The organism is Ruegeria sp. BH8, assembly GCF_056538065.1.
The window spans coordinates 1-52,092 of record NZ_JBQFSP010000016.1; the positions used below are offsets into that span (position 1 = coordinate 1).

Genomic DNA, 52,092 nt, shown 5'->3' on the forward strand with positions numbered 1-52,092 from the left:
TCTCATCTCCACTCTCTGATGGTTACGATGAGCCTGAAATCCTCCGCTACGCAATCAACCTAGTCTGTTCCATGGGTGCTGATGGCGGACAGTTTGCGATTGGGCAGAGCCGGATTGAGAGGACCGAGGTAGCCATTCGCATCGGCGGTTTAACCGTATCCGCTGAGCCGACGGCTAAAGATCGCGCGTAAAGGGTGGATTCGACCTTATGCGGACAGCTTTGGCTGGACCAAGAACAGTTTGTTTGCGCTGACAGCAAGAGGCGCTTGCCCGGTTCTTCGCGTGGCTTTGGTTTCGGGTTCGCAAATCCGCGAAATGGCGCTTAACCATCTTGAGGGAGTTTTATTCTCGCCCCCTCACCGTGGCGACATGCTATTCATGTCCCCTTCAATGAGTCCTTTTGAGTTCGTGTTTACCGCAAACGCCCACGATAGTGGGCCTGATTGAGCGGCCCAGTGCCATTGCCAGCGACATCGGCACTAAGCTGATTAATATGATGGGCTTGGATGTTGGCAGCGAACCCTGAGACAGCGGCGCCAAGTAAAGTCTCTAATCAGCCGCTGAAGCGTATGAGTTCAACGGCAACTTGCTGTCCCCAGTTGGCTCTTCCGTCAGTTTTTTTTGGCCGTGGTGGACGTCCGATCTCGGTCGCGCCCGCTTCAGAGATTGGAAGCCCGAGAAACTTTTAGCCTACGCCGTGGAGGAGTGGATCAATCTGTCAACATTATCAATAAGTTGAGCATTCCCAACGTGCACCTTGCGAGCAATTCGCCTCGAAAGCCTGCAAACTGCGGTGAAGCTGACTTGCATATCGGCGATCCAAACGGCGGTTTTGTCCGCAATCTGTGAGTTCGACGAGGCCCGGAGTTCGCGCTTGCGGCGAATGTCCGGAAAGCGGGCTGCAACCGCAGAATTCAGGACTAAGGTCGAACGGCAGGATTGGGCCGTCCACGAGGGCCGAAATATAGTAGGCATTCGATCTGATGTTTAACCACCTCCAACTGCGGTTGTGAGCGGTCTTTGTAGCAGCGCCGTGATATCCCGCCATCGAACCATCTTCCATACGTGAGCGATCATTCAAGACAAAGGGCGACGGTGAAAGCTCGGTCAGGCCTCAGCTATGATGGTTTCATCTGCGAATGCTGCAACTCTCTCAGCAGCCTCCAGCGCGCCTTCAAGAAATCCGCCAAACCCGCGTGCGGTTTCGGTCGAGCAGAAATGCACACCCCGTTCCGCCAAGCTGCCGAGGATTGAAGGCAAGCCGTAGCTTGGGTGGAAGCGCACCGGAACGCGATCCTGCGTGCGGGAGATTTCCGGGATTGTGGCCCAGTCCTGCAGTTCCAGATCGAGGGGCTGCGCCATCTTGGGGCCAAACATCGCCGTAAGTTGCGCCAGGGCATCGTCCATCATGGCGTCCTTGTGTGCCTCGCGCGTGTCGGCGGGATAGCCGACGAAACCGAACAGCGCGTAGGGACCGCCCTTCATGGGAGAGGCGTCGTGGATTTCGACCATAGGGCCGCGATGGCTCATGGCGTCACCCGAAAGCCCGGCATTGCGCCAGTGGGGCTCATCGTAAACCGCGAGGATCTTGGCCTGCCCCGCCATCCAGGTCGGGACGTTTTTCAAGGCCTGGATCTGTGCTGCATCCAGCGCCGGCTCGAATTTGACGGTTTCCGCAATCACCCGCGGCGGGATCGCCAGCATGATTTGCCGGGCTTCAACGGAAAGGGCCGTGCCGTCATGGTCGAGAGATGCAGTGATCATGCCCGGAGAATGATTGACCGATTTGAGGCTCGCCTGTGTCAAGACGTGACCGGCAACCAGAGATCCGGCAAGCGCGTCGATCATGGCGCCCATGCCCCCGGCAAGCCGGTAGGAGCCCTGCATCGAGGCATAGCCGCGGGCACGTTGGACGGCGCCGGACTGGTCCTGATACATCTGATCGCCGGTGGCAAACTGTTCGAACACCGGGATTCGGAAACGCCGGGCCAAGGCGGCCATTCGCGGCTGGCCGGGCCAGAACCAGGCCGGGCCAAGGTCGAACTTTCCGCCCGACAGGTCTTTGGTCAGGATGCGCCCGCCCAGGCGGTCCTGCGCTTCGATCAGAAGGAAATCCGTGCCGTTTCGTGTCAGCTGATCGGCAAGGGCAAGGCCGGAGAGACCTCCGCCAACAATCAGAGTATCGGTTTGCATCAGAATGCCTCCCCTTTGGGTCTGAGATCCAATTCGTGGGTCCAGGTGGATTGCGGTTGGTTGGCCAGCGCCAGATAGGTCTGAGCGATGTCCACAGGTTTCATCATCCGCGCCGGATCCATCTTGTGCAGATCCCGGCTGGCCCTGGTGTCGACGATCCCGTCCAGAATCACATGCACCACATGCACGCCTTGCGGCCCATATTCGCGGGCCAGGGATTGGGTCAGCGCCCGCAAACCTGCCTTTGCCGAAGCGAAGGCTGCAAAGTTCTTGCCGCCGCGCAGGCTGGCCGTAGCGCCTGAGACGATGAAAGTGCCGCCCCCGGTATCGACCATCGCCGGCAGGACCCGGTTTGCCAGGTTGACGGTGGACAGGACCATGGCCCGCCAGGTGGCCTCGAAATCCTCGATGCTGGTGTCCTCGAACGGCGAAATCACAAGTTTCGCGGTGTTCTGAACAACAAGCTTCGGCGCGCCATGGGTGCAGATAATGTTGCGCAGCTTGGCCTTTGTGTGTTTCGGATCCGCCAGGTCGACTTGCAGAATTTGGTCGGCACCCGACGGGATCGTCCGGTTCAGACCAAATGACGTATAGCCATTCTGACCAAATGCCGAAACCAGCGTCTGCCCAAGCCCCGGACCGGCGCCAGCGACAATTGCAAGGGGTTTGCCCATGATCCTATCCTTTGCCCGGGATGACCGGCGGTTCTGCCAGGTGGTCGGATTTGACCCATAGATGGGCACCTTCCGGCCCGGCCGTGGCATCGAGCGCCATACCCGGCGGCAGACGCAGCCACGAGTTTTTCCCGAAGACCTCTCCGCCTTCGGTAAAGCTGCCTTCGATCACCAGTGCCTCGAACCCCTTGTGGTCGGTCACATTCACATTGGCCGATGCATCCCAAAGCTCGATCCGAACCCTTTCACGGGAATCCTCGAACAACGGGATTTCGGACACGCCCTCAGTGACCGGGCGCGGCGCCTCAGCGGTAGTGTCGATGGTCAGTTGGGTGCGATCATCCGGGTCGAACTGCCAAAGCTTGACCAGGATCGTTGCCCCGTCCGCCGCGCTTGGCGTATGCGACGTGGTCGGCGGGTTGCGCACATAGGTGCCGACGGGAAAATCCCCGTGCTCGTCCTGAAAGACGCCGTCAAGCACCAGAAACTCTTCGCCACCGGTATGGGTATGGGCCGAAAAGGCGCTGCCTGGTGCATAGCGGACAATCGTTGTTGCTCGTGCAACCTCGTCGCCGATCCGGTCGAGCATGCGACGGTCGACACCCTTCATTGGCGAGGGGACCCAGGGCTCGTTCTCCGAGTGGACGACAGCGCGTTCATCAAAGTTTGCATTGATTTCCATGGCTCATTCCCTTTCTCAAAGGTTGATCTTCATGCCGACGGCAATCGGCACAACCCGTTCGCCGTATTGGCGTTCCAGCGCGTTTGTCGCACGCCAACCTGTGCAGTGGCCGGGCATGATCAGGTCGATGTCGAACTGCGCAAAGTCGGCGACGGTCCGGTCGATGATCTTTTCGTTGCCACCGGCAAGGTGAAAGCCGCCGGTTAGGCCATGGATCGGCACTCCGGGGATATCCCTTTGAGCGGCATGAAGGACATTGACGATACCCGCATGGCTACAGGCCGAAAACACCACCAGCCCTTTGCCCGCGATGTTCACTGCCACATAGCGTTCGTCCATGAGCAACGGGTCGTCTTCCCAACCCGCGCCGTCTTCGGTGCGGCGGACATGACCCGGAAATCCGACCTCGTAATCCGTGACACGGGGAATTTCGCCCGAAATATAGAACATATCGTCCAGCACGCTGACCGGTTGATCCGTAACAACGGGTGTAGCCCCCTGCGCAGCCAGGGCTTCGGGCGTGGCGATTTCGCGAATTTCGATCAGTTCCCCCGATGAAAGCGGAAAGGCGCGTTTGCGGAACATCCCGGGATGCAGATAAACCGGTAACTCGCCGGTCTGGCCATCCTTGCGGATCAGGTCGATTGCCGCTGGAATGCCGCCTGCATGGTCCCAATGCCCATGCGACAGGGCGATCGCCTCGATGGCTGCAAAGGATTTGCCAAGGCGTGATGCGTTGAACTCGACGGCAAAATCCACCGGCCCGGCGTCAAAGAGCAATGTATGTTCCGTCACACCGCGCCGGGCTGTGATGATCAACGCCAAGCCGTGATTGGCACAACACTGACCGGCGCCCGAGATTTGCTTCATCCCGACGTTGTGGAGGTTGATCCACTCATGGGTGAACCCCTCGGGCACGCTGGACAGGCTGTCCGTCCGGTTGTCGATGAGAACGAGAATCTCGACACTGTCGATGGGTTGCAGATCGGCGGACATGGGACTTCTCCATTTCGAATTGCCGGGGCGGACAGGTGCCCGCCCCGACGTAAGGCGTCAGGCAGCCAGGCGCAGCTTGAGCGCTTCCGCGAGTGGTGGTGCCGACGCCGGGCTTTGGCCGGTCATCAGGGCGCCATCTTCGACCACGTTGGCCTCCCAGTTGGCCTTGCTGACGTAGGTGGCGCCACGGCGTTTCAGTTCATCTTCGAGAGAGAACAGAAGGTGATGCAGAAGCTCGATCTCACTGTCTTCGTCGTTCTTGAAACCGGTCAGGCTGAGGCCCTCAACCAGGTAGCTGCCGTCTGACTTCTTGATATCCCGCAGTATGGCCGGCGCGTGGCAGACCATCGCGACAGGCCGTTCGGATTCGTAGAACTCCCGGATCATCTTGATAGCATGGCTGTCCGACGCCAGATCCCAGATCAATCCATAACCGCCGGGTACGAAAAGCGCATCGAAGGTCGAATAGTCGATCTCGCGCAGTTTGCGGGTATTCTGTACCGCGAACATGGCCACCGGATCGTTGAAGAAGCGGTCAGTGTTTTCGGTAGTGAACGGAGCCTTCATCGACAGCAGGTCAATCGGCGCGTTGCCGCCTTTGGGCGAGGCAAAGACAACCTCATAGCCCGCTTCCGTCAGGACGTAATACGGGGTTGCGACCTCTTCGAACCAGGTGCCGGTTTGCTTGCCCGAGATGCCCATTTCGTCAACGGACGACATGACCAGCAAGACGCGTTTTTGTTTGTTTCCAGTAGCCATCAGCGTGATCCTTTCATCAATATCTATCTATCACTAGGTAGATAACAGTTAGAAGTTGATTCCTGGGCTGTCAACGTTTATCTATCAATCGGTAGATTGGAGGTAGTCATGCCACTGACAATGAAAGAAAAAATTCTTATCGCCGCCGAGAAACGCGTGCGCAGCGCGGGCTTTTCGGAGATGAGTTTCCGTGACCTGGCGAACGATGTGGGAATCAAAAGTGCCAGCGTACACTACCATTTCCCCACCAAACCGGATCTCGGGGAGGCTCTCGTCACCCGCTACGCCGAGCAATTCAAGGCAGAACTGGACAAGATTGACCTGAACGATCTGCAAACCGCTCTGGACTGCTTCGTTTCGCTCTACTCCAAAGCGCTTGTGCTGAACGAATCGATATGCCTTTGCGCCGTCATGGGCGCCGAGGCCATTGGACTGCCGGAAAACATCAACCAACGCACAAAAGCCTTCTTCGAGATGAACAAGGCATGGCTCCAAAATCTGCTCGTCAAGCATGGGGTCAAGGATGCCGCTGACAAGGCAAACCTCATCGTCGCCGCCCTTGAAGGGGGCATGATCGTCGCATCAGCGTCAAACGATCGATCGATGTTTGAACAGGTTGCCAAAGCTGCAATTCGCGGCGTTGGTACGATTTAGGAACAGAAGCTAGCAGTGCGTCCCATGCGCAGGGGCGGGGATCTGTTGCAAACCTTTGACTGTTGACGCTCATAAGTGCTTCGAGTGAATGGATATCGGAATATTGAAGTCGAAAATTTGCAACAGATCCCAGCGGGGTCTACACCTTCAGAACCGGGGAATACAGATCGCAAGTTTAAGTCCGAGAGGCTTCAAACGCCGCCCATGCTTTTTCGAAGGCATCGAAATCGAACCCGGTTGCGCGGGCGGGATCCAGAATCAGTTTTTCGGTTTCAAGCAATTTGATGATCGCCCGTTCAAGCTTGCCCACGACTTCGGGCGGGATAACCAGCGCACCATGACGGTCCGCGTGCACAAGATCGCCGTTCTGGATCTTCAGACCAAAGATAGAAACCGAGGTGCCGATTTTGCGCACATGTACGAACCCGTGACTGGGCCCGATTGACCCGGCAACAACCGGGAAGTTACCGGGTAGATCGCCCAGGTCGCGCATTACCCCGTTGGTCAGCGCACCACTGATGCCGAAGCCCTTGTGGATCGTCGTATTGATCTCACCCCAAAAGGCGCCGATGCAATCTGGATAATCCAAATCCTCAACCACGGTGACAGCCGGGCCGCTCCCAGTTGCCATATGCCTGTAATAATCCATCCGACGTTGGCGGATCTCCTCAGGCGGTTCTGACGGCGGGTTCACGGCGGCAATCTTCGCGGTACGGGCATATCCAACCATCGCGCCCGCATCGGGATCAGAACATAACATCGTGCCCCGGGTGAATTCACTGAATCCGCGCTTGCCCTGCGCCACTTCGATTGCGTTACAAACAGTCGGCGTGTCGATCTTTTTCAGCAGGTCCAGCAAGGATTGGTTCATATCAACTCCAGCCAGCGGATCAAAGCCGCCGTTGTTTGTCGCGGTTGTTCCAGTGTCGGCAGGTGGCCGGCGTTTTCTATGATTTCCAACCGGCTCTGTGGCATCAGATCGTGCATCAATTCATGCCTTGAAACAGGGCACAGGGCATCGTCGCGCCCGCAGAGAATGAGTGCTGCGTCGGTGAAGTTGCGCAGAGTGTTGCTCTGGTCAGGGCGATCACGCAGAGCTTTAGATTGATTGACAAAAACGTCCGGGCCAAGATCCATGGCCATATCCATGCACAGGTCCAGAATGGCGGCGCGGCGCGGACCTTCAGTCAGGTAGTTCGGTTTCATCTCTTCGGCCATGACCTTGCGCAGGTTGCCACGTCCGACCGCATCGATCTGAGGGCCGCGCCTGGCTTTGACCTCGTCCAATTCAGCAAGCGGGTTCGTGTCCATCAACGCCAAACCAGCCACACGGTCCGGTGCCTGACGCAGGATTTCCATCCCCACAATGCCACCCATCGAGAGTCCCGCCAGAGCAAAGCGTTCGGGCGCATAGGCTAACACATCGGAGGCCAGCGCCCGCATCGTTTCATGGCCTCCGATTGGTGCGCACAGGATCGGGTACTTGCCTGACAAAGCGTCGATCTGCGGGGTGAACAACCGCGCATCGCACATCATTCCGGGCAGGAGGATAAGCGGCGTCATTTAACCAGGGCAGCCCCTTCGGCAAGTGCGCCCAGCTTGGCGTAGGCGATATCCGGATCTACCGCACCAAAGCCCGCAAAGGTGCCAAAGCCGCAATCTGATCCGGCGATTACACGCTCATTTCCAACTATGTTCGTAAACCGCTCGGTACGCTGAGCAATCAGTTCCGGGTGTTCGACAAAATTCGTCGTGGTGTCCACCACACCGGGCACAAGAACCTTGTCACCCGGAATTTCACCCTTGCGGTCACGGAACACCGTCCATTCATGCGCGTGTCGCGGGTTAGAGGTTTCGAACAGCACATAGCGCGATTTGGTCGACATCAGCGTCGAAAACACCTTGCCCATGCCGATGTCGCAGCAATGCGGCCCCTCGTAGTTGCCCCAGCAGATATGGACACGCACTTTGTCAGATGGGACATTCTGCAATGCGTGGTTCAATGCCTCAACATGCATGTTGGCGATTTTCACGAACTCGTCGTCGGACAGATCGGTGAACAGCATATGGCGCGACAGGGCCAGATCGGGGCAGTCCAATTGCAGATCCAGACCCGCACCAACGATGGTCTCATATTCTTCCTTCATCGCATCGGCCAGCGCGGCCAGATAGGCCTCGCGCGTCGGATAGAAATCATTTTGCAGAAACAGGGAAATAACTCCGGGGCTGGCGGCGTTCATAAAACCGCGCTCGACCCCGTGCTCGGCCATCGCGGCTTTGAGATTGTCGATGTCCTTCTGCAGCTCACCCTGCCCTTTTGAGCGCACCTCGCCCACACACATGGGTCGAGCATACTGGGGCGTTCCACCGTCATCGGCCAATCGTTGCAGAAAGCCCGGAAACATCTTGAGGTCAGCCGGCGCATTGCGCGCGCTGTCACCTGCAAAGCCGGTATAGCGGTCCTTGACGTAAGTGGCGTAAGAGATCTTTGAGGTCTCACCGTCCGAGACGATATCAACCCCAGCCTTGACTTGTTTCCGCACGGTCTCGGACACGGCCGCTGTCATGCAGGCGTCAAATGCAGCCTGATCGAACGGTTCCTCTCGCTCGCGTGCAAAGATGAAGTCAACGACCTCCTGATTTCGTGGCAGACTTCCCACATGGGTGGTTGAAACGCGGGTCATGTTAGGATCTCCATTCAAATCTAGGTCCATCGCCGGGCCGGAAAGCCGGCGATGGATGTGCTGCGCGCGCCCCGATTGAAACCGGGACGTGTAATTTCGGCGTTATTCTCCTGTCCAGGTCGCCCCAGCAGGGTCGTCGGTTGCGGTGATCCGGTACAGACCCGCTTGCCCGGTCATAGACGGTTCAGCGCTGTAGCTTTCACCGGGCAGAACCAGAGCGGTATCACCGTTGGACAGGGTAACCTCGACCTCATTGATCTTGATGCGCCAATGGCCACTCGCCGGCATCAGAACCACGGGTTTGTCCGCCTTGACCAGTTCAGCCACAGCCGAACCGCGCGTCAAAAAATCAACCTCGAAACCGGGCTTGTCTTTGATCAGGCCATTTTCACCGATCACAACCGCAGGTTTGTCCGCTGCCAGCGCCATCAGGTCCCAGTAGCGAGCGACGTATTTGCCGATCACCGCATCAACGGGAACCTCAGGGTAGGCTTTCAGTTCTTCCTCGGTCAGTAGCGGCATCGGCTGCACATTGTGTGGCAGTTCCTCACCCTTTTTGCTATCGTAAAGGACGCCGTTATTGCCCAACATCAGGCCATGGGCCTGCGCATCCTGAATGACTTGCGGAGCCCAGGTCACGCCGCCACCGGCATCGTCGCCACCAAGCATCGACATGATCATCCCATAGTCCTGGCCGACATTCTCGAAGCCGCGGAAGATCCCGGTCGGGATGTTGAAGATGTCGCCTTCTTCAGCGATGAACTCACCTGCCGTGCCATAACGACCCCAGAAGAACCGCCATCGACCTTTAGCAACAAAGAACACCTCGGCGGTGGTGTGGCTGTGCAGCGAGTTGCGGCATTTCGGCGGTTGCCCCGCTGCGCCGATGTTGAACCCGATCTTGTCGGTGATGTGGACGTGTTGATCCGGGCTTTCGCTGACCCCACCGCCAATGATTGTAAAGTTCTCCTTCTGGTCCGAGCCAGGCGTGTGCGCGTCGATGAACGCGGTTTTACATGGCTTCAGTTCGCCATAACGGACGATGCGGCTTTCGATGGTACTCATATCTTTTCTCCTTTTGATTTGGGTTTGATCGGATCAAACCAAACCACCCGGCGGACGATTGTTCAGTCGCCGGGCGCGCAGGCTGGCGCGATGGGCGTGGTACCGCCGCAACGCCTGCCCGGCATCCAGATTTGAGATACGGTGCGACATTCTAGAGATCGCCGGTTTTCAGAAGAATCTGTTTCCAGATCGAGGTTTCGTCAAACAAGGTGTATTCCTTGCGCAGACCCCATGGACCGAACTCGGCCTGGCTGATGCCCAGCACAAAGACCTCGGCCCCTGTGGGCACACCGAACACGCCCCAGCCGTCATGTGTGCCATGCAAAGACCAGCGGATCGCGGCGCGCGGCGGCATCATCGGGTCATCACGGCCGATCTGGTGGTGGATCTTGAATTCGGCACGTGGGAACGCCGCGCGCAGGCCCATCCAGAACCGATCAACCGGCCCCCAACTGTGGCCGGTCTTGCCCCCGGGATATTCTGACAGAACAGCGCGGTCGTATTCAGCCTCGATCACCCTCATATCGGCATTCATGATCCGGGTCAGGATATCCGCGTATTTCTGGCCCCATTCATTGTCATTGCCACGGCCTTTATAGGGGCCGGGCTGATCGTTCGCCGGTGTGAAAGGTTGCACGCAGGCGTCAGCCCCACCCTCGCGCGCGATCAGATCGCGGGCATATTCCTTGGGGTCCCAACCCATCTGCTGCACGATCGCGCTCTGGTCGCGGATGAGCCACTCATCGTTGATCTGGTTGTTGATGGCGTGGCAGTCGGCTAAAATGCGGTAGACCAGTTTCTTGCCGGTCGCCTTGCCATACACACCGTCACCCAGATGGGTCGCTGTGGACAAAAGGCGATGCGACGACAGCATGCCCTCTTCCGGCGTTCCCGACCAGATCACATCCTCACCCAACAGCGTTCGATCAGGGAATTCTGCCAGAGTTGCCATAGTGGCAGCAATGACATTCTGGTTTCCGACAACCACCGACCCAGGTGATCGCACGACGATGTCCGGGGCGTAATAGTCGTGCAGCGTGGCAATGCCACGATCTTCCCAGATTTCTTTGGTAATCCCGATTATGTAGTCGGGGAAATCTTTAAACTTGGGATCAAATCCCTTCATGTCTTCCATCCTTCAGGTATGCGGGCGGAGCCGCGTACAATTAGCGGTCCGTCAATCTCGACCCGACGCGGGCCGGCATCGGGGTCCTCGATCTTGCCGAGCAGAATATCGACAGTTTCGGTGACCATGCGATTGGCGGGCTGTCGGATGGTGGTCAGGTTGTAGGCTGGCCATGAGGCGACAGTGACATCGTCATACCCGATGACCGAAACGTCGCCTGGAACATTCAGCCCCAATTCGAACCGCAGCGTGTCCATCACGGAAACGGCCATGTGATCGTTGGCGACAAACACCGCATCAGGCGGATCGGCTTCGAACATCCGCAGCGTGGCTTGCCGGGCTTCTTCCGTCGAAAAGTTTCCTACTTCGCGGGCGTGCAGCGTAACCCCGGCTTTCTGCAAGGTCGCAACAAACCCTGTTTCGCGGTCACGCTGGGTCGAAGCTCCTTCCCACCCGGCGATATATCCGATCTTTTGGTGCCCAGCTGCCAACAGGAACTCGGCAGCCTTTCGACCACCGGCAACGTTGTCAGATGTAACTGACGACATTGCCGTGTCGTCTTGTGCCCGATTGAACAACACCATCGGTATACCGGCCGTTCGGCAGCGGTCTGACAAATCTGAGGACAAAGCCACCGAAGCGGCGATAATCCCTTCGACCTGAAAGTCGAGTATTTCCTCGACCACATTGTCGATGTTTCCTGATTCATGCGAGGCCATGAATATCAGCACGTGGTATCCACGTTCCTGTAACGTGTTTGTCAGCTTCTCCAGCGCCTCGGGATAGAACTGGTTGTTCAGATAGGCCACGACAAGCCCGATGATCCGGCTTTTCCCGGACACTACAGCGCGGGCCAGAACGTTCGGGCGATAGCCCAGTTCCTTGGCCGCCTTGCGCACCTTTTCAACGGTTTTTTTCGACGCAGACGCGCCGGGGGTGAACACACGGCTGACCGCAGATTGGCTGACCCCGGCGAGACGGGCAACTTCCAGTGATGTAACTTTTTGTGTCGCCATCAGTCTGCCGTCCAACCTCCGTCAACCATCAATGCCGTGCCCGTCACCAGCGCCGACGCATCCGATGCCAGATAAACCACCGCCCCCATGATGTCTTCAACCTCTCCGGGGCGACCCAGTTTTATCTTGTCCAGAATCCAGGCCCGCTTGTCCGGATCGTCAAAAGTCGACTTTGTCAGATCCGTCAGAATGAAGGTGGGGCAAATCGTGTTAACCCGGATCTTTGCCGGTCCGAACTCAAGCGCCATCGCCTTGGTGAAGCCTTCGACCGCGAATTTCGACGCACAATAAACCGCGCGTTCGCGACCACCAACATGGCCCATCTGGCTAGAGATATTGATCAGCGAACCGGGGCGGCCAGCGTCGAGCAGGCCTTTGGCAACAGCCTGGGTCAGGAAATAAGCACCTTTGACATTGACGCCTATCACCGCATCGAAATCTTCCGGCTGTGTTTCCACGGCCTTGCTGTGTCGGGCAAGCCCGGCTGAGTTAAGCAGAATATCGAACGGCCCATTTTGCGCTACGGCTTCAGCGGTTGCCGCCACGTCCGAAACATCCAGTTCCAGAACTCTGGCAGACCATCCCTGCGCCGACATATCTTTTGCAATATCCTGAAGCGCACCAGCACGGCGCGCCGCCAAAGTGACCTCAGCACCATGTTCCGCCAGCGCCACAGCGCAGGCCATGCCTATGCCCGACGAGGCTCCGGCGACCAAAGCTCGCTTGCCGCTCAGGTCGAAACTGGGGGTGCTGGGAAAATGTGGCATATCAGACCTCGCCGACCGGGAATGGGATGGTGCCGGGTACACGTGCCTTATTGAACTCACGCAGTCGGGCAAAAACATCTACGCCCAATTGCCGATACACATCCAGCAGATCGACCAACACCCAATTCTCGCGGATCAGCCCACCTTCCAGACGCCAGAAATCAAGTGACTTCAAAGTGATCCGTTTGCCCGAAGGCGCAATCCCCATCCAGCCGTCATGGGTGACGGTCTGGATCATGTTCGGCCAGCCGGTCACAGCGGCGTAGTCGCCATCACCAAAAAAGTGAAAGGTGATCTCGTCGGCATACTGACCACGATCGGGCATTCCGTTGAGGAAGGGAATCTGGTGCCAGTTGCGGAATCCCGCGATACCGCGCGCTGTCCCGATCCCTGCGGGACCGTACCAGTTCATGCGCGGATGCCAGAACCGCTCCATCTCCATCACTTCGGGCCCACCCTGGCTGGGGTGTTTCTCAAGATGTTTCAGCATGTCGACGATATGATTGCACGAGGCCAGAGATTTCACCTCATCCCACGGTCCGGACACAACGCCATCCAGAGTCGCCGGGCCGGGAATGCAGAACTCCAGCCCCAGAGACGGGGCCATTGGCCAGGCATTCGCCTGCATCATGACTTCGGGAACGTCCCAGAGTGCCTGAATCTCGACAACCTTGCCATTTTCAAAGCGGTAGAATTCGTGGAACCGCATGTGGGTCAGATGCCCGGTCGGCGGGATGTCCAGCCAGGGGGCGACGAAGGTGCCGAAGTAGTGGCCGCCGCAGCCAACCCAGTCGTTGCCCTGTTCTGTCCGACCACCCATGACGATCCAATCGCGACGCTCAAGATCGGGCATGGATTTCAGAAGTGGCGCGTAACAGGTGTCATAGAGTTCCTGCGGGCCGGTCAGATCTCCGAATGGATACAACATGTGGATGGCAGCATCGGGCGCGATCACCGCCTCCAGCGCCGCTCGTACTCCGGCTTCGTCGAATTTATACATTGCCTCGCGCAGGGGCGCGATCAGGACCTTGTGGGTAGAGTGAGTATCCATTGCGAAATCTCGCATTATTTTAACTTCTTATCCAAAAAATTCTGTAGGGCCCCGGTCGAATCCCTGCGCAAGATTCGTCACGCTTACGAAGTCGCATCGGCCGTCTCGCGGTATGGTGCGCCTTCACCATAGGGCACGTTGATGCCCCCATAACGCCGGACACGGATGTTGCATTGTTCGGCATGGCCGACAAAGCCTTCCAGCATACACAGACGTGAGCCGTATTCGCCGATCATCGCTGCGGCCTCATCAGTGACGACCTTCTGATAGCTGTGGGTTTTCATGAATTTGCCGACCCAGAGCCCGCCGGTATAGCGCCCGGCCTTTTTGGTCGGCAGTGTATGGTTGGTACCGATCACCTTGTCGCCGTTGGCCACGTTGGTGCGTGGACCAAGGAACAGCGCACCGTAACAAGTCATGTTTTCCAGGAACCAGTCGTCGCGATCTGTCATGACCTGAACGTGCTCGGACGCGATGTCATCGGCCACTTGAAGCATCTCGTCATAGGTGTCGCAGACGATGACCTCGCCGTATTCCTCCCAACTGACCTTGGCAGTGCCGGCGGTGGGTAGGATCCCGAGGATACGGTCGATCTCGCTCAGTGTCTCTTCGGCCAGTTTGCGCGAGTTGGTGACCAGAACGCAGGGGCTGTTATATCCATGCTCGGCCTGTCCCAGCAAATCGGTCGCACAAAGCTCGGCGTCCGCAGCAGTTTCATCGGCGATGACCATCGTCTCGGTCGGACCCGCGAACAGGTCGATGCCCACCCGGCCAAACAGCTGGCGCTTGGCTTCGGCCACAAAGGCGTTGCCGGGGCCAACCAGCATGTGAACCGGATCAATGGTCTCAGTCCCTATCGCCATGGCACCGATGGCCTGGATACCGCCCATAACATAGATCTCATGCGCGCCTCCTAGATGCATCGCTGCGATCACGGCCGCATTGGGTTTGCCTTGGAAGGGTGGGGTACAAGCTATGATGCGCGGAACACCGGCGACCTTGGCAGTTGCCACTGACATATGCGCCGAAGCCACCATCGGGAATTTGCCACCGGGGACATAGCATCCCACTGACTGAACAGGGATGTTCTTGTGACCAAGGATCACTCCTGGCAGAGTTTCAACCTCGATATCCAGCATCGAGTCGCGTTGTGCCTGCGCAAAGTTCGTCACTTGCTTCTGCGCGAATTTGATATCGGCCAGTTCGCGTTCAGTCAGCGAGTTGATCAACTCGTCGATCTGATCCTGGCTCAGGCGGAAGCTTTCCGGCGAGTAGTTGTCGAACTTCTCTGACAGCTCGCGCACAGCGGTATCGCCGCGGGTTTCGATATCCGCCAGCGTTGCTTCGACAACAGCTCGGGTTTTGGCATCGTCTTCCGCCCGATCAGCTTCAGGTTTGCCGCGTTTCAGGTATTCAATAGCCATTGTCTCTATCCTCAGTTTTCGGGCCGGGGTGGAGTTTTTTCTCCCCGGTCAAATGCTTCCCAGCCTTCGCCATTGAACAGATCAACGCCAAGCTGCGCGGCGACATGGGCGAAATCGACGTTCACCCAGTTGTCAACGATCTTGCCATCGACGACTTTCCAGAAATCCATGTACCGGATCTCGACCCGCTTTCCCGTCGGAGCGATGCCCAGGAACTCGCCCGAATGAGTTGCCTCCTGTCGGCCAAAGGCCGCAGCCCATTCGCCCATATAAAGCCGGGCCTCATCAATGCAGGTCTTGTCCGAGAACGCCGCCTGAAACGGGCGTTGCCAGTTTTCCTGAAACTCCTTGAGCCCAGTTTTGGTGCCGCAGCCCCGGTTGCCGATCCAGCGGAACCCTTCTGCGAAGAATTCGCCGATATCGTCGATGCGGTGATCGTTCAAACCATCGACCATCCCCTCGATCACGGCGCGGGTCTCGTCGGTTTTTCTCATGTCCGTGTCACGTGTCAGCACGGCCTGTTCGGGGCGGGAGCCCTTCATGTGTCTTTTCCTTTTATGGATACCAAGGGGTTTTCTGTCTGGACGGGGACGGTTGGTCGGCCGTCAGAAAATCCCTTGGCATCCGGTTGAGCGCCGGGTGGCGCGCAATGGCGTTATGTCTGGCGGAACAGCTCATCGGGTCTGTTCAGAAATTTGGGCAAAAAGGTCGTAACCCAGTTGCAACAGCAGATGTGGAATATCGAGCATGCACCAGTTCTCGATGATCTTGCCGTCTGCGCAGCGCCACCAGTCGCAGTCACGCATAAAAACGCGCTTTCCCGTTGGCTCCAGGCCCAGGAAGGATTTGACGTGGACGCCGGTGATCTGCGGCCAGCCGCACAGGAATGCATAGTCGCCATCCCCGGCCTTGCAATTCGAGCCGACCCCGGTGACGCCTGCGTCCCTGCCGTCACCCCAGCCTTCGAACGTGTCCTCGAAGGGGGATTGGAAATCGGCGAAGGCATCGACCGTGGCATAGGATCCCAGCCCGCCGGGACCGTACCACACCATTCGGTCATCCCAATAAGGCCGCCAGCTTTGGTCCTCGGTCGTCAGCTGTACTAGCATGTCCTCGACCAGATCTGCTGTGGCGCGTGACTGCGCTGGGTCTGATGGCCCAATGACGATGCCGTCATGAGTTGCCGGACCCGGCACGACACCTTCATAGCCCTGCAGTTCCAGCGGCCAGAGGCCAAGCGCGATGATCAACTCGGCAAAGCCGAGAAAGACATAGGATTCGACGATCTTGCCATCTTCCATTCGGTGGAATTCACCAAAGCGCAGAAATGCCAGTTTGCCGCTGGGTGGAATACCACAAAGCGGTCGCTTGAAATGACCGTGGAAATACCCGGTCGAGGTGACCCACTCGCTTCCCAGGTATTCGCCACCTGTGACCACATAGTTCTGACGGGTGAGCCCCTCGAACGCCTCTGAAATCGGCAAGATGACAGAGCTGACGTAGCCGTTGCCATCAGGGGCTGCATTGATCGGATGGCTCGCTTCGGTAGTGGCCGTTGCGGCGAAGATCTCGCTAGCGGCCGTCTCCATGGTTTCGCCGAGGCCCTTATCAAAGCTTTCGAGAAACTGACGATAAAGCTGTTTGTTTTCAAACGTGGTTTCGGTAGCGATGCCCATGGCGGGGCGGTTTGAGCGTGCGTTCATGCCGCTGTCCTTTTTCAAACGGATTCCAATTTGCGTTGATGCTGTGCTGGCACGAGGACCTGCGCGCATCAAGGCAAATGGAATTCGTCCCGGCCGTCGGGCCCGGCGCGCAGCCAAGTTCAGGCTGGCTGCGTGCGCATGGGCAGATACGGACTGAGGATGAGTGCGCCCCATTTATGTCAGCCTTTCACAGCCCCGGCGGTCAGGCCGCCGACGATCTGACGCTGGAAGAACATCACCAGTATGAACAGCGGAACAGTGGCTGAAACCACGGCTGCAACAGCGAACATCACGTTGCCCTCGGTTTGCGTTGTACCGAGAAACGCGGCAATGGCAGGCACCATAGTACGGTTGCTTTCAGACAGCAGCATCGCCCCCACGGCAAAGTCGTTATAGGCCAGAAGGAACGAGAACAGCCCGGTCGTGATGACGCCTGGCCACATCACCGGAATGATCACACGTCGGAAAGCCTGAAACTGGTTGCATCCGTCGACCTTGGCACTTTCATCCAACTCGCTCGGGATGTTCTTGAAGAAGGAATGCAACATCCAAAGAGTGAACGGCTGGTTGATCGCCACAAGCACGATAATGGTGGTTGGAAGAATTCCCCAAACATTCCATTCAAAGAAGGGTAACAGATAACCTGAGACCAGAGTGATTGGCGGCATTGCACGGAAAATCAACGCTGTGATCAAAAGCCAGAATGTGTAGTTGTAAGTAGACCGCGAAAGGGCATAACCCCCTAAAGTCCCGATAGTCAGTGAGATGGTAACAACAAAGAAACAGACGATCCCGGTGTTCAGAACATTTCGCCAGAACTCTTCCTGAATCCAAGCACCCTCATATCCGGTGGTGGTGAACGGCGAGCCATAAACCGCTTCGGTTCGGGCACCAGTCAGGGCGTTGGTCCAGTCAGCGATCGAGAAGAAATCCAGTTCGACCTTGAACGAGCCCCAAACCGTCCAGAGGAACGGAAAGGCGGCCAGGATAAACCATAGGAGCACAAACAGGGATGAGGCGATCCGAAGGCTTGTAGGCATTCTTTGTGCGCGGCTGGCCATATTATCTTGCTCCTTTGAAATCGCGCCAGGTGCGGACAAGCACGGGCGACAGAAGAATGGCGACCCCGAAAATCGTCATCACAGAGGTAGCGGCAGCGGAAGACAGTTGCCGAGTCTCGCCACCGAGATCGTAGAAGATGAAGGTGCTGAGTGATTGCGCATGCGCTTGTGCACTGAAGCCGATGATAGGTTCAAACACCTTGAAATTGTCCATCAACTGGATCAGCGCAACAAATGTGACCAGGGGCATGAGATGGGGCACAACCACGAATTTGACCTGCTGCCAGCGCGTCGCCCCGTCTATCTGGGCGGCCTCAATCTGGTCTTGGGGCAAGGTTTGCAGGCCAGCATAGAACACGACAAAGGCAAAAGGCGCAGCGTGCCAAACACCATAGACCATCAGCGCTACCCACATCAGCCCTGTTGATGCTTTCAGGCTGAAATCCGGATCTCCAGCAAGATATACGAGGGCGTTGCCGATCACCCCGCGACTGTCAATCATCCAAAACAGGATGAGCGAGCCGATCAGCGGGGTCACGATCATGGGCAGAAGAGAGAAAAAGATCATCAGACCTTTGAGTTGCCTGTGCAGGGAGTTTACCGCCAGCGCAATCACCAGCCCCAATACAATTGTGAGCGGTGTCACGACAGCAACGAAGGTCAGCGTGAATGCCATCGCCCGGTAAAAGGGCAAATTGCCGAGTTCCGAGAAAAAGCCGCCCCATGTTTCATTCGCGGCCCAGATTTGACCAATTTCCTGTATCGCCAGATGGCCTCGGTTAAAGTAAATGTCCAATCCCACAAACCGGCCCAGAGGTTGCTCGGCGCGAAGCGCCGCGGTGGCCTCTTGATCAACAGTGGTCTCAGTTGTGCATCCGATAAGCGGGGTGCAGTTTTCGACCTCTAACAGAACAGCCGGATGGGGTGCGAAGATCGATTGAGTCACCACCGAGACAATTGGCATTGCAATGAACAGAAGCATCGCGAGTCCTGTGGGCAGGAAGAACCAAAGGAATGTCTTATGGCGCATGTTGCAATCCTCGTGTCAGTGGGATTGCGCGGGCGGTTATCAAAGGCACCCGCGCAATAGGCTTCTTATTGCAGATAGCCTTGCTCGATGGCGGCGGCACGATAGGCGGCTTCTACATCAGCCAACGCTTGTTCCGCGCTTTCCTTGCCCTGCATGAAATCAGCAAGTTCGTTGCCAAGTGCGCTGTGCATGAGCCCCATGTACGGTAGCATCGGATAGGGTGGTGTGCCCATTTTGGCCGCAGCAAACACACCCTCGGCATCTTTTCCCGGCTGGTAGCCTTCAATCAGCCAGACCGCCAACGGCGTGGTTTCATCGTTCAGCATGTCAGGACGGATGCCATGTTTCATTGCAATGAATGTGGCCTCGGCCTCTTCATCTGAGATGTTCTTTCCGACAGTCCAACCGTCCCACCACAGGGTCGTTGCAGGGATATCTCCGCCACCAACTGTCAGCGGCGCGCCAATCGCATGGCCGTCGATTACCTCCTGCAACACACCTTCGGTGGTGGTTTGCTGCGATGCGCGCGAACCCCACATATTCATGATTGCAACGTTGCCAGCACGGTATTCGGCATTGGTGGCGTTGGAGTCATGAGTCAGGAAGTCGGGGTTCATGTATTCCGACAAAGCCTTCATCATATTCAGGGCGTTGACACCGGCCTCAGAATTCACGTTGGGTTCGGCCGTACCGGGTTTAAAATGGCTGCCGCCATAACCAAGGAACATATTGTTGAATTCCTGCGCCAGGTTCCAACCCGATGCATAGGCTCCACCAACCGGGTTTTGCATAATACCCTGCGCACGAATGGCCTCGGCCACCTCGAGCATTTCCTCATAGGTAGTCGGGACTTCCACACCGGCTTGCTCAAGGATATCCTTGCGGTACATCAGATGCTGCGCGTTCGCCATGAAGGCGATAGCCATGATGTTGTCGCCAATCTTGATCAGCTGCCCAGGCTGCAGGTCCTGACCATACTTTTCCACCAGATCATTGAGCGGACGAATAACGTCTTCGTTCATCAGTGCCACAACCGAACTATTGGCGATGATTGCGGTCGTGTATTCCGACGGATTGCCCGACAGGCCAGCCACGTTGATGGTCTGGTGCTCGGATGTCAGGTTGGATTCTACCGACGCCCCGGTGCATTCCTTCGCTCCGGCTGCGACGGCCTGGATGGCCGCAAATTCATTGCCGACTATGTTGACACGTGCGCCGATTTCGCAGGCATATCCCGCGCTTGCGGCAAAGGCGGCTACCGAGCCGGCCAATGCAATTTTCTTCAGAAACATCAATATTCCTCCCTAGATGGATGGTGCATCTTCGAAGTCTGCACCCAGATTACCCCGTCCCAACGGGTGTTGTTTGCGGTTCTCAGCCTTCCAGGCGAGCCCCGGTTTTCGCATCAAACAGATGGCAGTGATCAGTATGGATATGAATCGAGACCTGATCGTCGATTTCGGCCCGATAGGTTTTGTCGGCCTTGACCGAGACCAGCGCACCACCGATCCGAACCGAAACCATGGTGCTGTCGCCCAACAGCTCTTGCGTATAGATCGGCGCGTTGATCTCGCCGCCACTTTCCACAACATTTGCGTCCTCGGCGCGAAACCCCAGCGTGATAGGACCGTCCGGCGCGTTCAACCCGTGCACCTCTGTGCTTTGGGCGCGGAACACGCCACCCTGAACCTCGCCATCGACAAGGTTCATTGCCGGGTTGCCGATGAAGCTGGCCACAAATGTATTTGCAGGTTCATCGTAAATATCGGTTGGGGAGCCAACCTGCTGAACCACACCTTGCTTCATGATCACCACCCGATCAGCCAAGGTCATTGCCTCGATCTGGTCGTGGGTCACATAGATCGTGGTGACCGCCAATTCGTGGCTCAGGTTCTTGATCTGCGCGCGGGTGGAAACGCGCAGTTTTGCGTCAAGGTTGGATAGTGGCTCGTCCATCAGAAACACGTTCGGCTCGCGCACAATGGCACGAGCCAGGGCAACCCTCTGACGCTGACCGCCAGACAGTTCCGCCGGTTTGCGGTGCAGGAAGTCATCCAGCTCGACCATCGCCGAAGCGCGCCGCACTTTTTCGTCATGGGTAGCAGGGTCAATACCGCGAACTTTCAGCGGGAAGCGAATGTTCTCATATACATTCATATTCGGATAGAGCGCGTATGACTGGAACACCATCGCGACATCGCGGTCTTTGGGCTCCATGTCATTTACTCGGGCGCCATCGATCAGGATATCCCCCTCAGACGCGTCCTCGAGACCAGCAATCATGCGCATTGTCGTGGTCTTTCCGCAACCTGACGGCCCAAGAAGTACCAGAAATTCCTTGTCGGCTATTGTCAGGTCAAAATTGTCAACTCCAACAAACGATCCCCAACGCTTTCCAACATTGCGAAGTTGAATTTCGGCCATTCTGTCCTCCCTGCTGCTCGCATCGTGCATACGCTTGCAAAACCATAGACAACAAAAGAAACATCTGGCAAGCTTTTTTTGCATGCGTGTGCAACCGTCGACTTCATCTTCTTCGCAATTCGCCCCATGACAGCGACTAAAGAACTGAAAGAAAGTAATAATGTCCTATGAAATCCAAAAATCGATCATCTTGGATTACTACTCGGCGCTCAGCAGCGTAAAAGAATCGGATATCGCCAACGCGTTGTCTGAGTTCTGCGCAGAAGACTACCTGTGGCGCGGTTTCCACCCGTTTGATGAGCTTCGGGGCACCCATGACGTAGCGCAGGCATTCTGGCGTCCCCTGAAGCAAAGCCTAGGGAATATGCAGCGCCGGATGGACGTGTTCATGGCCGGAAAAAACGAGATGGACGGATTCACCTCGGTCTGGGTTGTTTCAATGGGGCATCTGATGGGCCTGTTCGACAATGCGTGGCTGGGCATCGCCCCCACGGGCAAGATGGCGTTTTTGCGCTATTGTGAGTTCAACAAGATCGAGAATGGCAAGATCGCCGAAACGGCGATGTATTTCGACATCCCGCATTTCATGATGCAGGTCGGGTTGCAGCCCTTCCCGCCTCAAACTGCAGCCCATCTGGTTCAACCCGGACCGATGACGCATGACGGGTTGATGTTCAGCCCGCAGCCTGCCGAAGAAGGCGAGAAAACTCTCGACACGATCAATGCCATGATTTCCGATCTCGGCCAATGGAACAGCGGCCTGAGCCTTGAGGAAGAATTGCGCCAGACATGGAGCGAAGACATGATTTGGTGGGGGCCCGCCGGGATCGGTGCGACCTATACGATTGAGCGTTATGCAAAGCAGCACTCAGGCCCGTTCCGCGCATCCTTAACGGACCGCTCGAAGACCAAGCACATTTGCCGCTTGGCTGAGGGTCACTATGGCGGCTTTTTCGGCTGGCCGAATTTCACGGCGCGGCCCACCGGCGGGTTCATGGGTATGCCCGCCACAGACAAGGCCGGTGAATTCCGTGTGATCGACATATATCGTCGCGCGGGTGACAAGCTGGCCGAGAACTGGGTTTTCATTGACCTGCTGCACTTCTGGAAACAACAGGGTGTCGATATTTTGGGGCGCATGTCGAAAGTACCGCGAACATGACCGGCTGGATCGATGCCCATCACCACCTTTGGGACCTTGAAGCTGTAAACTACCCCTGGCTGATGGCGCGCGGGGTGGAAAGGTTCTTTGGCGACCCGACGCCGATTCAACGGGATTATCTGCTGCGCGAGTTCCGGTCCGAAGCCGCGCCCTGCGGAGTCGGTGCCTCGATCCATATCCAGGTGGGGGCCAAAAACGGTCTGGACGAAGCCCGGTGGGTTCAAGCTGTCGCCGAAACCAATCCAGACTGGCCAATGGCGCAGGTTGTGTTCTGTGACCTGACCTCGGCTGACCTACACGCCCAGCTTGATACGTTTCAGGCCCTTCCAACTGTACGCGGTGTGCGCCAGATCGTCGGGCGCGCACCCGGAGAGGACGCGCAGACGGGAACCAATTTCCTGTTGGACGATCCGCGGTTTCTGGACGGACTGAAGGAGGCTGGACGGCGTGACCTCAGCTTTGATCTGCAGCTCATTCCTGATTTGATCGTAAAAACCGCGCGAATTCTCGCTCAAGCCTCGAATACACGAGTCGCTCTATGCCATGCCGGATCACCATATGACCGCACTCCGGCGGGCCTGAAAAGCTGGGCTCAAAGATTGCGCGCGCTGTCCGATCTGCCGCACGTCTCATGCAAGCTCTCAGGTCTGGGCATGTTCGATCACAACTGGGCGCCTGAGAGTATTCGCCCGATCGTGGAGATTTGCCTTGAACAATTCGGACCTAAAAGGGTCATGTTTGGCTCGAATTTCCCGGTCGACAAACTCTATGGCAATTACACATCGCTGGTAAAGGCTTACCGTGATCTGGTTCCGGCTGAAGCACAATCGGCGGTTTTCAGAGAAACCGCCGCACACTTCTATGATCTCGAGGTGCCCTGAGAGTGATATTCAATGACTCGGCCCCTTGATCCGGGCCGATCGGATGTAGAATCCGTTCCCGTTTCTTTCTCGTGATTAGGTTGCGGTCAAGGCCTGCTGAGCGGAACCGTTGCGCAGCTCAAGCGAAGCAGGCCGGGCGGTACGGTTAAGATTAGCGTAAACGGCTGGTGCCAGTCCGCCGAGAGAAATGTGCGGTCGCTGTGTATCGTAGTCAATCCTCCAGTTTTTGATGATCTTTCGGGCTTCAGCCAGGTTGCCGAAGATATGTTCGTTTGAGCGCTAGCAGAAATGCGCTCGAACTGACAGGTAGGGGCGAAGTTTGCGACAGAACCTGGAACGGTTGTGTTGCAAATTTTTGGAACGATCAAAGTAAGCGTCTTACCAGGCACACTTATCCTACGATCTCAGCAAACACCCGAAAGCCAGAGGTGGCTGCGCTGAAGAACTGCTGTTTCCGGATCATGTTGACGACTTTGATGCCATCCAACGTAGCGGACGCGGATGCGAATGATTTGAACCCACACATATGTCGAACACGCCGTTTTATGAACCGATGATCCTGCTCGATCATATTGTTCAAAAATTTGGACCTGATTGTCTGCACCTTGGCTTGGCAACCAAACCGCTTCAGAATCCTGTTCACTTCTCGAATGCCGGCTGCGTTGGCTCCGCTCTTATCGATGACGACTTTGTCTGGGATTCCGTTTGATGACAGCGCTTTGGTAAAGAACCTGGTTGCTGCGGGACCGTTTCTTCGCTCAGACAGCATAAAATCAAGGGTGTTCCCTGCTTTTTCGACGGCCCGATAGAGATACACCCACTTACCGCGCACACGGAGGTAGGTTTCGTCCATTCTCCAAGATTTCTGTGTTGGACGCTTTTTCGATTGCGCCCGCGCAGCGATCATCGGAAAATATTTTACAACCCATCTATTCAACGTGGCGTGATCGACGGAAACGCCCCGTTCAGCCATAATTTCTTCAAGGTCGCGATAGGAAACAGTGTGGCGCAAATAGAAAAACACAGCGTACAAAACCACATCCTTCGGGAAGTGGCAGCCTTTCAAAGAAACCATTCTGAAACCTGCTCGCGATTGATTTGAAAGCAACAAGCACCAGGGCACGCGATTTCGTCAACCTCGGTCAAAATTCGCGACACAACCAAATTTCCTATCGACAACTGCGTTCCGGAAAGACATCCCAAATTTGAGCTCTGCAAGGTCTCTACCCGGCTCTCCAGTTTCAAAAAACCAATCCAAGGGGATTGCTAGGCGCTTTCCAACCTGAGCTAAAAGCTCGGCCCTGGGCACCGAAGTTCCGGCCAAGTATCGGCTCATTTGCGTACGGTTCACACCTGCAACATCAGTCAAGAATTTCACTGACCCAACCTGTTTGGCGAGGTGGTTTAGTCGTGCTGCCAGCGCGTCCCGCATATCTGATTGGCTGGCCGTACCCCTTGTCATTTTCAACCTCTTTTCCAGCGAGAGCAGGGGAAAAGTTTACTCATCAACACGCTGTGTGTCTCCTATAATCTGAAACCAGTTTCAAACGCTTGCCCGGCATCGCAGGCCTAGTGGTTCAGAATCTTGCTCAGAAAATCCTGCGCTCGATCACTTTCCGGGTTGCCAAAAAACTGCTCGGTGGGACGGTCTTCAATTACCAGACCGGCATCCATGAACACCACCCGATCCGCCACCTTGCGTGCAAAGCCCATCTCGTGCGTGACAACCATCATTGTCATACCGTCCTTTGCCAGTTCGACCATCACATCCAGAACCTCATTGATCATTTCCGGATCAAGGGCCGAAGTCGGTTCATCAAACAGCATCGCAATCGGGTCCATAGCCAGCGCCCGGCTGATGGCGACCCTCTGCTGCTGTCCACCTGAAAGCTGCCCGGGAAATTTTTCGATATGTGGCAGGAGCCCAACCCGATTGATCAGAGCTTCAGCTTTGGCGTTGGCCTCGTCACGTGACCGGCCCAGGACTTTCTGCTGACCCAGACAAAGGTTCTCGCGCACGCTCATATGTGGGTAAAGCTCAAAGTGCTGGAACACCATACCAATGCGCGAGCGCAGCTTGGTAAGATTGGTGCCTTTTGCGGTGACATCCACGTCTTCAACCTGAATGCGGCCCTGCTGCACCGGCTCCAACCCGTTAACGCATTTGATAAGGGTGGACTTTCCTGATCCGGACGGACCGCAGACCACTACAACCTCGCCTTTTTTGACGTTGGTGGTGCAATCGGTCAGCACCTGAAAGTTGCCGTACCATTTAGAGATGTTTTCAATGCTGATCATGCTGTTTTGGCCTTCTGAAGGTGCCGGACAACAAGTGAACCGGCGAAGCAAATGCTGAAGTAGACAAGGGCGGCGAAGATATACATCTCAGCAAGCCGGCCCTCGGTTCGGGCGACAATAGATGAGGCGGTCATGAAGTCGCGCAAGCTGACAACAAAGACAAGGCTGGTATCCTGGAACAGAATGATGCCCTGCGTCACAAGGATCGGGATCATGTTCCGGAACGCCTGTGGCAGGACCACATAGCGCTGGATCTGCCAGTAGCTGAGGCCAGTGGCCTGTCCGGCATGCACCTGTCCTTTGCGGACTGACTGAATGCCTGCCCGGATAATTTCTGAATAGTAGGCCGCCTCGAACATGACAAAGGCGATCAGCGCCGAATAGAAGCCGCCAATCGGCCGACCCAAAGCAAGAGGCACCAGGAAGTAGAACCAGAAGATCACCAAGATCAGCGGCACCGAGCGGATCAGGTTCACATAACCTGCGGCGAGGAGAGCCAATGGCGCGATACCAGATAGCCGCATCAAGGCAAGGCCGGTCCCCAAAATGATACCGCCGATCACAGCAAGAAAGGTAAGCCATAGCGAGAGCTGCAAGCCCTGCCACAGAAATGGAAGATTGTTCCAGATGACGGAAAGATCAAAATCACCCATAATTCAGCCTTTTCCGACAAAACCCGGGATGCGGGTGTATTTTTCAAGAGTCTGCGCGATGACTGTCGCACCAAGAGCGATGACGACGTAGATGACCGTCGCTGCGGTAAAGGCCTCAAATCCCTGAAAAGTGTATTCCGCGATCTGCTGGCTTTGCGCCGTCAGTTCAAGAAGGCCGATGGTCAGCGCCAGTGAGGAATTCTTGAAGATAGTCAGGAATTCAGAGGTCATCGGCGGCACGATCAACCGGAAGGAAATCGGCAACAACACGTAGCGATATGTCTGCGCAGTCGAGAAGCCATTGGCATAGGCTGCGCTGGTCAACCCGTGACCGACGGCATTGATCCCGGCACGAACCTGTTCGGCAACGCGGCTTGCGGTGTAAAGTCCTAGACCGATAACAGCCGTAACATACTCGGGATTTGGCATGTCCCGCTTCATCCAACGACCCAGATCGTCCGGAACGATCTCAGGCATGACGAAGTACCACAGGAACAGTTGTACAAGAAGCGGCACATTACGAAAAAGTTCAACGTAGGTGGTGCAAAGTAAGGCAACAGGCCGCGATGGCAGTGTGCGCCCGACGCCAATTAGAACACCGACGGCCAGCGCAAGAACCCAGGCCACAAGCGCGACCGCAAAGGTCCACCCCAGCCCCGATATCAGCCAGCCAAGGTATTCCTCTTCAAAGAGGACACCCCAGTTCCAGTTGTAGTTCATGCTTTCTACCCTGATAAGAATGGTGCCGGGCCTCCCGCGCACGGTGCAGGCCCGACAGTGTTGCTACAGGAGGAGGTTATTCCGGCAGCGCATTAAGCTGGAACGCAGCCTTCAGCAGGTCTGTCTGACCGACACCCAGCGGATCGAACCACTTGGCATAGATGTCGTTGATCTCACCCGAGCGGAACACATCTGCCATAGCCTTCTTGCCGATCAGTTCAAAGGCGCTGTCGTCGCGGCGCACCATCAACGCATAGGGATCGAAAGACAGGAAATCACCGACCACCGCGAAATCTTCGGGGGTCTTGGATTTTGCAATGAGCCCGAACAGAAGGATGTGATCCGTGGCATAGACATCCACACGATCAGTTTCCAAAGACAACATGCCCTCGGCATGATCCCGCACCGGAAGAACCTTCACGTCCAGCCCCAGCTCTTCAATTGCCGCCTTGACGGCACGCTCGTTGGTGGTGCCCTGCGCCAACGCAACGGCCTTGCCGCCCAGATCTGCAACCGAATTGATGCCGGAGTCTTTACGGACCATCAGTTTGGTACCGGTGATGAAGGTCGTGGGCAGATATTCGACCTGCTCCTGACGGGTCAGGTTGTTCGTGGTCGAGCCGCATTCAAGGTCAATCGTGCCATTGGCCATCAGTGCAATCCGGGTCTTGGGGTTCACCGGCACATATTTGATCGTCAGTTCCTTACCCAGCTCGGCGGAAACCGCTTCGACCACCTTCATGCAAAGGTCGATCGAATACCCAACCGGATTTTGGTTCTCGTCCAGATAGGCAAACGGAACAGAGCTTTCCCGGTGTCCAATGACAATTTCGCCCGAGGCGTCAATCTTGGCCAAAGTTCCCGTGCGATCCTCAGCCACAGCTGGAGCAGAAAAGGCCAAGGCAAAAGCCAATACGGCCGCTGGTTTCATATATTTCATGGTTTTCTCCCTTAGTTTCTGTTGCTTTTGTTAGTCCTGATAGCCCGGCAGATCGAAAATGCCGGAATATCCAAATAACGCTGCACTTCCACCGGTGTGCAGAAACACAACATTATCCATTCCTTCGAAGTAGCCTTTGCGAACTTGATCAATCAGGCCATCGAGCCCTTTGCCCGAATAGACCGGGTCAAACAAAAGCCCTTCGAGTTGAGCCAGTTTCAGAAGCGCCGCACGCATGCCGTCGGTCGGCAGGCCGTAGCCTGGGCCAACATAATCACAGTTCGCGCGCACCGAGGTACGTTCAATCACGGCCCCCATTCCAAGGTAATCCATGGTCTTGCAGGCCAGGTCATAGACCATGCCTTCCTGTTTCCCCTGAGGTGCCCGAACACCGATCCCAAGCAAGTGAATGTTGCTGCCAAGGGCAGCAAGTCCCGCCACCAGCCCTGCTTGGGTTCCCGCACTGCCGGTGGCATGGACCAGGGCGTCAATCTTGAGACCGATGTTTCCGGCTTGCTCTTCCAACTCGGCGGCACAATTCACATAACCCAACGCCCCAACGCGATTGGAGCCGCCGCCCGGGATGATGTAGATCTTGCGGCCCTGATCTTGCAGCGTGCTGGCCAAGGCTTCCATTTCAGCGTTCATGTCGGCACCACCTGCTCGTTTGGAAACGGTTGCGCCATGTAGCTGATCCAGCAGAACATTACCGTTGAAGTTATAAGTCTCGTCATTCGACCCGGTGCGATCCTCAAGCAGGATATGGCAGTTCAGCCCCAACCGGGCTGCTGCGGCTGCTGTCTGTCGTGCATGATTGGACTGGGTGGCGCCTTGCGTGATCACTGTGTCAGCACCCAGCTTCATGGCGTCGGCCATCAGAAATTCCAGCTTGCGAGTCTTGTTGCCGCCCGACGAAAGGCCCGTGCAGTCATCGCGCTTGACCCAGATGCGCGGCCCGCCCAGCTCGTCACTCAACCTTTCCAGCGGCTCCAAAGGGGTCGGAAAATGACCAAAACGCACACGTGGAAAGTTCTCAAGCGCGCGCCTTACAAGCGCGAGGTTGCCGCCCACTGCCATAGCACCTTCTGCCGCTGCGGTTTGCATTGTGTACATTCCCTTTACGTATTCTAAGTAAGGCTAAACGCAAAAAATCGTGTTGGATAATGCCAATATTGCAGTGTACCCGTACATAAGGTATGGGTAAGCATGGATACACGCCTTCTAGAAGACGCTCTGATCCTGTTGGAAGAGCGCAGCCTGACCGCCGCTGCCGCGCGCAGGAATGTAACTCAACCCGCCTTTTCGCGGCGCATTCGATCACTGGAACATTGGATCGGAAAAAGCTTGCTGGTTCGTGAGGCCAACCGGGTAGAGCTGTCTCCGACGCTACTACAAAGCGAACCTCAAATCCGGTCGCTGCTCGCGCATTTGCGGCAATTGCATGGGCATCTTAATAACCCGGAAGGCATCGGAGAACCGCTGGTGATGGCGACGCAGCACTCGCTTTCGGTGTCCGTCGTTCCGGAGATTCTTCGCAAACTCCGCGCACGCAGCGGATTGCCGCAAATCCGATTGCGCACGCAGAACCAGGTGACAGCGATGTCCACATTCCTGCGCCATGAATGCGACATTCTGGTGAGCTATGAATTCCGTGAGCTGCCCCAGGTGCCTTTCGATGACACCGTTGATCGTTACATTTGGCGGCGGGACACTTTGCTTCCGGTCGTCGGAGGCGCATTAAAATATGAGCTGCTGGAAGGTCAGATCCTACCACCGGACGCCCCCTGCATTGATTTCCCCGCAGACAGCTTTTTTGGGCAGATTGTGTTACTGCATCAAGCTAAAGCGGACCGTGCCTGGACGGGAAGATCGGCTGTGGAAAGCGCGTTTTCGGTGGGGATCTCCCAGATGGTTTTGGAAGGAAGCGGCGCTGCCTGGGTTCCTCATTCGCTCATCCAGAATCACATAATTACTGGCGATGCCGTCATCCTCTCTCCGGAATACGGCCGCCTGCCGCTGGATATTGTTCTATACACCCACGTTTCCAACCCGCGCGGTACGAACTTCAGAAAGATGGTCGCCGAAACAGAGTAAGGGCCAGGAAACCCGCCGTAAGCATCACCCTTCTCCATTACAGACTTGCGATGTGCCTTACAGGTTTTGAGCCATCATCCAAAAGCGTTCCAACTCTGCTCGGGACCTCTCGATCGAACGGTAGAGTTTGATGTCGATTGAAAGCTCGAATTCTGGTTGGCTGATCTTCTGCAAACTCCCGTCTTTCAACTCTCGATCCGCCGCGCTTTCGGGAAGGAATGCAACGCCAATTCCCGCAAGACAAGCGGACTTAAGCGCCTCGGCAACGGAGTTTTCATAGATGGGGCTCACAATGTGACTCAGACCTCCGCGATCCAGACAAACCTGGGACACGCGGCCCAGAAAACTGTCAGGAGTGTATGACAGGAACGGAACCGGGTTTTTCCCTTCGAGGCTGTATTTGGCACGCCCATCAGCATTGACAACGCTGACGGCTATGATCCGGTCTTTTGCAATGGTCGAAGACGGGTATCGGTTTTCATCTGAAATAGTGGGCACTGTCGGATGGGAATAGCACAACATAAAGTCTGCGCTTCCGGATAAAATTGCCTCGGCGCAGCCGGAGAAGTTTTCCGCGACCAGCCTGGTTTTGGTGGGACCAAGATGGCTGGACATTCGTGTCAGCCAGTTCGGGAAGAAGGAAATTGCCAAAGAATGAAGCGCGACGAAATCAAGCACCGATGCTTCCTGGCGAGATAAGCCACGGATATCGCTTTTGGATTGTTTTAATGCGGCAACCGTGTCGATTGCGGTTTGCTTGAATGCATGACCTGCTGACGTAAGCTCAACCGGGTGTACGCTCCTGTCAAACAATGGGGTACCGGTCCAGTTTTCCAAGTTTTTGATCCGCCGCGTGAAAGCCGACTGGCTTATGTTTCGCGCATCCGCCGCGCGGGCAAATACCCCAGCAGTTGAAAGTGCCAAGAAGTCTTCCAGCCAATCGATCTCCATCAAAATTCTCCAATTGCAGAAACTTCACACGGTAGAAGCATGTTGCAAAATTCGCAACACCTTTGCGAAAGTTGTCATGGGTGGACGGACTTGATGGCGGTACGGTCAGACCAACACACTCACAGAGTCTCGGCCCCTCGCATTTGATGCAGGCCGCAAGACCACAAAAAGGTCTCAGATCATGAAACAACACAGAACAGAATCCGACAGCCTTGGCCCGGTAAAGATCCCGCTGGCAGCGACCTGGGGCAGCCAGACCCAGCGGGCACTGGAAAATTTCCCGATTACGGGGGTGGCGATCAGCCACTATCCGGAATTGATTGTCGGACTGGCGTCGGTCAAAAAGGCCTGTGCTATGGCCAACAAGGACCTGGGCGTCCTGCCCCACCGGAAAGCGTCGGCCATTACGGATGTCTGTGACAAGATCATTGCCGGGGGCCATCACGATCAGTTTGTTGTTGATGTCATGCAGGGTGGTGCTGGCACATCGACCAACATGAATGCCAATGAAGTCATTGCAAATCTTGGGCTGGAAAAGCTTGGGGCAGATCATGGCGATTACAGCCAGCTTCATCCGAATGATGATGTGAACCGGTCACAATCCACAAATGACGTTTACCCCACAGCAATCCGTCTGGCTGTTCTGTCCAGGATCGCGCCTATGATTGAAGCAATGCATCTTCTAACCAAATCCTTCGACCAAAAGGCATGTGAGTTTCAGCATATTATGAAGGTCGGGCGTACCCAACTTCAGGACGCTGTACCCATGCCACTTGGTGCGGAGTTCCGGGGGTTTGCCACAACAATCAACGAGGATGCCGACCGGTTGAGGGACCTGTCGCGCCTTCTGACAGAAGTGAACCTTGGAGGCACGGCCATTGGCACCGGCATCAATGCCCCCGAAAGGTTTGGCGAAGTCGCTTTGGCGCATTTGCGCGACATTACCGGCGAGCCACTTAAACTGGCCCCGGACCTGATTGAGGCTTCATCTGATCTGGGTGCCTTTGTGATGTTCTCAAGCACGCTCAAGCGGGTTGGCATCAAACTGTCTAAGATCTGTAATGATTTACGCCTAATGTCCTCTGGGCCGCGGGCTGGGCTTGGAGAAATCATTCTGCCCGCGGTTCAGGCAGGATCGTCCATTATGCCCGGCAAGATAAACCCGGTTATTCCCGAAGTTGTAAATCAGGTTTGCTATCAGGCAATCGGAAATGACCTAACCGTCACAATGGCCGCCGAGGCCGGCCAGTTCCAGCTCAACGCGATGGAGCCGGTCATCATCCATAAAGTGTTGGAAACCATGGGGTCTCTGACCAATGCAATGAATGTGCTGCGCACCCGCTGCGTGGACGGTATCGTTGCGGATGAGAAAAGATGCGAGATGTTGCTGAGCAACAGCCTTGTACATGTCACCGCACTGGCCCCGGTGATCGGATATGAGGCTGCCACCAAACTTGCAAAATATGCACAGGCGCATGGCTTGAACCTGCAAGAGGCCGCAAAACCCGCTTTGCCAGGAGAACTTGCCGAGACTGCATTGCAGCACATGCACGGCAGGGCTCCGGAGATTGCCCAATGAACAAAAACCAATCTTTACGCATAGGAATCGTTGGCGGCCTGGGCGCCCTTGCCGGAGCCGACCTGCTGAACAGAATTGTTCAAAGGACACCGGTCAGGTCGGAAGAAGACCACAGGGAATTGATATTTCACCAGAAACCGCTGCGCGAGCCAGCCTCCCCCAAAGAGCTGAGCTACAGCCCAACACACCGAAAACTCTATGTTTTTGACACACTGTCCCGCATGGAACGGGATGGATGTGACGTGGCGCTGCTTCCATGTTTTGTCACCCATAGCTTTCTGCATGAACTGCAGGACGAGCTTGAACTTAAGCTGATCAGCATGACAGAGGCGATCGCCGCCGCCGTTACCAGACTGCGTCCCGAGCCGACAAAGATTGGTGTCATCACGACGTCTTTTGTCAGGAAAACTGGTTTGTTCGAGAACCTGTTTGGCAGGGAAATACAGATCCTCCATCCCCGGGAAGATCTGGAAAGTGCCGTCATGGAGGCCGTATATGGACGCATCGGTTTCAAAGCAGGACACTGCAATGAAGACGTTCTGAGACCCATAAATGCCGCCCTGACCAACCTATTCGAACAAGGCGCGACCGTGTTTGTGCCCGGTCTTTCTGAGCTGCCCTTGTTGCTCAACCAGCTTGACCTGCCAGACAACATGACGGCCATAGACACGGCGGCGGTTTACGCGGATTACGCCCTGCAAGAGACCCAGCCAAACCGCCGTCACCGGTTCAAAGTTGGAGTGGTCGGCGGTGTCGGACCTGCCGCAACCGTAGATTTCCTTGCCAAACTGGTCAAAGGGACCGAGGCGACCCGCGATCAGGATCACATAAAAGTCTTGGTTGAACAGAACCCGCAAATTCCTGACCGCACTGAAAATCTGGTCCGCGCAGGCACCGATCCAACTGTCGCCCTCTATTCTACCTGCAAAAAACTGGAACGCGGTGGTGCTGATATGCTGGTCATCCCTTGCAACACCGCCCACGCGTATGTCGATCGGATTCAGCGCCACCTTGATATTCCGATCATCAGTATCCTTGCCGCGACCACTGAACACATTAAAGAAACCGCCCCAGAGACGCGTGTGGTCGGGGTCCTCGGCACGGATGGAACAATACAAAGTGGCTTGTACCAGACAGCACTTGATGAGGCAGGCCTTGCCCACATCATTCCCGATGACGATCATCAAAACCTGGTCATGGATTCAATTTATGGCCCGTTTGGCGTCAAAGCTGGATATACCGACGGCCTCTGCAAAGAACAGATTAGCCGGGCCTTTTCCCATCTGGTTGCGCGCGGAGCCGAGGCAATCATTCTCGGCTGTACGGAATTGCCGCTCATCGTGACTGAAAGCGCAGACGCATTGGGGGCGCTTCCTGTCGACCCGACCGATGTGCTCGCCCGAAAATGTGTACAGCTCGCAAGATTCTAGGCGCCACCGACACTTTATCCGACAGAAGAAACGGCGTTGCAAATATTGCAATGCCGTTTCTCTATTTGCGCGACCATGACCGGCACGACGGTGTTACCTTGCGGCGACTGCAGGCAGCTCATTCCAGTTGACTGCCATGGAAAGGGAGAACCTATTGATGAATACCAGTCGCAAAACAGGGTTTATGGCACCTTGGAGGAATATGCTTCTTTGGAAGCAAATCGTGATCGCGCTTGTTCTTGGGGTGGTTACGGGCGTGTTGCTGAACGCAACCGGAAACGCAGCAATTGCGGGCATGATCAAGAACATTGGAACCCTGTTCCTGTCGCTTATCAAAATGCTGATTGTCCCGTTGATCTTCGTATCGCTCGTTTGCGGTATGACATCGGTCAGCGACATGGCCCGCATGGGGCGAATTGGCCTGAAGTCGATTGTATTCTATCTGGGCACAACTGCATTCGCGATCACGATTGGACTCGCTTTGGGCCTGCTGTTGCAACCCGGCGCAGGAATTGATCTGAGCACCGCAGCCGCAATGGAACCCAAAGCATCTCCGCCTTTCATCCAGCAACTTATCGGGATCGTTCCCAAGAACCCAATCGCCGCTGCCGCGGATGGCAACGTGCTTCAGATCATTTTCTTTGCGATTATGTTCGGTCTGGCCATCAACCTGGTGGGTGACGCTGGAAAGCCGGTCAGGGATTTCTTTGAAGCCCTAAATTCCGTCATCTTGAAGCTGACTGAGATTGTGATCAGTTTTGCACCATATGGTGTGTTTGCACTAATGGCCTGGGTCGCCGGAACCTATGGTTTGGATCTACTGTTGCCTTTGGGAACCGTGATTGCTGCGCTCTATATTGGTTGCGTTCTGCATGCCGTCATTGTTTATGGCGGGCTTGTTTCGATCTTTGCGCGCTTGAACCCAATCCGCTTCTTCCAAGGCATCATCGAGCCGCAGATCGTGGCCTTCACCAGCACGTCCTCTTCGGGGACACTGCCGGTCACGATGACGGCGGTTCAGCAGAACCTTGGCGTGAACCGGTCGGTTGCAAGCTTTACGCTGCCGCTTGGCGCGACAATCAACATGGACGGAACCGCCATGTACCAAGGCGTTGCGGCTCTTTTCGTGGCACAGGCCTTTGGGATAGAGCTGGGCATGTCGGAATATGTCACAATTATTCTGACGTCGACACTTGCCTCCATCGGCACCGCTGGTGTGCCGGGTGCCGGGCTGGTGATGCTGTCGCTTGTTCTGAGCTCGGTCGGCCTGCCTTTGGAAGGTGTAGCCATCATCGCAGGCATCGACCGCATTCTCGACATGGCACGTACATCGCTCAACGTTACCGGCGACGCTGCCTGCACCGTCATTATTGCGAAATCCGAAGATCAACTGGATCTGGATGCCTACGATACGCCCCATGTGCTAAAATCACCCGACGTTTCGCGGGCGTAAGTGACAAAGCACATCACTGCGGCCGCCCCGAAAAGGGCGGTCGTTTTCTGCTCAGGACGTCGCCTGGTTAATGCCGTCACCCTCCGCCCTTATCCCAACGCGTAAATTCAATTAAGTTGATCCCCGTTAATGACACAGGTTGGCGGGGAAAATTGGCCGGCCACGCTGACCCTGTCCTTGTTCTGCTCGCTTGAGCGTCTGGACAAAACCGGCGAGCAGGTCTGGAACGCGCTATAGTCCCACGGACGGTTCGGGAATATTTGTCAGATCAGACCAGATTTGCGCGGTCCCCTCGCCCTGTTGATCAGAGAGGCGGATCAGCATGATGCCCAGATCCTGATGCGGCAGGTCATGTAACCGCCGCAGCCGCCCTTCGGTTAAATGCCGCTTGACCAGGGTCAGCGGCAACCACGCCACCCCAATGCCATCCAGCGCGTATTCACAGGCGGCAAGCGTCAGTGCAGTTTCCGCCTTTGGGGACAGCATCACGCCTTCGGGCAACAGGGGCAGAATGCTTTGGCTGAACAGGCGCCCCAGGAAAACATCTGGGGGATATGAGATGAACGGGATCTCGGGGTCATCAACGTGGAGCGCAAGATCGGGTGACGCCACCGGCACCAATGTATCGCCGCCCAGCCGACGCATTTCAAACGCCTGTGGCACCGCAGGGCCGGGGGCCTCCGGGCGTTCATATGTCATTGCGAAATCGGCCTCGCCGGACAAAAGCAGCATCAGGCAATTGTCCCGATTTCCGGATCGCACCCGCACGGAAATGTCCTGCGATTGGGTCAGTTGCCGCACCACCCACGGCGAGATTGTGGTGGTGATGGCGTGCTGGCACACAAAAGTCACATCCCGCTTTGCGCCCTCTGCGGCCGCTTTCAAGTCGTGTTGCAGGCGACGCAGCCGCGCGCCAAGCTCTCGCAGTTCTGGTTCCGTCGCCTGCACGCCGGGCAGGATGGTGACCGGCTTGCAGGACCGGTCAAACAGGGGTGCACCGATGCGCTCTTCGATCAATCGCACGCGCCGCGTGAACGCCGATTGGGTCAGAAACCGCCGCTCTGCCGCCCGTGTCAGGGACCCCGTGTCGATCACCGCTAGGATGTCATCAATCCAATCCAACTGCATGATGTCACCATAGCGGCACACTGATATTATGCAAGATGTGCATTTTATAGCGCATATTTCGAATTAGAATAGTGGGAATGACCTCCATAAAATGCGAGAAAACCAATTTAGGAGTTTTCCGATGCATCTCTCCCGTTACCCACGCCGCTTCATCGCCCACCTGCCCACCCCGCTTGAGCGCCTGGACCGTCTGACCGCAGAGCTCGGCGGCCCGGAAATCTGGATCAAACGTGACGATTGCACCGGCCTGTCCACCGGCGGCAACAAGACCCGCAAGCTGGAATTCCTGATGGCCGAGGCCGAGTTGCAGGGCGCAGAGATGGTGATGACCCAGGGGGCAACCCAATCAAACCACGCGCGCCAAACGGCTGCTTTTGCGGCGAAACTGGGCATGGAGTGCCACATCCTTTTGGAGGATCGCACCGGCTCCACCAACCACAACTACAATTACAACGGCAATGTTCTGCTGGACCATCTGCATGGCGCCACCACCGAAAAGCGCCCCGGTGGTCTGGACATGAATGCCGAGATGGAAGCGGCTGCCGACAAGCTGCGCGCAGATGGCAAAAAAGTGTACACCATCCCCGGGGGCGGGTCGAACCCGACCGGTGCGCTGGGCTATGTGAACTGCGCGTTTGAGATGCTGGCGCAAGCCAATGATCGCGGGTTGAAGCTCGACCACATCGTTCACGCCACCGGCAGCGCAGGCACGCAGGCCGGTCTGATTGTGGGTTTGAAAGCAATGAACGCACAGATTCCTCTTCTGGGCATCGGCGTACGTGCGCCCAAACCGAAACAGGAAGAAAACGTCTATAACCTCGCCTGTGCCACCGCCGAAAAGCTGGGCTGTGCCGGTGTCGTGCAGCGCGAAGATGTGGTCGCCAACACCGATTACGTCGGCGAAGGTTATGGCATCCCGACCGACAGCGGCATCGAGGCGATCCAGATGTTTGCCGAGCTGGAATCGATCCTTCTCGACCCGGTCTATTCCGCCAAGGGGGCCGCGGGTTTCATTGATCTGATCCGCAAAGGTCACTTCAAGAAAGGCGAATGTGTCGTCTTCCTGCACACTGGCGGGTCGGTCGCGCTCTTTGGTTACGACGCGGCCTTTGATCACAGCAATCGCTGGGTCGGCTGACGCCAGACAGTACCAGGTGTGTGCGGCCTGACACAGGCTGCGCGCGCCAATTTCACATTCCCGCAGTCAGGAGCGAACCATGGTGTCGCTGATCAGGTCCCGCTGGGACACCCACTTTGGTGGCATTCTTCTGGTGTGCGTGATTGCCGCCGCCGCGACCTTTCTGTCCGAACATTACGGCGCGCCTGCGATGCTGTTTGCACTGCTGATCGGCATGGCGTTCCACTTTCTTTATGACGATCAGAAATTCACCCCGGGGCTGGAGTTTTCCGCCAAAACGCTGTTGCGATTCGGGGTCGGCCTGTTGGGCCTGCATCTAAGCATTGGGGATGTGGAAAGTGTCGGGCTGGGCGCGGTGGGCGCGGTTGTCGGCTTTGTCATGGCAACACTGGCCTGCGGGGCAATCCTGTCCTTTCTCTTCGGTCGCAAACTGGCCTTTGGCCTGTTGGCGGGCGGGTCTGTGGCGATCTGCGGGGCCTCGGCCGCCCTTGCCATCACCTCGGTTCTGCCCGCGAAAGATGACCGCGAACAGGATACGCTGTTTGTTGTGATCGGCGTCACCGCCCTGTCGACCATCGCAATGATTGCCTATCCGGTCTTGTTTGCGGCCCTGGGGATGAGCGATCTGGAAAGCGGATTTCTGATCGGGGCGACCATTCACGATGTGGCCCAGGTTGTAGGTGCCGGATATTCGATCAGTGACGAGGCGGGGGTGATTGCGACCTTCGTCAAGATGGTGCGCGTGGCCTTGTTGCCGGTGGTGATGATTGTGGTCATGGCGAGCTTTCGCGGCGCACAATCCCAGAAGATCATCCTGCCGTGGTTCCTTGTCATGTTTGTCGCGCTGGCGATTTTGACAAATACCGGGCTGGTGCCGCAGGTGATCACCGATGCAATCGCCACCCTGTCCGGCTGGTGTCTGGTCATCGCGATTTCTGCCCTTGGGGTGAAAACCAGCCTTGCCACCATTCTGCGCGTCAAGCCCAGCTATGGCCTTATTCTTGTCGTCGAAACCCTCTTCCTTCTTGCGATTGCCGTGGCATTTGTCATGGGCTTTGGCTTTTAAGACTGTGTTGCACGAATAGCGGCTGGGCCGCATTTGCCCCTTTCCCCGGTTCGTTATGCGACACGTTCATAGGTCGCACGACCGAGATGGGTCATGCGGTTGAGAGCTTTGACAGCGATCTTGGTTTCGGTTGTCTGACTCTCCATTTTGCGACTGCGCAGCTCCGGTCCGATGACCTGTTTGTAGCGCCCGATCTGGGCCTCGCCGCGTGATCTTTGGCCATAGCCAGTGGCCTTCTTCCAGGCCATACGACCTCCCTTGGCGATCATGTCGATATGGGCGTTGCGTGTTTTGCAATCACCTGGGACGGCATTCTTCGGCGGCGGTACGATCAGTTCGACATCCGATCCCAACGCCTGCCGGATCGTCGCTGTGGTCGGCGCACCATCATAGGCGCCGTCGCCGATGATACGATGAACAGGACCTGCCACATCAGCCAGCAATTCGGGCAGTGCGCCGGCGTCTCCGATGTGCTCGGTTGTCAGGCAGGAGGCCAAAAGCTCCGCGCTCTCGGGAACGAAGCCGATGTGCAGTTTGCACCATGTTTTACGGGCCTTCGGTAACCCGTGTTTCTTCTGCATCCAGTCTCGACCGCTGTGAACGCGAAGCCCTGTGCTGTCTACGATCAGCGTCACTGGGCCGTTCGTGGGCCGGGTGTTCGGTGTGATCCGAAGCAATTGTGCGCGCCGGCAGAGCGTGGAAAAATCCGAAACGGGAACGTCGATCTGCATGAGCCGTAGTAGGCTTCGTACAAACCCTTGCGTTTGCCGAAGCGGCAGGCCGAAGACGGCGCGCAGGGTCAGGCAGGTCTCAATCGCCAGGTCAGAATACTGCCGCTGACCACCACGTTTCCCCGACCTTGGGGCGCACCACCCGGATACCGCATCCTCGCTGAACCAGACCGTAACATCACCACGCTGGCGAAGCGCCTCGTTGTACTCAGGCCAGTTCGTGACCCGGTACTTGGCCTTCTCAAACTTGTCCCGCCGCGTCGCGTTGTGCTTGAAAGGCATCCCGCCATCCCGTCATCAAATCAAGCAACTGGCTACGCCGATGAAACGATCCGTGCAACACGGTCGGATGAACCGCAGGCATCCATGCCTACGACGCAGGGCGGAAGCGTCTCAAAAAAGGCCAGTAGCTTCGCGCGCTTGATCGGCTTGTTGAAAATAACCCGGCCGCTCTCAGAAATGCCGTGCACTTGAAAAACGTCCTTGGCCAAATCGAGGCCGACGGTCTTTACTGTCATTGGGTGGCTCCTTTCCTAGCAGTCGTTGATAACTGCACTTTGGCACATTCGATGCCGGTGGAGCAGGAGCCACCCACCTCATCCGCTTTGGTGGGCGCACTGCAGCATCTGTTAGGAATGGTGAAGGTCAGCAATGGGTCGTCCCCGATGTATCATCTCGCCGTGCGACAGCTAATACTGCGTTGCCTCTGATGTCGGCACGGATGAATGAAAAGCCCAAAGGGTGGAGCATTCAGGTCAACGGAACTGACTTCTCACTCTCGCCGCGGCGAACGATTTGCATATCATCCGCCCTGCGGGACGACGACGAAAAGGGCCTTCGCAGCAGTCGCTCCAAAGTCCGCTGCCTGGAAGCACGTCAAAACCACATGTCCTTTACAGTTCGGCTGTCACGAGGAAGTTCTCGAAAGCTGTCGTGCCCCTCGAAGTGACGGATTGGAATCTCACTGATTGGTGAAGGATCAGACATTCGAACATTAACCGCGGACAGTTTGCGGCCGTTTTCGTCCGAGAAATACGCAACGTAGTGCGTCACACACCCGCAATTGGCGCAGAAGTGGAAATGGATATCCCCGCTATCGCGACGCAGATATGTACTTGTTTTCCCGGTAGTTTGAATGTCATAGCCAATGTGCCCGTAGGCCCAAAGGGCACCGTAACGCCGACAGATTGTGCAATTGCAGGCCGTGACCGACTTTGGCACAGCATCGAGAGTCCAGCCAACTTCGCCGCAGTGGCAAGTTCCTTTCAGCATGTATCAATCTCCGCTCTCGGCACTGACGGCATCATGACGACCGACTCAAGTGCTTTGGCCCAGGCGCGGATCGCCGCTTGGGTCAAGCTGCACTTGTGGCCTTCCCTTGAACAGCAGTTAGCCGATTTACATTCACGGCGATACACAGCTGGGTCACAGGACCACTGGGCGGAGATGCGTGACTGGCTGGTTCGGAATGACGTTCCTGCTCCAAAAAATCTGCCGGGGTGGCCAGAAAAGGAATAAGGGCTGGCTGAGGGGGTCGAGGCCAGCCCCTATCTTCGTCACGAGGGGGTAAGTGGTTATTCTGATCCCAATCTATCCAACTCAAGCAAAGCCCGAAATTGGGGGATTCCCGTAACATTGCAAACTTCACCGAAAAAGTTTGTTTCCTAAAGGCGAACAGTGAGTTTCAAAACGAGATGTGGACACAATTTCGCCACAATGCGATCCTCTATCCGTGGATGGCGCGTGTTGATTTTAGAGCGTTCCAGTTTTTCCATCTGGATTTGAGGGGGTTGTTGAGTTCGGCGCGCCGCCCCACGAGTACTTCATCGAACCGCCAGAGTATTGAACTGCACTTTCCGAGTGCCGGAGCGCCAACGCACTTTTCATCTCATGGACGCAATTTGAACACTCTCCGCAAATATCAGTGCGGAGCGGCGCGTCTTGATGGGGATTATGATTTCAATGAGGGGGTACGAGTTCGGCGCGCCGTACCACCACCGCCGGACATACTCGTTGTCCTTTGATTTGTTTAAATACTATCTTTTGATCCGGTTTGCGATTTTTGTGAATGGGTGATTAGTGGAAGAGAATGAAGGCGTCTGGTTTAGCCAGGTCATGTATGACACAACGTTGATGAAGCCCATTACCTCCGAGCAGGCTTTAAGCAACTTGCCGACTGCTGGTGCAGTAGACAACAAAAACAGGGCTGGATCGTTCAATCCAGTGAGGCCTTTCCTAAATTAGTTTTTGGAATGTATCCGAACAAAAAGCTTCAGGCGCTGCCCGAAATTTTCAATGGGCCATATGGTCCAGTCGTATCTCGCGCGGTAGCGAATGTACTTCGCGAAGCAGAACTGGGAAAAACGAAAATCTATCCTTTGAACGTTTGCCAACACGACCGTGTGACACCAGTTGAAGGCGAGTATTTTACACTCGCCCTTGGTGAACAAAAAACGGCGTTTGTTCCGGATCGGTCGAATATGGTCAAACCTATGGGGAATAAACCAGATACTTGGATGAAGCGGGGCATGAAACCCAAAGACTTCGACATTGTTGTTTCAGGTATAGCCTTGGAGGGACCCGATTTGTGGGTTGATCCGCGCTTGTACTGGAGCCTGTTTTTTAGCGCCCGCTTGGTAAAAGCGCTGAAGGCAGCGAAGCTCACACGCCGCTTCGGACTGAGTAAATGTAAGGTTGTTTCCATTCACTAAAGGGGTACGAGTTTGGGGGTGACGCATTATCGATACCGGCCAAGTCATGGGAAAATCTGGCTGGTTGTTAGGGTCCTATTGGAGGCGGTTTGAAATCTATTTCAGTGCAGAGTAGCGGCCTGGATTTTTGGCTCATTGCCGGAATACTTCTGGGCGTCATCCTACTGTATTTGACCTTGCGATTGATGCTCCGCGTATTCGGGGCAAACAAAGAGAAAGTCTCGTGCCGCTGGAAGAGAGAAACCGCGCAGGACAAGGAAACTCTGTGCGCTTGGAATTGTCGGGCATGCGGTGTTACAGCATATTCTGGAAACGGACGGAAACCCACAGGCTGTCGCAAGTCCGCCAAACCACAGAGCTTATAGTCAGGATGGCACGGACATGAATGTAGATGAACCGAAGCTGGTGATGTCAGACAGGTGCAAGGCTGTGCTTTTAGACGGGTATCGGTTTGAAATCGAAATCTACCGCTTGGACAACCAGGACAAATGGACGTTGGAAGTGGTGGACCATGAAGACGCCAGTTATGTCTGGGACGACAAGTTCAATTCGGACCAAGCGGCCCTTGATACAGCAATTGAGGTTTTGAACAACGAAGGCGCGTTGGGCTTCATGGGGAATGAGTAGAAACCTTAGGTAATCTTAGTGTGGCTAGTGCCGAAACCAAGCCAGATATCCAGTGGATCTTTACACTTCCTGAGTTCTTTTCTTGACTTTCCTGCGTGCCCTCGCTGACCGTTTTCTACACCCCTCAGAGCAATACCGCGCATCAGTCCTGCGATAGTCGGGCAGGTCATCCCCACACCACCGACAAACCCAAATGCCTTGCTTCACACAGCATAGCATCGCCTTTGCCCGCTTTAAAACCGGAAAGCGGTCCATCTCTGCTACCGCGAACCTGTCAGCGCGAAAAGCTGGAAGCGGATGAGGTGGGTGGCTCCTGCTCCACCGGCATCGAATGTGCCAAAGTGCAGTTATCAACGACTGCTAGGAAAGGAGCCACCCAATGACAGTAAAGACCGTCGGCCTCGATTTGGCCAAGGACGTTTTTCAAGTGCACGGCATTTCTGAGAGCGGCCGGGTTATTTTCAACAAGCCGATCAAGCGCGCGAAGCTACTGGCCTTTTTTGAGACGCTTCCGCCCTGCGTCGTAGGCATGGAAGCCTGCGGTTCATCCCATCATTGGGGCCGTCAGCTGCGCACGCTCGGCCATGATGTGAAGCTCATGCCCGCTGGTTACGTCAAACCGTATGTGAAGCGAGGCAAGAACGACGCGGTTGATGCGGAAGCAATATGCGAGGCAGTTCGACGCCCGACCATGCGCTTCGTCGAGATCAAGACGGAGGACCAGCAAGCTATCCTCTCGATCCATCGCACGCGCGACCTGGCCGTCCGGCAGCCGCACCCAGCTGGCCAATATGATCCGCAGCCTGCTGCGCGAGTTCGGCCATATTCTGCCCATTGGGATCGAAGCGGTGACGGCTTTTGCGAAGCGTCACTTGGCTGGGGATCACCCGGACATGCCGGAGATCGCGACCGGCATGCTCGGCATTCAGTGCTATCAGTTCATCGGCCTGAACGAGCGCATCGACGGATACTCCAAGATGATCGAGCAACATGCCCTGTTGAACGCAGATGCGCGCAGGTTGATGCGCATGCCGGGGATCGGGCCGATCACGGCTTCAGCGATTGTCGCCACTATCGGCGATGCGCATCAGTTCCGAACAGGACGAGATCTGGCCGCCTGGCTGGGCCTCACCCCGCTCAACAAGTCGAGCGGCGGCAAAGAGAAACTGGGCAAGATCACCAAGCAAGGGGATCGCTACATTCGAAAGCTGCTGGTTGTGGGTATGACATCGCGCGCGGTCATGGCAAAACGGTCGCCAGAGAAAGTCGATCTCTGGACAGCCAAGATCATTGCCGACAAACCGTTTCGGCTGGCAACAATCGCGATGGCAAACAAGGCAGCGCGTTCAATCTGGGCAATGCTGACAAAGAAACAGGAATACCGGCAGCCAGCGTTCTGACCGCGCAGGCTGCCCACGAGATGCAAGACGTTGAAGTGATGATGCGGAAGTAAGTCAACCAAGAGCAAGGACACTCCGGGAATGGCAGCGGCCCTCTGAGGTCGATAAGCCGATTGGAACCTCGCTCGCGGAATTCATCAGGGCCAGTGGAGGCAATGCCAAAACACAAACAGGCCGGACAGACGACAGTACTGACGAAACGACCGCGAAAATCGCTAAAAAACTCTTGCAATGCAGGAGCCACCCACAGATGCCGTTCAATCCGACCCAGTTACTGTCTCCGCTTTGCATTACGCGAGGCGCCTAGTACCCGACGACTTCCCCCAACACTTCTCCTGCGCCGCCGTCGGGTGGGCGCGTATCTGCGACCGCGGCAAGCGTCAGCGCCAGATCGACTGTATGCACTCGACGCGAGACCCGCTGTGGCGCGAGGCTGAAACCGGCAAAAGCTATGGGCACGTGGGTGTCATAACGCCAGGGCGAGCCGTGGGTGACTGTGACCGAGAGACCGTCGAAATCGTTGATGAACCAGCCGGGGCTGGCCACCAGATAGATGTCGCCCGAGCGGTCGGGGTTGTAGTTGTTGGCCACGGCGCGCATCAGCGCATTGTCGGGCAGGGCGCCCGTACGAATGCGGGACGAAGGCACAGCGAAGGCGATACCTTCGAAGGTCGACAGGTCTTCGGCGATGGCGGTTTCCAGCGCGACAAGGTCGATGTCGTCGCGACTGTGCACCTCTTCCGAGAGGGTGAGGTAGGGGTGGTCATAGCCGGCTATCAGCGGATCGCTAAGGCCAAAGCGCGCGCGGATGCGATCGGCGGCGGGCTGGGTCGCCCAGTGCTCGGGGTTGACGTAGCCGCCCATCTCTCCCAGCTCGGCCAGGTATCCCGGCGCCTCGGGCGTGCCGTGATCGGCGGACAGCGCGATCAGGGTGTTCTCGAGCCCGATCTCGGCGTCGATAAAGGCGAAGAGATCGGTCAGGGTGCGGTCGAGCCGGAGCAGGTTTTCCTCGGCCTCGAGGCTGGAGGGGCCGAAGCCGTGGCCAATGTAATCGGTCGCCGAGAAGCTGACGGAGAGGTAATCGGTGACATCATCCTGCCCCAGGCCCTCGGCTGTGATCAGGGTCTTGGCGAAATCGGCGGTGATCTCGTCCCCGGCAGGGCTGAAGGTGAGCAGCGTGGGGAAATAGGGATCGTTCTTCCACGAAAGCGGATCGACGGTCGAATAGGGGTGCGGGAAGGTGCGCCCGAACCCGGCAAGATCGGTTTCCCAATCCTGATCGTCGCGATCGCCAAAAAGATAGCTATCGATGGGATGGGTCAGCTGCCACGAGGTGCCGAGATAGTTTTGCAGGAAATCCTTAGCGTTCCAATCGGTCACCCAATCCGGGTAGCTGTCGTAATAATAGCTGGAGGTGACGAATTCCCCGGCGGATTTGGAGAACCAGAACGCCTTGCCGGTGTGGCCCGCCATCGAGACGGCACCACGATCCTTGACCGAGACGCCAAAGACCTTGGCGCGGCCCTGGGTGGCGATGGACAGCTCGTCGGAAAAGGTGGTGGTCAGGATGGCGCGGGGCGAACGGCCATCGGAACTGGCGGCAAGCTGGGTGGGGTCGACCTCGGTGTCGGGGTTCACGTCCGCGCCCCGAGTGAGGAGTGGATAGTCGGCGTCCTCGACATTGTAGATAGTGCGCCCCGTGGCGCGGTCGTACCAGAGGTTGCCTACCATGCCATGGGCCGACGGATGCGCGCCGGTGGCCAGCGTGGTATGGCCGACGACGGTTTCAGTATTGGCGTGGGCGTGGTGGGCGTTGTCGTAGTAGACGCCCTGATCCATCAGATAGCGGAATCCGCCCGAGCCAAATTGGTCGTAGTGGCGGAAAGGCAGGTCGCCCCGCAGCTGATCCACAGTGATCTGGAGGATGAGGCGCGGCTTATCCTCGGCTAATGCACCGTTCGCCAAGGAAAACGCCAGGAAGACGGCGCAACTGGCCGTTTGGACAGGTGGCTTTTTCAACATCGAAGGCTCCTTCCTCTCGTCGATCGGCCCACGCGGTGCGCGGGCCGTCGCGTCATCAGTTTAGGGGCAGGACATCCGGGAAGGTCCAGCTGCCATCGAGGATTTCGGCGCGTGGCTGGTATAGCCGGACCGTGTAGTTCCAGCCCGGCGTAAGAGGGATGCAGTTGATCCGGCCATCCTCGCAGCCACCGAAATGGATGGTGAAGGAACCATCCTTATTCGGGGTGGCCGAGGTGTTGTTATAGCTGTTCCGCCCCAAATCGTTTGGCGCGAGGAAGCCGTCAGCGTCGTAGACGGTGATCGACCAGAACGCGTCCACCGGAACGTCTTGCAGCGTCACGGCATGGGGGGTCGCGCCGTCATTCCTATCGACGGCGTCGACAAAGGCGCTGGCCGTCGTGGCCGGCTGCCCCGCCCAGCCCGCCATTCCGATCAGATGGCCCAGCGGGTCCACCTCGTCGCGGCGGCCAAAGGCGATGCTGGCATCAAGGCCGACGGCAGCGGCGAGGTCACTGACCGCCTTCCGCGCAGCGGCAAGGGTGTCAAGATCCCAGTTCGGAGCCTCGAAGGGGCCGGTTCCGCCGCCTTCGAGGCGAATTCCGTCCTGCACCGCATGGGCGCGCGCCGTATCGTCGGGATCGCCCGCGTCGATGAAGGTGCGGAACAGGAGCATCGCGAAGCGGGTCCCGACCTCGTCCTCGGTCAGCTCGTATGCACCGGGTTCGGCATAGGCAAAGTTGTAGTGGTCCTGGCTGATCACCAGCACCGACTGGAACCGTCCGTCGCCCTCCGGCAGCGTCACCGTCACCGGCTGGGACAGATCGATGAGGGCGGACGAATACAAGGTGTCCTGGTTGGGCCGGATGACCGGCTGCGGCTTGTCGGCGGAGGTTACCTCGCGCTCATGGGCGATCTCGCCGACACCTGTTCCGTTGTTCTTCATAGTGAGCCGGAACATCGTATCGCTCTCGGCGCGCATGAGGTTCCGGATCGTGATATCTTCGGCGAGAACTGGTGCGGGTGCGTAGAGGGCAGCGGCAAGGAGAAGGTGTTTCATTTTCTGTCCTTTCTGTCAGTTCGCGGGCTCGACACCCGGGAAGACCCAGCTTCCATCCAGCACTTCCGGCGCTGCACGATAGAGCCGCACGGTGTATTGCCACCCCTCGACAAGCGGCAGGCAATTCACGCGCCCGTCCTCGCAGCCGCCCAGATGCACGGTCATCGAGCCGTCCTCATTGTACGTCCCGCTGACGGAGTTGATGACATAGGCGTCCATCGCGTTCGGCGCGAAATAACGGTTTGCATCATAGAGGCTGACCGACCAGAAATCCTTGACGGGCACGTCGGCCGGCACTTCGATCTTGTATTTCCCGACCGGCAGGTTCGGCGAGATTCCGAGATAAAGTGCCTCATCCTCGGGCAACCCACCCCAGCCACCGGCCGTCCCAATGAAATGCCGCACTGGATCGACATCCTCCTTCTTGCCGAACATGTGGAAACTGTCCGGAAGGTAGGCGCCGACACCGACGGCGGCCCTTACGAGCCCTAAATAGCCCTCTTCATCATAGGGCGGGACGATGAAAGGTTTGGACGAGGCAGCGTCGATCGACATCTGGTCCTGGATTGCGTGCACGGCGGCCAGGTCCGCGGAATCGGTCGCATCCAGCAGGACGCGCAGATAGACGGCGACATATGGCGTGTCAAACGTGTCCATATCGAGTGTATAGGCGCCGCCACCGTGCAAGACCTTGTTCAGGTAGTGGTCCTGGTTGATGACCATCGCCGACATGTAGCGGTCGCCGACATCCGGAAGGGTGACCGTCGCGCCCTTGCTGATATTGATGATCGCGGCGCTATAGAGAGTGTCCCGGTTCGCGCTGATGGTGGTCTGAGCATGGACGGGCATCATTTCGCGGAAGTGGTAGAACTTGTTTACCCCTCCAGCGAGGGCAACATATTTGCCGAACTCGATATCTGTCGCGGCACGGATAAAGTTGTCTACCGTGACTGGGATTTCCCTGCTGTCGGCAAGTTGGTCCACTGTGGTGTCGAAGTTTTGGGCATGAGCGGGACCAGAGACGATCGCGGCCAGGAATGCAAGAAACAAAAATATGCGGTTTGCCAACTGTTTACCTTTCATGAGTCGCCCCTCAAGTCTTCGTTTTCCTGGCGTTTTATCATAGTGCGACCGGTCATTTTGTGACAAAGAGACGCTATGAGACAGAAGTTGGTCAACATCATCGAACTGGCGCACGTCGTGGACATTCTTGACAGCTTCGTCCCGAAACACGTCGTCGAGAGTGCGCTCCGAACGGCTGGTCTCGACCGTAAGATGCTGTCAGAAGGAACCGGGTTTGTTTCCTACGCTGCTGAGGCCGTCATTCTGGAGTCCGTCGCCCGCATGATAAGCGATCGCCATCTGGGTGCCAGGGTTGGCTGGGCCTTCGACTACTTGGCTTACGGAGCTTATGCGAACTACGTGCTGGGCGCACCGGATCTGCGATCTGCGCTTGACCGCGGGCGACGCGCGCTGTCGCTGACGCATCCTGGCTCTGAAATCGTGATCCGACAGACTGACACGCACGTTGTCGTCGGACGAGACTCGAAAGGCTTCTCGGTCGTCGGCCACCGACACCTCGACGAAGGGGCGCTGTTCGTTATTTCCAAGGTGGCCAGGCATTTCCTCGGCACGGACTGGCAGCCCGATTGGTTTGAACTTCCCGATGGCAATGGTGACGACAAGTCAAAGCTTGCAGATCTGTTCGGCGCACCTGTTAGGACGGGAGCCCAGTCACCGTCCGTCGCGCTTCGGCTTTGCGACCTTGACACGCGAAACCCGCACCCCTTGCAGTCTCGGAAGACTATTACATTGGGGGACCTGGGTGCGCTCATGGGGGTTGAGCCGGTTCAGTCCATTGAAGGCGCGGTTTTGCAAATCATGCGCGCTCATCTTCCGACAAGTGTGCTTTCCGAGAGCAAAGTTGCGGCCCATCTTGCGATCGGCCCCAGGTCACTTCAGAGGGCCCTTAGGGCGGAAGGGACGGCATACAGGACAATCCGCTCTATGCTCATCGAGGAGCAGGCGCGCGAAATGCTTCAGAAATCGGACATTCCGGTCGAACGGATCGCCGAAATGCTGGGATACAAAGAGCCGAGAAGCTTTCGCCGTGCGTTCAGGGAGTGGACCGGCTCTTCACCAAAGAGCTTCCGGGGAAACCGAAACACAAACACTTGAGTCGTTGCCGCTGATCACATTCGCATATACACGATGGATTTTCTGGAAACCCAAGGCGTCCCGAAGTCTGCCAAAAAATTTCGAATTTCCCAGACCTGCGCTTCGTCCGCTCTGCCGGCATTTGCCGTTCTTGAGAATGTGCGGCCGCAGCGAATGGCAGGTCCGACGACGCCGCACTGCGGAGACTGCAAGCGGGGAGAAGGGCCGCAAAGGGCCGGATTTCCCACCGTGGGAGGCGAATGCAAAATGAAACGTCGCTGATGGCTGAGAACCATTCTAACTGCAAAGCGACCGGTCACTCGGCAGGCCATGTATCCACTACAGTGCGGTGTGCAGTCTGCTACCGAAATAGCGTTAAAACCGCCTTGGACGATCAAGCATTAGCTGGAGCACAAGCTGTTCCCTTCCTGTTCTATTGTTTATGTGCAACTTTTGGAGGGGTCGACTTGCTTCAACCGGCAAGCTTCCTCAGCAATCGGTACTGCCTTGATGCACGTAAGCTTTTGGACCCGCGGTGTCCGCCATCAGCACCCATGGAACAGACTAGGTTGATTGCGTAGCGGAGGATTTCAGGCTCATCGTAACCATCAGAGAGTGGAGATGAGAATGAAATCCGGGAAACAGAAAGCGTCAGCAGAGAGAGTTGTCAAAGACATCCGCAGGAAGACACGGCGCCAGCATTCGGCAGAGGAGAAGATCCGTATTGTGTTGGATGGGCTTCGTGGTGAAGACAGCATAGCGGATCCGACCAATATTGGCTCATGCGAGCTTCCGAACGGCTGAGCGCCACTACATCCACGCCCAGACAATTGAAGCGGGCCGCGACTACGCGGCTTTGATCAACCAGAAGAGAAAGGTCCGGCGATGACCCGAGTTGCAATCTATGCCCGTTTCTCCAGCCAAATGCAGAGAGACGCATCCATCGATGACCAAATGCGACTGTGCCGGGAACGTGCTGAGCGGGAAGGTTGGACTGTTGCTGACGCCTATTCTGATCGTGCGGTCTCCGGCGCCTCCATGTTGCGCCCCGGTCTACAAGAGCTGTTCCATGCCACTCAGGAAGGACGGGTTGATCTGATTTTGGCGGAAGCGCTGGACCGGTTGAGCCGGGATCAGGCAGACATCGCCGCGAATTTCAAACGTCTGAACTTTGCAGGTGTTGGCATCGTGACACTGGCCGAAGGTGAGATCAGCGAACTGCGCGTAGGTCTCAAGGGCACCATGAACCAACTGTTCCTAAAAGACCTGGCCGACAAAACGCGGCGTGGCCTGCGCGGAAGGGTCGAGCTTGGGCGCTCCGGCGGCGGAAACAGCTACGGCTATGACGTCGTCCGGCGTCTTGGGTCCGATGGCCAACCCGTCACGGGAGAACGAATGATCAACGCGGCGGAAGCTGAGATTATCCGGCGGGTATTACATGACTTCACCGAAGGACTCTCCCCAAAAGCCATTGCGCGCCGCCTGAACGCCGAGGGTGTCCCCGGTCCCCGTGGCAAGTTATGGCGTGACACCGCCATTCGAGGGCACCGAGTGCGTGGGACGGGCCTTCTCAACAATGAGCTTTATATCGGCCGCCTGGTTTGGAACCGGCTGCGCTACATCAAGGACCCAAAGACCGGCAGACGTGTTTCCCGTCTCAACGATCCGTCCAAATGGATCATCGCGAAGGTCCCTGAGTTGCGGATCGTCGGGGATGAACTTTGGGAGGCGGTCAAGCAGCGGCAAGGCGAGATCGAGGCTGATCCCCGTGTCAAAGCCATCAAGGAAACCAAGTTTTGGGAGAAGCGTCGCAAGAAGCACCTTCTGACAGGTCTTGCATTCTGCGGCACCTGCGGAGGGCCACTCGCCACTGTCGGGCGCGACTACCTCGCCTGCTCTGCCGCTCGCAAACTCGGTACTTGTTCCCATAAGCAATCCATTCGCCGCAACGTTCTGGAAGACGCCGTTCTGGATTTGCTTCGTCGTCGCCTGATGCAGCCCGACGCAGTTGCCGCTTTTATCAAATCCTTCAGCGAGGCCGCCAACGCAGAAGCAGGCACAGTAGAGGAAGCCCGGACCCGTCTACAATCCGAGCGGGACAAAACCGTACGCAAATTGAATGGGTTCTATGATGCAATCGCGGAGGGCATTCGTACCCCCGGCCTTCAAACGCGGCTCGAAGAACTCGAAGCGCAGATCGCCAATCTGGATGCCAAGCTCTCCGGACCAAAGCCTTCACCGGTGCGACTGCACCCAAATCTGTCGGAACTTTATCGCTCCAAGGTCGCAGATCTGGCACAGGCGCTATCGGATCCGTCGATCCGCACCGGGGCCTTGGAGATTATCCGGGGCCTGATTGAACGTGTTACGATCAAACATGAACGGGATGGCGTCCAGATCGAACTGGAGGGTGTCCTGGCAGCGATGATTGGGTTGGCCCAGAATGAACAAAGCCGCCCTGAGGCGGCTTGTTCGAGACTCTGTTCGACCGAAGTGGTTGCGGGAGCAGGATTTGAACCTGCGACCTTCAGGTTATGAGCCTGACGAGCTACCGGGCTGCTCCATCCCGCGTCAGAGTCAGATTT

At 56.7% G+C, this 52,092-nt stretch carries 49 protein-coding genes, 1 tRNA gene and 2 pseudogenes; 16 read left to right on the top strand and 36 right to left on the bottom strand.

Features of this window, described 5'->3' with window-relative positions; translation table 11 throughout:
• The coding region (locus ACR0AD_RS18515) for a hypothetical protein (protein ID WP_480488940.1) at positions 1-191 on the top strand (191 nt) is incomplete at its 5' end.
• A gap of 916 nt (positions 192-1,107) precedes the next feature.
• Here the strand turns inward: ACR0AD_RS18515 and ACR0AD_RS18520 are convergent.
• The 5 genes from ACR0AD_RS18520 to ACR0AD_RS18540 are packed head-to-tail and all read right to left on the bottom strand — an operon-like array spanning position 1,108 to position 5,304.
• Positions 1,108-2,193 carry a flavin monoamine oxidase family protein gene (locus ACR0AD_RS18520; RefSeq protein WP_480488938.1) on the bottom strand — a complete coding sequence of 362 codons (1,086 nt, stop codon included), beginning with the start codon at positions 2,191-2,193 and terminating at the stop codon, positions 1,108-1,110.
• A complete protein-coding gene (locus ACR0AD_RS18525) occupies positions 2,193-2,867 on the bottom strand; it encodes an SDR family NAD(P)-dependent oxidoreductase (protein WP_480488936.1) in 675 nt (224 codons plus the stop codon). Before ACR0AD_RS18525 ends, ACR0AD_RS18520 begins: the two co-directional genes overlap by 1 nt.
• Positions 2,868-2,871: 4 nt before the next feature.
• Positions 2,872-3,549 (bottom strand): cupin domain-containing protein, encoded by a 678-nt coding sequence (locus tag ACR0AD_RS18530; protein WP_480488934.1) that lies wholly within the window; start codon positions 3,547-3,549, stop codon positions 2,872-2,874.
• A 15-nt stretch (positions 3,550-3,564) separates the two neighbouring features.
• Positions 3,565-4,545, bottom strand: coding sequence for an MBL fold metallo-hydrolase (locus ACR0AD_RS18535; protein ID WP_480474286.1), 981 nt, complete (start codon positions 4,543-4,545; stop codon positions 3,565-3,567).
• Positions 4,546-4,602: 57 nt separating this feature from the next.
• Positions 4,603-5,304: a type 1 glutamine amidotransferase domain-containing protein gene (locus ACR0AD_RS18540; protein WP_480488932.1), complete on the bottom strand. Its 702-nt coding sequence runs from the start codon at positions 5,302-5,304 to the stop codon at positions 4,603-4,605.
• A 108-nt stretch (positions 5,305-5,412) separates the two neighbouring features.
• Here ACR0AD_RS18540 and ACR0AD_RS18545 point away from each other — a divergent pair, with 108 nt between their 5' ends.
• Positions 5,413-5,958, top strand: coding sequence for a TetR/AcrR family transcriptional regulator (locus tag ACR0AD_RS18545; protein ID WP_480484710.1), 546 nt, complete (start codon positions 5,413-5,415; stop codon positions 5,956-5,958).
• 175 nt (positions 5,959-6,133) lie between these two features.
• Here ACR0AD_RS18545 and ACR0AD_RS18550 read toward each other — a convergent pair whose 3' ends face one another.
• The 15 genes from ACR0AD_RS18550 to ACR0AD_RS18620 form a co-directional block, all read right to left on the bottom strand.
• Complete coding sequence (locus tag ACR0AD_RS18550; protein WP_480484711.1) at positions 6,134-6,829, bottom strand: RraA family protein; 696 nt, start codon at positions 6,827-6,829, stop codon at positions 6,134-6,136.
• The gene (locus tag ACR0AD_RS18555) at positions 6,826-7,521 is read right to left on the bottom strand and encodes an alpha/beta fold hydrolase (RefSeq protein WP_480484712.1); all 696 of its coding nucleotides are present in this window, start codon (positions 7,519-7,521) and stop codon (positions 6,826-6,828) included. Before ACR0AD_RS18555 ends, ACR0AD_RS18550 begins: the two co-directional genes overlap by 4 nt.
• Positions 7,518-8,642, bottom strand: a complete 1,125-nt coding sequence (locus tag ACR0AD_RS18560; RefSeq protein WP_480484713.1) for a cobalamin-independent methionine synthase II family protein — start codon at positions 8,640-8,642, stop codon at positions 7,518-7,520. The genes ACR0AD_RS18555 and ACR0AD_RS18560 overlap by 4 nt, the downstream gene beginning before the upstream one ends.
• A 102-nt stretch (positions 8,643-8,744) precedes the next feature.
• Positions 8,745-9,707, bottom strand: a complete 963-nt coding sequence (locus ACR0AD_RS18565) for a cupin domain-containing protein (protein WP_480488930.1) — start codon at positions 9,705-9,707, stop codon at positions 8,745-8,747.
• A gap of 151 nt (positions 9,708-9,858) precedes the next feature.
• Positions 9,859-10,833: a nuclear transport factor 2 family protein gene (locus ACR0AD_RS18570; protein ID WP_480488929.1), complete on the bottom strand. Its 975-nt coding sequence runs from the start codon at positions 10,831-10,833 to the stop codon at positions 9,859-9,861.
• Positions 10,830-11,849: a LacI family DNA-binding transcriptional regulator gene (locus ACR0AD_RS18575; RefSeq protein WP_209599322.1), complete on the bottom strand. Its 1,020-nt coding sequence runs from the start codon at positions 11,847-11,849 to the stop codon at positions 10,830-10,832. The genes ACR0AD_RS18570 and ACR0AD_RS18575 overlap by 4 nt, the downstream gene beginning before the upstream one ends.
• Complete coding sequence (locus tag ACR0AD_RS18580; RefSeq protein ID WP_480484716.1) at positions 11,849-12,616, bottom strand: SDR family NAD(P)-dependent oxidoreductase; 768 nt, start codon at positions 12,614-12,616, stop codon at positions 11,849-11,851. The genes ACR0AD_RS18575 and ACR0AD_RS18580 overlap by 1 nt, the downstream gene beginning before the upstream one ends.
• Before the next feature lies 1 nt (position 12,617).
• Entirely contained in the window at positions 12,618-13,667 is a 1,050-nt protein-coding gene (locus tag ACR0AD_RS18585) for an ester cyclase (protein ID WP_480484717.1), read from the bottom strand.
• An 83-nt stretch (positions 13,668-13,750) separates the two neighbouring features.
• Positions 13,751-15,091, bottom strand: a complete 1,341-nt coding sequence (gene hisD, locus ACR0AD_RS18590) for a histidinol dehydrogenase (protein ID WP_480488927.1) — start codon at positions 15,089-15,091, stop codon at positions 13,751-13,753.
• 11 nt (positions 15,092-15,102) lie between these two features.
• A complete protein-coding gene (locus ACR0AD_RS18595; RefSeq protein ID WP_209507348.1) occupies positions 15,103-15,633 on the bottom strand; it encodes an ester cyclase in 531 nt (176 codons plus the stop codon).
• Positions 15,634-15,765: 132 nt separating this feature from the next.
• Positions 15,766-16,794, bottom strand: coding sequence for an ester cyclase (locus tag ACR0AD_RS18600; RefSeq protein ID WP_480488925.1), 1,029 nt, complete (start codon positions 16,792-16,794; stop codon positions 15,766-15,768).
• 179 nt (positions 16,795-16,973) lie between these two features.
• Entirely contained in the window at positions 16,974-17,855 is an 882-nt protein-coding gene (locus ACR0AD_RS18605; RefSeq protein ID WP_209507350.1) for a carbohydrate ABC transporter permease, read from the bottom strand.
• Between the two features lies 1 nt (position 17,856).
• Positions 17,857-18,885, bottom strand: coding sequence for a carbohydrate ABC transporter permease (locus ACR0AD_RS18610; protein ID WP_480488923.1), 1,029 nt, complete (start codon positions 18,883-18,885; stop codon positions 17,857-17,859).
• A 65-nt stretch (positions 18,886-18,950) separates the two neighbouring features.
• Complete coding sequence (locus ACR0AD_RS18615; protein WP_209507352.1) at positions 18,951-20,177, bottom strand: ABC transporter substrate-binding protein; 1,227 nt, start codon at positions 20,175-20,177, stop codon at positions 18,951-18,953.
• Between the two features lie 82 nt (positions 20,178-20,259).
• Entirely contained in the window at positions 20,260-21,309 is a 1,050-nt protein-coding gene (locus tag ACR0AD_RS18620) for an ABC transporter ATP-binding protein (RefSeq protein WP_209599329.1), read from the bottom strand.
• A 160-nt stretch (positions 21,310-21,469) separates the two neighbouring features.
• Here ACR0AD_RS18620 and ACR0AD_RS18625 point away from each other — a divergent pair, with 160 nt between their 5' ends.
• Both ACR0AD_RS18625 and ACR0AD_RS18630 read left to right on the top strand, forming a co-directional pair.
• Positions 21,470-22,471 (top strand): ester cyclase, encoded by a 1,002-nt coding sequence (locus tag ACR0AD_RS18625; protein ID WP_480488921.1) that lies wholly within the window; start codon positions 21,470-21,472, stop codon positions 22,469-22,471.
• Positions 22,468-23,352 (top strand): amidohydrolase family protein, encoded by an 885-nt coding sequence (locus ACR0AD_RS18630; protein WP_480488919.1) that lies wholly within the window; start codon positions 22,468-22,470, stop codon positions 23,350-23,352. The genes ACR0AD_RS18625 and ACR0AD_RS18630 overlap by 4 nt, the downstream gene beginning before the upstream one ends.
• Positions 23,353-23,427: 75 nt before the next feature.
• Here ACR0AD_RS18630 and ACR0AD_RS18635 read toward each other — a convergent pair whose 3' ends face one another.
• From ACR0AD_RS18635 to cuyA (ACR0AD_RS18665), 7 genes are all read right to left on the bottom strand, one after another.
• Entirely contained in the window at positions 23,428-23,616 is a 189-nt protein-coding gene (locus tag ACR0AD_RS18635) for an integrase core domain-containing protein (RefSeq protein WP_480484748.1), read from the bottom strand.
• 127 nt (positions 23,617-23,743) lie between these two features.
• Entirely contained in the window at positions 23,744-24,427 is a 684-nt protein-coding gene (locus tag ACR0AD_RS18640) for an IS6 family transposase (protein ID WP_480488917.1), read from the bottom strand.
• A 494-nt stretch (positions 24,428-24,921) separates the two neighbouring features.
• On the bottom strand, positions 24,922-25,650 hold the full coding sequence (locus ACR0AD_RS18645) for an amino acid ABC transporter ATP-binding protein (RefSeq protein ID WP_480484725.1): 729 nt from the start codon (positions 25,648-25,650) through the stop codon (positions 24,922-24,924).
• Positions 25,647-26,303, bottom strand: a complete 657-nt coding sequence (locus tag ACR0AD_RS18650) for an amino acid ABC transporter permease (RefSeq protein ID WP_480484726.1) — start codon at positions 26,301-26,303, stop codon at positions 25,647-25,649. The genes ACR0AD_RS18645 and ACR0AD_RS18650 overlap by 4 nt, the downstream gene beginning before the upstream one ends.
• A gap of 3 nt (positions 26,304-26,306) precedes the next feature.
• A complete protein-coding gene (locus ACR0AD_RS18655; RefSeq protein WP_480484727.1) occupies positions 26,307-27,023 on the bottom strand; it encodes an amino acid ABC transporter permease in 717 nt (238 codons plus the stop codon).
• 76 nt (positions 27,024-27,099) lie between these two features.
• Positions 27,100-27,963 (bottom strand): amino acid ABC transporter substrate-binding protein, encoded by an 864-nt coding sequence (locus ACR0AD_RS18660; protein WP_480484728.1) that lies wholly within the window; start codon positions 27,961-27,963, stop codon positions 27,100-27,102.
• A 30-nt stretch (positions 27,964-27,993) separates the two neighbouring features.
• Positions 27,994-29,040: a D-cysteate sulfo-lyase gene (gene cuyA, locus ACR0AD_RS18665; protein ID WP_480484749.1), complete on the bottom strand. Its 1,047-nt coding sequence runs from the start codon at positions 29,038-29,040 to the stop codon at positions 27,994-27,996.
• Between the two features lie 129 nt (positions 29,041-29,169).
• On the opposite strand from cuyA (ACR0AD_RS18665), the gene ACR0AD_RS18670 reads away from it, so the two are divergent.
• A complete protein-coding gene (locus tag ACR0AD_RS18670) occupies positions 29,170-30,057 on the top strand; it encodes a LysR family transcriptional regulator (RefSeq protein ID WP_480488915.1) in 888 nt (295 codons plus the stop codon).
• A 57-nt stretch (positions 30,058-30,114) separates the two neighbouring features.
• On the opposite strand, the gene ACR0AD_RS18675 is transcribed toward ACR0AD_RS18670, so the two are convergent.
• Entirely contained in the window at positions 30,115-31,008 is an 894-nt protein-coding gene (locus ACR0AD_RS18675) for a LysR family transcriptional regulator (protein WP_480484730.1), read from the bottom strand.
• A gap of 181 nt (positions 31,009-31,189) precedes the next feature.
• Here ACR0AD_RS18675 and ACR0AD_RS18680 point away from each other — a divergent pair, with 181 nt between their 5' ends.
• The 3 genes from ACR0AD_RS18680 (at position 31,190) to ACR0AD_RS18690 (ending at position 35,470) form a co-directional block, all read left to right on the top strand.
• Positions 31,190-32,587: an aspartate ammonia-lyase gene (locus ACR0AD_RS18680; protein WP_480484731.1), complete on the top strand. Its 1,398-nt coding sequence runs from the start codon at positions 31,190-31,192 to the stop codon at positions 32,585-32,587.
• The gene (gene cuyB / locus ACR0AD_RS18685; protein WP_480488913.1) at positions 32,584-34,017 is read left to right on the top strand and encodes a cysteate racemase; all 1,434 of its coding nucleotides are present in this window, start codon (positions 32,584-32,586) and stop codon (positions 34,015-34,017) included. Before ACR0AD_RS18680 ends, cuyB begins: the two co-directional genes overlap by 4 nt.
• A gap of 202 nt (positions 34,018-34,219) precedes the next feature.
• Complete coding sequence (locus ACR0AD_RS18690) at positions 34,220-35,470, top strand: dicarboxylate/amino acid:cation symporter (protein ID WP_480529164.1); 1,251 nt, start codon at positions 34,220-34,222, stop codon at positions 35,468-35,470.
• A gap of 231 nt (positions 35,471-35,701) precedes the next feature.
• Here the strand turns inward: ACR0AD_RS18690 and ACR0AD_RS18695 are convergent, their stop codons facing one another.
• Complete coding sequence (locus ACR0AD_RS18695; RefSeq protein WP_480484734.1) at positions 35,702-36,598, bottom strand: LysR family transcriptional regulator; 897 nt, start codon at positions 36,596-36,598, stop codon at positions 35,702-35,704.
• A 121-nt stretch (positions 36,599-36,719) separates the two neighbouring features.
• Here ACR0AD_RS18695 and cuyA (ACR0AD_RS18700) point away from each other — a divergent pair, with 121 nt between their 5' ends.
• Positions 36,720-37,736 (top strand): D-cysteate sulfo-lyase, encoded by a 1,017-nt coding sequence (cuyA, locus tag ACR0AD_RS18700; RefSeq protein ID WP_480488909.1) that lies wholly within the window; start codon positions 36,720-36,722, stop codon positions 37,734-37,736.
• Between the two features lie 79 nt (positions 37,737-37,815).
• The gene (locus ACR0AD_RS18705; protein WP_480484736.1) at positions 37,816-38,802 is read left to right on the top strand and encodes a YeiH family protein; all 987 of its coding nucleotides are present in this window, start codon (positions 37,816-37,818) and stop codon (positions 38,800-38,802) included.
• A 53-nt stretch (positions 38,803-38,855) separates the two neighbouring features.
• Here the strand turns inward: ACR0AD_RS18705 and ACR0AD_RS18710 are convergent, their stop codons facing one another.
• The 3 genes from ACR0AD_RS18710 to ACR0AD_RS18720 form a co-directional block, all read right to left on the bottom strand.
• Positions 38,856-39,815, bottom strand: a complete 960-nt coding sequence (locus tag ACR0AD_RS18710; RefSeq protein ID WP_480484737.1) for an IS5 family transposase — start codon at positions 39,813-39,815, stop codon at positions 38,856-38,858.
• Positions 39,816-39,847: 32 nt separating this feature from the next.
• Positions 39,848-40,051, bottom strand: coding sequence for a hypothetical protein (locus ACR0AD_RS18715; RefSeq protein ID WP_480484738.1), 204 nt, complete (start codon positions 40,049-40,051; stop codon positions 39,848-39,850).
• 358 nt (positions 40,052-40,409) lie between these two features.
• The gene (locus tag ACR0AD_RS18720) at positions 40,410-40,805 is read right to left on the bottom strand and encodes a GFA family protein (RefSeq protein WP_480484739.1); all 396 of its coding nucleotides are present in this window, start codon (positions 40,803-40,805) and stop codon (positions 40,410-40,412) included.
• Positions 40,806-41,785: 980 nt separating this feature from the next.
• On the opposite strand from ACR0AD_RS18720, the gene ACR0AD_RS18725 reads away from it, so the two are divergent.
• The 3 genes and pseudogenes from ACR0AD_RS18725 (at position 41,786) to ACR0AD_RS18735 (ending at position 44,271) form a co-directional block, all read left to right on the top strand.
• A complete protein-coding gene (locus tag ACR0AD_RS18725) occupies positions 41,786-42,244 on the top strand; it encodes a hypothetical protein (protein ID WP_480484740.1) in 459 nt (152 codons plus the stop codon).
• A 381-nt stretch (positions 42,245-42,625) separates the two neighbouring features.
• Positions 42,626-42,871, top strand: coding sequence for a hypothetical protein (locus ACR0AD_RS18730; protein ID WP_480484741.1), 246 nt, complete (start codon positions 42,626-42,628; stop codon positions 42,869-42,871).
• Between the two features lie 379 nt (positions 42,872-43,250).
• Positions 43,251-44,271: pseudogene (locus tag ACR0AD_RS18735) on the top strand (IS110 family RNA-guided transposase).
• A gap of 303 nt (positions 44,272-44,574) precedes the next feature.
• On the opposite strand, the gene ACR0AD_RS18740 reads toward ACR0AD_RS18735, so the two are convergent.
• The 3 genes from ACR0AD_RS18740 to ACR0AD_RS18750 are packed head-to-tail and all read right to left on the bottom strand — an operon-like array spanning position 44,575 to position 48,433.
• Entirely contained in the window at positions 44,575-46,293 is a 1,719-nt protein-coding gene (locus tag ACR0AD_RS18740) for an alkaline phosphatase family protein (protein WP_480488907.1), read from the bottom strand.
• A gap of 55 nt (positions 46,294-46,348) precedes the next feature.
• A complete protein-coding gene (locus ACR0AD_RS18745) occupies positions 46,349-47,350 on the bottom strand; it encodes a DUF1214 domain-containing protein (RefSeq protein WP_480484743.1) in 1,002 nt (333 codons plus the stop codon).
• 15 nt (positions 47,351-47,365) lie between these two features.
• Positions 47,366-48,433, bottom strand: a complete 1,068-nt coding sequence (locus ACR0AD_RS18750; protein ID WP_480484744.1) for a DUF1214 domain-containing protein — start codon at positions 48,431-48,433, stop codon at positions 47,366-47,368.
• Positions 48,434-48,520: 87 nt separating this feature from the next.
• Between ACR0AD_RS18750 and ACR0AD_RS18755 the strand changes: the two genes are divergently transcribed.
• The 3 genes and pseudogenes from ACR0AD_RS18755 to ACR0AD_RS18765 all read left to right on the top strand — a co-directional run bounded on the left by ACR0AD_RS18755 (position 48,521) and on the right by ACR0AD_RS18765 (position 52,045).
• On the top strand, positions 48,521-49,528 hold the full coding sequence (locus tag ACR0AD_RS18755; RefSeq protein WP_480488905.1) for a helix-turn-helix transcriptional regulator: 1,008 nt from the start codon (positions 48,521-48,523) through the stop codon (positions 49,526-49,528).
• Between the two features lie 600 nt (positions 49,529-50,128).
• Positions 50,129-50,272: pseudogene (locus ACR0AD_RS18760) on the top strand (IS3 family transposase); the annotation flags it as partial.
• 120 nt (positions 50,273-50,392) lie between these two features.
• A complete protein-coding gene (locus ACR0AD_RS18765) occupies positions 50,393-52,045 on the top strand; it encodes a recombinase family protein (protein WP_480488942.1) in 1,653 nt (550 codons plus the stop codon).
• On the opposite strand, the gene ACR0AD_RS18770 is transcribed toward ACR0AD_RS18765, so the two are convergent.
• Positions 52,002-52,078, bottom strand: a tRNA-Met gene (locus ACR0AD_RS18770). The genes ACR0AD_RS18765 and ACR0AD_RS18770 overlap by 44 nt on opposite strands.
• Between the last annotated feature and the right edge of the window lie 14 nt (positions 52,079-52,092).

Excerpts from the sequence above, each read along its gene's own strand:
- ACR0AD_RS18520 (WP_480488938.1), bottom strand. The coding sequence starts at position 2,193 with ATGCAAACCGATACTCTGATTGTTGGCGGAGGTCTCTCCGGCCTTGCC.
- ACR0AD_RS18525 (WP_480488936.1), bottom strand. The coding sequence starts at position 2,867 with ATGGGCAAACCCCTTGCAATTGTCGCTGGCGCCGGTCCGGGGCTTGGG.
- ACR0AD_RS18530 (WP_480488934.1), bottom strand. The coding sequence starts at position 3,549 with ATGGAAATCAATGCAAACTTTGATGAACGCGCTGTCGTCCACTCGGAG.
- ACR0AD_RS18535 (WP_480474286.1), bottom strand. The coding sequence starts at position 4,545 with ATGTCCGCCGATCTGCAACCCATCGACAGTGTCGAGATTCTCGTTCTC.
- ACR0AD_RS18540 (WP_480488932.1), bottom strand. The coding sequence starts at position 5,304 with ATGGCTACTGGAAACAAACAAAAACGCGTCTTGCTGGTCATGTCGTCC.
- ACR0AD_RS18545 (WP_480484710.1), top strand. The coding sequence starts at position 5,413 with ATGCCACTGACAATGAAAGAAAAAATTCTTATCGCCGCCGAGAAACGC.
- ACR0AD_RS18550 (WP_480484711.1), bottom strand. The coding sequence starts at position 6,829 with ATGAACCAATCCTTGCTGGACCTGCTGAAAAAGATCGACACGCCGACT.
- ACR0AD_RS18555 (WP_480484712.1), bottom strand. The coding sequence starts at position 7,521 with ATGACGCCGCTTATCCTCCTGCCCGGAATGATGTGCGATGCGCGGTTG.
- ACR0AD_RS18560 (WP_480484713.1), bottom strand. The coding sequence starts at position 8,642 with ATGACCCGCGTTTCAACCACCCATGTGGGAAGTCTGCCACGAAATCAG.
- ACR0AD_RS18565 (WP_480488930.1), bottom strand. The coding sequence starts at position 9,707 with ATGAGTACCATCGAAAGCCGCATCGTCCGTTATGGCGAACTGAAGCCA.
- ACR0AD_RS18570 (WP_480488929.1), bottom strand. The coding sequence starts at position 10,833 with ATGAAGGGATTTGATCCCAAGTTTAAAGATTTCCCCGACTACATAATC.
- ACR0AD_RS18575 (WP_209599322.1), bottom strand. The coding sequence starts at position 11,849 with ATGGCGACACAAAAAGTTACATCACTGGAAGTTGCCCGTCTCGCCGGG.
- ACR0AD_RS18580 (WP_480484716.1), bottom strand. The coding sequence starts at position 12,616 with ATGCCACATTTTCCCAGCACCCCCAGTTTCGACCTGAGCGGCAAGCGA.
- ACR0AD_RS18585 (WP_480484717.1), bottom strand. The coding sequence starts at position 13,667 with ATGGATACTCACTCTACCCACAAGGTCCTGATCGCGCCCCTGCGCGAG.
- hisD (WP_480488927.1), bottom strand. The coding sequence starts at position 15,091 with ATGGCTATTGAATACCTGAAACGCGGCAAACCTGAAGCTGATCGGGCG.
- ACR0AD_RS18595 (WP_209507348.1), bottom strand. The coding sequence starts at position 15,633 with ATGAAGGGCTCCCGCCCCGAACAGGCCGTGCTGACACGTGACACGGAC.
- ACR0AD_RS18600 (WP_480488925.1), bottom strand. The coding sequence starts at position 16,794 with ATGAACGCACGCTCAAACCGCCCCGCCATGGGCATCGCTACCGAAACC.
- ACR0AD_RS18605 (WP_209507350.1), bottom strand. The coding sequence starts at position 17,855 with ATGGCCAGCCGCGCACAAAGAATGCCTACAAGCCTTCGGATCGCCTCA.
- ACR0AD_RS18610 (WP_480488923.1), bottom strand. The coding sequence starts at position 18,885 with ATGCGCCATAAGACATTCCTTTGGTTCTTCCTGCCCACAGGACTCGCG.
- ACR0AD_RS18615 (WP_209507352.1), bottom strand. The coding sequence starts at position 20,177 with ATGTTTCTGAAGAAAATTGCATTGGCCGGCTCGGTAGCCGCCTTTGCC.
- ACR0AD_RS18620 (WP_209599329.1), bottom strand. The coding sequence starts at position 21,309 with ATGGCCGAAATTCAACTTCGCAATGTTGGAAAGCGTTGGGGATCGTTT.
- ACR0AD_RS18625 (WP_480488921.1), top strand. The coding sequence starts at position 21,470 with ATGTCCTATGAAATCCAAAAATCGATCATCTTGGATTACTACTCGGCG.
- ACR0AD_RS18630 (WP_480488919.1), top strand. The coding sequence starts at position 22,468 with ATGACCGGCTGGATCGATGCCCATCACCACCTTTGGGACCTTGAAGCT.
- ACR0AD_RS18640 (WP_480488917.1), bottom strand. The coding sequence starts at position 24,427 with ATGGTTTCTTTGAAAGGCTGCCACTTCCCGAAGGATGTGGTTTTGTAC.
- ACR0AD_RS18645 (WP_480484725.1), bottom strand. The coding sequence starts at position 25,650 with ATGATCAGCATTGAAAACATCTCTAAATGGTACGGCAACTTTCAGGTG.
- ACR0AD_RS18650 (WP_480484726.1), bottom strand. The coding sequence starts at position 26,303 with ATGGGTGATTTTGATCTTTCCGTCATCTGGAACAATCTTCCATTTCTG.
- ACR0AD_RS18655 (WP_480484727.1), bottom strand. The coding sequence starts at position 27,023 with ATGAACTACAACTGGAACTGGGGTGTCCTCTTTGAAGAGGAATACCTT.
- ACR0AD_RS18660 (WP_480484728.1), bottom strand. The coding sequence starts at position 27,963 with ATGAAATATATGAAACCAGCGGCCGTATTGGCTTTTGCCTTGGCCTTT.
- cuyA (WP_480484749.1), bottom strand. The coding sequence starts at position 29,040 with ATGGCAGTGGGCGGCAACCTCGCGCTTGTAAGGCGCGCGCTTGAGAAC.
- ACR0AD_RS18670 (WP_480488915.1), top strand. The coding sequence starts at position 29,170 with ATGGATACACGCCTTCTAGAAGACGCTCTGATCCTGTTGGAAGAGCGC.
- ACR0AD_RS18675 (WP_480484730.1), bottom strand. The coding sequence starts at position 31,008 with ATGGAGATCGATTGGCTGGAAGACTTCTTGGCACTTTCAACTGCTGGG.
- ACR0AD_RS18680 (WP_480484731.1), top strand. The coding sequence starts at position 31,190 with ATGAAACAACACAGAACAGAATCCGACAGCCTTGGCCCGGTAAAGATC.
- cuyB (WP_480488913.1), top strand. The coding sequence starts at position 32,584 with ATGAACAAAAACCAATCTTTACGCATAGGAATCGTTGGCGGCCTGGGC.
- ACR0AD_RS18690 (WP_480529164.1), top strand. The coding sequence starts at position 34,220 with ATGCTTCTTTGGAAGCAAATCGTGATCGCGCTTGTTCTTGGGGTGGTT.
- ACR0AD_RS18695 (WP_480484734.1), bottom strand. The coding sequence starts at position 36,598 with ATGCAGTTGGATTGGATTGATGACATCCTAGCGGTGATCGACACGGGG.
- cuyA (WP_480488909.1), top strand. The coding sequence starts at position 36,720 with ATGCATCTCTCCCGTTACCCACGCCGCTTCATCGCCCACCTGCCCACC.
- ACR0AD_RS18705 (WP_480484736.1), top strand. The coding sequence starts at position 37,816 with ATGGTGTCGCTGATCAGGTCCCGCTGGGACACCCACTTTGGTGGCATT.
- ACR0AD_RS18710 (WP_480484737.1), bottom strand. The coding sequence starts at position 39,815 with ATGCCTTTCAAGCACAACGCGACGCGGCGGGACAAGTTTGAGAAGGCC.
- ACR0AD_RS18715 (WP_480484738.1), bottom strand. The coding sequence starts at position 40,051 with ATGACAGTAAAGACCGTCGGCCTCGATTTGGCCAAGGACGTTTTTCAA.
- ACR0AD_RS18720 (WP_480484739.1), bottom strand. The coding sequence starts at position 40,805 with ATGCTGAAAGGAACTTGCCACTGCGGCGAAGTTGGCTGGACTCTCGAT.
- ACR0AD_RS18725 (WP_480484740.1), top strand. The coding sequence starts at position 41,786 with ATGTATCCGAACAAAAAGCTTCAGGCGCTGCCCGAAATTTTCAATGGG.
- ACR0AD_RS18730 (WP_480484741.1), top strand. The coding sequence starts at position 42,626 with ATGAATGTAGATGAACCGAAGCTGGTGATGTCAGACAGGTGCAAGGCT.
- ACR0AD_RS18740 (WP_480488907.1), bottom strand. The coding sequence starts at position 46,293 with ATGTTGAAAAAGCCACCTGTCCAAACGGCCAGTTGCGCCGTCTTCCTG.
- ACR0AD_RS18745 (WP_480484743.1), bottom strand. The coding sequence starts at position 47,350 with ATGAAACACCTTCTCCTTGCCGCTGCCCTCTACGCACCCGCACCAGTT.
- ACR0AD_RS18750 (WP_480484744.1), bottom strand. The coding sequence starts at position 48,433 with ATGAAAGGTAAACAGTTGGCAAACCGCATATTTTTGTTTCTTGCATTC.
- ACR0AD_RS18765 (WP_480488942.1), top strand. The coding sequence starts at position 50,393 with ATGACCCGAGTTGCAATCTATGCCCGTTTCTCCAGCCAAATGCAGAGA.